Here is a 52,067-nt window from a genome sequence, read left to right on the forward strand (position 1 = left end):
CTGACCGTTCGCGACGGAGACCTGTGAAGGAGTCACGGTGATCGCAGTGATGACCGCGTTGGTGACCTCCACATCCACAGTATTACTGGTGATGCCATCTTTGAAGGCTGTAACAGCTATAATACCCAACGAATTGCCTATTAATTTGCCCGGTTCTACGAAGTATCCAACTTTCTTGTTATTGGAACGCCAAATGTTTAAATTAGTTAACTCCTTTGAAGAGTTATCAGAATAATAACCTATCGCGACAAAAGATTGTTTATTACCTTTCACCAGCGTTAATAGGCTTGTTCCCTGAGTTCTTTCCGAAGAGGCACTAATATCGATTCGTTCTAGTGTTATGCTTGATTTTAATTCTTTCTTTTCTTCTTCCGACTCTAGAGGACAGCCTGTCAACAAGAAGATAGAGAAGTAAAGTAATAATTTAAGTATATTCATAATTAACACAAAATCCAAAATCTTAAAATTTAAAATAGACTTCTAAGTTTCAAACAAAGGACAGGCGTAAGGGGAATCATTTAAGATAAATTATTATTTTTTTTGGTCAAGAGTTGACGTCAGGGTTGATTTTTAACTTGGAGTTCTGAAAATAAGTGTACGTTATGAAGCCAAAGTCAAAATTCCAAGGGTGGCGAGTAAACAAGAGACTATTTTCCTTGTAAGGTTAGTGTGCTCTTTTAAAAAGAAGTAACCAAAAAAAATATCGAGGATAAAGGCACCTTGGAATAAAGCCATGACTAAACTAAAAGCGCTAGTGTTGAGCACTTTTAAGAGAAGATAGTAGCTTGCCGTACCACAAGTAGCTGTTATTACCGCGTTAGCTAGAACTTTTTTGATTAACCCATAATGAACTTTAAATAGTAGAGGCGTCAAAAGAGCAGTTCCAGAAAAACCGATGAAAAGGATAATGCTAGAGGGTAAGTACATCGTAAGTACTTTATCAATACCTATAGCTATAGTGAGAAATATTGGGGCGAGCCACGCGTGCAAATTGTTTGAAAAAAGAAGACCTATTTTGTTATTTTTACTGATGAGTAGTGAGGCGATAAGTATGAGCATAACGCCCACTATTTGAAGGAAAGTAAGTTTCTCATTTAAAAAGCTAACTCCGAAAATAGCACTCCAGATTATCTTTGTTTTAGAGATTATAGAGACAACGCCTAATTCAATTGAAGTACGAGCCCTGAAGGTCGAGTATGCAAAACCCATCCATGAGAAAATACTGAATATACTCAAAACCAACAGCTCCAAAAGTTTACTTTTATTGTCGAGTGTTGTAGGGATTTGTTTGATTTCGAATGCAACAAACAGCGCAGCTAGTACACTGCATGTTATTTGATAGGCTAGTAAGTACTCATTGCATAAATTATTTTTCTTAAGGAAGATTCGTGATATCCATTTGTCTAATGAACTTAAAATAATAGCTATAGCTAGTATGGAGTATGAACTTATCATTGTTTCTCAATGTGAATCGAGGTCTTGCATTTTATGAGTTCAAATAGTTTTCGGTTATTGGGGCTACTCTCTTCTCCTTTAGTAATAGCAACGTGATTATAATCAGTTTCAATTTTAGCTATGACATTTGGAATGACGCTTTGAAGCATGAGTAATTCGAAAACCAATTTACTTAAAGGCGTTCCGGGGAAAAACTCTTTCTTTTGAAACTCGCCCGGCCAATGCGCCCACCCCCAATCTTCTATGATGTATATCCCACCTGATTTTAGATAAGGGAATGATGTCAAAAAGGCGGCTTTTGTTGGTTCATATAAATGGCTGCAATCATCAATAATTAGGTCTACATTTTTTTTGGGGAAGTGTGATTCTAATATTTGAATGAGCTTGTCTGTATGATCTTGCTTTACTCCACAATAAGGCTCTATTACCGAGTGTGCTGAAGACCCCTTTCGGTATTGACTTAAGGCTGGGTGTTCTTGGCGTTCGTCTATGCCTATGATGGAGTCAGGGGTGAAAATCTTATCGAGTAAAACGAGACTAGCACCGTGATATAACCCAAACTCAATAATGTTCTTTGGAGTCAAAGGTGCACAGATTCGTGCCATTGATTTGGCGAATGAAGGATCTTTAACTAGAACGAAATTATTTTCCGTAGTTTTCTTTTTTGGACTCCCCCAAGAAACCAAATTAAATCCAACTTCATCAATAGAGAAGTGTTCTTCATTATGCCAGCGTATTTTATCCCAAGGGTCATTATAGTTATCCATATCTCATATATGCCTGATGATTTTTGACTTGTGATTCTAGGGTATGTATTGATTTTCAATTAATAAATTATCAGTTAATTATTAATTAAATCGATATTAGTGGTTTAGTTTACCGTAAGTGATTTTATGTTTTCGGTGAAATTATGATGGTATCGAGGTACTTATTCTGTAGTTATTTATCTATGGGTAAAATGTGGCCTCAATTGAGGACACCTTTGGCATTAGCAATCCTGCAAGAGGGAGATAAGTTAATAATGCACTATGGTTCTTTTAACTTGAATGAGTTGGAGTTGAGTGACAATCAGGTACAGGTGTTAGTGGAAAGCGCCATCAGAGAACACAAAAAATATAATCTACCAACGAAATATTTGACGCTTGAAAGTATGACGCTCGAATGGGAAAAAAGTCTTAAAGCGGCAGATACTCTCGTTGATAGCTTTGAGCAACAAATTACAAGTAGGTCTGCTCATAGCAGAGTTAATTTTCTGAGACATAAAAGTAGTTCCGAATTTTTTGAAGTAATTGAAAGGAATATTTTCTTGCTTAAACAAGATAAAAATTCTGCCAAAAAGTTTCGTGAGTCATTTTCTTCGGTGAATGGTAAAGAAGTTAGGTGTACTCTGGTCGCAAAGATGAGAGATAAATTACTCGCGGTTCGAGGGGGTCAACAAACGGAATTTCATCAATTGGCTGCCTTAGGGTTGGAGAAGAGAAACTTCAATATGGAAAGTAATATTGGAGAATGAAATGGTTAAAAATAGAAGAGATTTTGAATAATAATGACTTCAAATACGGAATTGTTTACCTACTTAGTTGTTACTTTGTTATATGCGTTCATGCCCGGTCCGGCGATGCTTTATAGTATTGCTCAAGCGGTATCAGGAGGGAAGAAAGTAGGAATAATGGCCATTTTTGGCCTTCATCTAGGAGGGTATGTCCATGTGATTTTAGCTGTATTAGGTTTGTCTTCGGTGCTTTTAGCTAATCCTACTCTCTATTCCGTCATTCAAAAGTTAGGAGCTCTTTACCTCGTTTGGTTGGGGTTCCAGCGTATCTATCTAACTAAAAAGTTAAGAGTTACTTCTCGCGAAAATAATATGGTCTCTCCTAAAAGAACTTTTATTGAGAGTGTTATTGTCGATGTCCTGAACCCTAAAGCCGCAATTTTTTATCTTGCTTTTTTGCCACAGTTTGTGAATGAAGTAGGTAGTCTTGCTGTTTGGCTGCAATTACTTATTTTGGGAGTTTTTACGAATTTAATGTTTAGCAGCGCGGATCTTTTAAGTGTTTTGATGGCTAGTCATCTACATAAAAGGTTTCAAGCAAGAAGTCACTGGGTTGATTTTTTCTCAAGGTGGTCTGGAAGTATTTTTATACTGTTAGGTGTTATGGCCTTGGTAAACTCTTCGTGAGTTTAGGGCCACTGCTCAATTTAAATTTGCAAGTTTCAAAACTGAATACACAATCAAAACGTTCATTACTGGCATGTAATACCAAGTGATAAATTTAACTTTCTGGTGTTTCGCCCGATAGCTCTTACGAGGATGAGTATGAAAATCGTATATGAAATTAATGTGACCGAAAAGCAGCATAAAGAAATAATGATGTTGCGGAATCAATCATTTCCAAAGCATCAAGTTGGGCGTTCCTACTTTAAACAACTCCCTCACCTTCGTGCGCTACAGTATGAAGGAGATGTGCTTGTCGGGTATCTCGGATTAGATTATCGGGTAATAAAAGTTGGGAATGAAGTACACAAGGTTTTGGGGATAGTCGACTTTTGTGTTGCTGAACATTATCGGGGTCAAGGGATTGGTACGTTTATGTTATCCGAGGTTTCCTTGTTTTGTGAAGGTAAGGGGGTAGACTTCATCATTCTTGTCTCAGAGCTACACAGTTTCTATTCAGCACGAGGGTATATTCAAGTCAAGGGAACCCACTCTTGGTTAAGGCTTCATGAACACACGAATTATGGTGTTGCTGTTGAACATGTTGATGAGCTTTATATAAAGCCAATGAATGCAAAGAATTGGGGAGATGGCCATCTTGACTGGCTTGGCTATATGTACTAACCACAAAGGACGAACAAACGTTTGAGAGTCTCAAGATACTTCGTTTAACCTTATGGCTTAATGTAAGGTGCCTAAGCTGTTTGTGTCCCAAAGCTTCTTAGAGTTCTCAAGCCGCATTATTTAGCACCTCATTTTTAGCAAATCAATCTAATCGTAATACCTGGACGGGATTCGGGAAAATTCCGAAAAACTCCGTTTAAAAAGCGTAGAGACTTGCTGTTATTTTTAGGCTAAATAGTTTGGTAACCAGACTCGATGAGTTTGTCGCGTTTTAAAATTGAAGTGGTTATGTGGCTCTCACAAACTCTCATCGCACTTGTTGAGTTAGGCTTTTTCGCACAGTGAGTGTTTTTCGTTTGAAAGCGGTATTGTCTGTCGTTTAGCTGTGATTTCAGCTTTGTCATTAGCCGTTTGCTATAGTGTCAAGGCGAAATCGGTTTGTGAAGTAAGTCTTAACAAACTGCTCAAACGGATAAATAAACGCGTAGCATTGTCGGGATGGTTGGCTGAGGTGTTTAAGGTATGAGCTTTAAGTTAAGTGGTGGGATTATTTGCCGCTTAGCAGAGCGACATGCATCTTGGTGATATTAGAAAGCTTAAGGGTAAATAATGGACTATTTATTGTTTCTACTGATTTGTATTGTTGCTACTTTTTCTCCCGGTCCCGCAGTACTTTTAGTTGTGAAAAACTCAGCCGTACATGGGCTAAGAAAAGCGATGTGGGGTATTGGAGGAAATGTTGCGGCTATGATTACAATGGCTTGCTTATCTGCTGCCGGTTTGGGTGTTGTCATTTCAGCATCTGAGCCGTTATACCATTCAGTGAAGATTCTTGGAGGCTTATACCTCATCTATATTGGTATCAAGACTTGGCGCTCAAGTACTCAGGTAGCATGTATGCAACCTAATACGTTAGATGGTGTAAGTCGATATAAGTTATTGGGTGAAGCGTATATTGTTGGAGTCACAAATCCAAAGGCAGTTATCTTCTATATGGCTCTATTCCCTCAATTTATTGCCTTTGAACATTCTTTTGCAAAGCAGTTTGTTCTTTTGACTTTGACGTTTGCATTTCTCTCATTTGTAGCTCTTTCAATGTATGCAATAGCGGCTAACAAGTTAAGTGTTCTACTGATGAAAGAAAAAGTAAGTAAAGCGTTTAACAGAGCTACAGGCGGGATATTTATAGGGTTTGGGCTATCGTTAATTACGAGTAACAAAGCATGACTACTATTTCTAATGCAATAAATTGTAACTACAATCGTGATGACCAAGCAAATTTGTAGAGAAGAGCCTTTATATGACAGAATCTCATAAATCATGAGAGGTATAATCTCTTATCTTTAGCAATTTACGGATATTAATCTAGAGTGATGACTTTATCGAAGTGGTCTAAGTAAGAACTGTCGTGTGTCACAACAACCAACTTAGTTTGTGGTTCTAAGAGACTAAAAATTATCTCCCACAAACCTTGGCCTGTTTCACTGTCTAAGCCTGTTGTTGGTTCATCCAGTAGTAACAATTCAGGGGAATGAATATAGGCTCTAAGAAAACACAGCCTACGCTTTTCACCGCCACTGAGGTTCTGACCGTTACCTTGTAGTTCAGAATCTAATGTTAACCTAGATGATAGTCCTACTTTGTCTAGCTGACTTGTCAACCAATCATTATCCATCTTTTTTCCAAGGGAAAGGTTTTCATAAACACTTCCCGAGAAAACAAAATTGTTTTGCTCTAGGTAGTTAGAAGAGAGGTGAGATACGGGCGTTGGTGTTAATAAACCTGCAAGAGTATCGAGTAAGATTGTTTTACCTTGTCCACTTCTACCTATAACGGCAACGGTATTTATATTTGGTTTCGCCAACTCTTCTAGGACCTGATTCAATACTTGGCTAACTTCAGTTAGCTTCTCTTCGTGAGCTAAGATCCCTTTTAAGGCTGAAAAATCTTCACGACTTTGGTCAAGTAACCTATATACATCTAATAACCCAGTAAAAGCCCTTGTTAAACTAGCAGATAAAAGCAGCGCAGTGACGAGCTGTCCAGCATCAGAGTGTTGTTCTGGAAACAAGTAGAATATGAACAAGGTGATAATGGAAAGCGATATTAAGCTGTGTGTCGCTATAGCGACACCATCAAATACACTCCTACTGACCGCAAGAGATACAGTTGCTTGTCTATAATTTTCAAAGAATGGGCCTAGACGTTTTTCAAAGAACCCTTCGACACGATTTGATTGAATCGTACGTATACCAGAAAACACACCAACAATTTGATCGAGTATTTCATCCTCTGCCTCATTAACTCGACTGATGTGAGGGCGCCTTAGCCTAATAATTAGAGTTTTAATCATTGTGGCTATCATTAGGACAAAAACTACAAGAGTAAAGGTCAACCATCCACTAAATAAAATAATCGCGCAACCTAAGGCAAACAACTCAATGGCTAAAGGTAAACCTCGAGAGACGCTCAGGTTTATGAACTGTTCATAAGATCCTAGACCTCTTTCAAACTTACTGGCTAATGAACCAATCTCTAAGCGTTTAAAATGACTAAAGGGTTTTCGTATTAACTGACTAAATAATGTGCGTGATTTAGTTTCGACGTTGAGTTGTATCTCCTGTTCAAAAAAATATGTAAAAAAAGGAGATATAATAATAGTCACTAATGTAGATAACAGTAGATAATTTAACAAACTCCCCAAGCCTTCCAACGTGGGGGATTGAGAGGTAATATTAATTATCTGTCCGATTAAATAAGAAGGTAAAGCCAGATTTGCTTTAATTAAAAGCAAAACAGAAAAGAGTGAAAAATACTTTAGATAGGTAATTATCGGCATTACTTACGTCCCAGAGGGACGACTAGTTTCCCTTTATCTATAATGTTGAAACGCTCTAAGCCGGGTATATATGTAGATGTAAGCCAGATTTTTTCCTGACCAAATGCGGTATGGACAAGTAAGTCATACTCTTTCTCTTTAATAGAACTTAATAGACTTCCGTAATGGTCCCTAAAATCCATTGAATCTTGTTTCAGGTTAGAGAAATCCATAAGAGGTAACCTGTCTAACTTTGAAAGATCTGTAATTTGACATAGCTGATCGTATTTATTTAGAAACTCGGTTACCTTAAGATCACAATCAAGCTCGGCGTCGTCATAGTTTTCTATATTTTGAACGAGTTCTGAAAGTGCTCTTTCTATCGCATGAAATTCTGAATATGAAACTCCAGACGAGCGAAATGCCATAGGGCTAGCAGTAGAAGGCATTACACACGCACAAAAATAGGAATCGAATAGCGTAGTAGACATGATAAAAGAAACTTCATCAATATTGGGGAGAGAAAGCTGATATTTTTGCAACAGTTCTTTTGGTGGGATGATTCGATAGAATTCACCCGTATACTCAGAAAAACCTATGTACTGTTTATATAATTCGCTTAAACAATGGCGCTCGACAACTTCGTTAGCACCATGAAGCACTGTTTCCTCAAATGAAGATCCTGACGCCCAACCACTGTTGGATGTATATTTATTAAGAAAGCAATACGCATCATTTGGCTGAAGAGTTTCAATGTAAGAAGGATTAACTAAAGTTTCAGGTACAAGGTATTTTTCTAAGGATAAAATAGAGCGGTAGTTTGAGAATTTCAATAAATCATTGTCGTACTCCGTCAGAGTCTTTCCAAAGAGACATTGAGGGTGGCAGTTCTTTGATCTTAACCAGTCCTTTAACTGAACTACCTCAATATGAGAAGAAGTAAAATGATGCTTCAACATCATGTGCTCAAAAGCTTCAAAATAAGCTCCTGTTACCGCCCAACTCCCTTTCCCAGAACCACTTGACAATGGGCTGCCTGTTGAAGATGAAAGCTCCACAGTTGCTACCAGATTGTCTTCCGTAGTGTAAAGTGAGGAGTGAAGGTTGTGCTCCTTTAACCATAGTTTAATCGCCTCGACAGCTTGCCGACTAGTGAACTCACGTTCTATTGGATATAGGCACATATGACACTCCTCAAGATTTGAACTTAAGCTAAGAAGGCGAGGAAATCGCGCTCTCTGCTATTTTTTTTGGTGCTCTGCTCTGCAAAGCAAAATTCAAGATTTGGACCCGTTGGACCGTTAATTTCTGAACGTTTGTTACCCATAATTTCTTCTCCTGAAAATATTAATTTGTTTGACTGTATTAAGCTATTGACAGTCAAACAAATTTTACATCACTAGTTTAAATGTCTATTGTTTATTTATTGTTTATTTATTGTTTATTTATTGTTTATTTATTGTTTATTGCGAGAGCTAACAGGGAATTGTAGAAAGGATAGAAATATATTTATATCACCATGGAAAATTCTTTGCTTAGGTTGTGTTGTGGGTTGGTCTTATATTGACTTGATAATATCTTTACTTCCGAGGATGTGGGCATTAATGGTTTAATTATTAATAAATAATATTAAAATTTAATCCCATATTAAGAGGGTGTTTTTATTTAAAGTAATATAATAGGGGAGTATATCGGACGTTACTTACCTAATTACCTAAGCGGATTTCCTAGTCTAAAACGGGAGCAAAGTTTACGTTAACGTATTTTTAACTTAAGAGAGTAATTAAGCTCAGCCACAAGGAGGTTAGCAACAATGGTTTATCAATGGGCAGTGTTTCGTCATCAGCGTCCTATTTTGGGGGCGGGGTGTGAATTTTTTGTTGTCATACTCGCTCTTTTATCAATAGCTTTACCTCTGATATATGAAGAAAGCTTATTGATGCTGGGAATATCTTCAGGACTTGCCATCATCTGCTTTATTCTATTTTTACTTTTTGCCCAAAGTGACAAGCTCCGAAGGTCTATGTCTAACTAGAAAAATGGTCTTCTTAAAGGAAGATAAGTCCCTGTTCTTGGGTATTTAAGCCCTGCGATTCCCCATACTTTTGGGTTCTAATTATTTTACTAATTGAGCAAAGCCGCTTGGTAGTTATGATACGACAGAATCGCTTGGTGATCACAGAGAACTAGCTACCGTGTCTAGCTCGGATCTGCCCCAATCCTTCTTAGCCTTATCGAACAGACTGCCTAGCAAGTACTGTAAGAGACCAAACAAATCTAATCCGTATTTTGGGTTCTTATACAGAATTTTTCCGTGGTTCGCCTCGTAACTCTCTGTCGATTAACACAACAGGCTGATAGCAGTTGAGTTTCATAATGAATACAAGCAACATAGACGGAATGCAAAGACGGAAAAATTCCGTCTATAAACGTTAGCACGCAGTGGGAATTATGACGTATAAAATCAGAGAAAACTGCATTTTCGAACATGTTGATGTTTATGAAAGTGAGGATGAACTTCATGCTTACTTGAACAAGATCAGTGCTCCTTTCGGCTTAATGATCATGGAGTTCAATGCTCTCGAAGATGAAATCACGATTTGCCTGACTGAAATCTATGAATTGCTCGATAAATCTATTGATATAAAAGCTCTTAGTAAAATGTACAAAGGCAAACTAGACAGGCTTGTTCAGCTGTATAAGGTTCTTATTGGCTCAAATCATGAGCTAGGGGAAGCACTTACTAGTTTGGTAAACTTACTTGACGATAGTGGTAATTCAAGAAATCAATTTACTCACGCAAGCTGGTTGTACGCATCACCCTCTAAAGGGGTTGCATGCTCAAAAGATAAGGCTACTTATCGTAAATTTGAATTGTCAGACATTCAAAATACCCACAATACAATCACAAAGGCACGGGCGCACTTGATTCACTTCCACCATCGAGTAAAGCGTGCTAACAATAAATTTAAGAGAGATTCTCAATGCTTGGCGCCTTCACTTTAAGCTAGTTAAGTGTTTATGGCACAATGCTTTAGGTAAGATGTTAGCGTTGTTCACACAGATGGTCTCCCCCTGTTTTGCAAGTCAGCAGCTGCCAAATTAACGATAGATAAGAGGTTATCGGTGTTTGAAATTCCAAATTTTAAACCTACAGAGGAAGATGTGATTAGAAACTCTAAGTTAGAGACTCTCTATAATCACACCTTCGAGAAAGGTAGGTTTTTCCAAGTTATTTTCTCTGACGAAGAAGAGTTACATATTCAGTTAGCTCCCCGAACAATGATGAAAGTTGTATATCTAAAAGAAAAAGATGACATCGAAGGCATTAAGCTATGCAAGTTAGTCAGCGGTCAGGAAAAGCAAGTTATTGAACTTTCCAAGTTCAATATGCAGCAATTGAAAACGTTCTTGAATTTCATCCAAGAACTTGATTTGAAGGGGATAGCAGAGCGACGTATTAAGCTATCCGATGATTCAATGGATGTGCTTGATGCCGAGACAAAACAGAAAATAACCACACTACTCTCAGGTTCTGATGGTGGAGAAGTTGTTAGAGACTTACTGTCGCAAGGAATGATCACTACTCAGGATCTAGTGAATACGGGTTATCGGAAGTCGCAGTTAGAAATATTCAAAAAACTACTGTCTTCAAACTATCTACCCCAGTACAAAGTCGATATCGGTAAGCCAAATACAAAAGACGAGACTGCATGGCAGCATTTCTTCGCAGTGAATCAATGGATATTTGGTTATGGTTTAGACTACCGATTCCAAGGTATCTTACAAAAGGAATTTCACGCATCTGATACTAATGCGGGTGGCAGTGAAGGTGTTATTGCAGATTTCTTAATGGGTGACACTAAATTCACAACGTTTGTCGAACTTAAGTTACCTACAACCCCATTGTTTGGAACTGCTCAAAATAGAGCGCAGAGTTGGAAACTATCAAAAGAATTGATGGAAGCTTACTCACAAATTCTAGAGCAAAAAGCTAGCGGAACGCTCAAGGTTGAAACAACTCGAGATCTATATGCAGACGATTACAGCGAAATAAATCAGAATGCTTATGACTCGAAAACAGTTCTAATTGTTGGTAGCTGGGCACAAGTTGATAATTCAGCGGAGCCTCCAGGCATCAAAAAAATGAAGCGAAAAACTCTCGAACTTTTCCGTCGAGACTCTCGAAACGTAGAAATCATTACCTACGACGAGTTATTTGAAAGAGCATCATTCATTGTTCTTAATGAGCATAGTGCAAACAAATAGAACGCTGCTAACAGATGCTTAAGAGGGATTCCAACCAAAGCTTGCCGAGTTCAATGCTAATCGTTAACTCATGTGATTACGGTGTGTTAGTTTAGCTTTAGTGGTTGCGTTACTTGCCCATCAAGCGGGCGTTATATTTACAATGAAATTAAGAGGTTAAAATTGGCTAAGGTAAAAATTGGCGATAGTGTAGATCATTCAATGCCGCTATGGCGCTATATGTCACTCGATAAATTAATTCACCTATTAGAAACAGATAGTTTCTACTTTACACCTCTTGAAAGTTACAGCAATTCAGACCCGTTTGAAGGATATATACCTCAAAAAGCATTCGATTTGTTTGGAAAGATATTCGCAACAGAAGTTAAAGAGCTTCAAGAAGTTTATCAAGTATTTGAAAGCCAATGCATGACGGAGGGTACAAGCCCACCAGAGCTTCAAAAAATGAAAGAAGGCATTGACGGTTTAGGACAAAAGGTAAAAGAAACCTACAAGTTGCTACATAAAGGAATTACTGTTAATTGTTGGCATGCTAATCCTGTTGAATCAGAAGCCATGTGGAAGCTTTACTCAGATAATGGAAAAGGCATTGCAATAAGAACAAGCGTTTCTAACCTTAGTGAAGCTCTCACACATTTTGAACAAGATGTCTTGGTTCAAATGGGCGCCGTTAAGTATATGGACTTCAATGACCCTAGCATAGACGGTAGAGACTGTGTAACTGATGGGCATCTTGCGCCTTTGTTAAAACGTAGTTCGTTTAGCCACGAAAATGAAGTGAGGTTATTTGTTTCCCCTAAAGTTGATATAGAAAACCCATACATGTTCAAGGCAAAGCCCAATGTGGTTAGTGCTTCAGCAGAAAAAGTTATAGAGGCTGTATACATATCACCGTTCGCGGGTGAACCTTATACTTCGAGTGTAAAAGCCATTTGTAACAAATATAATATCCCTCATGAAATAGTTTGCGAATCCAATTTACTGAATGGGCATGAGGCTCTATTGGAAAACATCGTTGCTTGGTAAATATAAAAATTTAAGAGTGACTCAGCACTCTTGCCATTTTTGGTTTGGATTAAGTTCAGTGATTACGGTGTTCAATCGAGTATAGTGATAGCGTGCCTCACCTTAATTGGGCCATAAAACAAGGAGGTTATTGTGGAAGAAGAATACTATAAGAAGTCGGTTGAAGGCTTCGAAGTTGTTACCGAGAAAGGTAAAGATCCCGAACCATTTATGGTCTCATCTGATGGTATAGACTTTGAGCAGCTTAAAGTTACGACCCTCAAAAAATTTACGGATACAGTTAAAGCAACTGAGGAACTTTCTGAAAAGGAGCGTAGTTCTGTATTGGATTACATTTCAGATAATGCAGAATTAGTTAGTGGAGAGCTTGAATCATTCGTTAATGACCAAGAAGCAATTGTAAAAGCTCATGATTACTTAACTTCTATTTTTGTGGACTTTCCTTCAATTTCGGAGCTTGCGGATGTTTTGATACAAGTCCTTCTGAAGTTATTGGGAGGCTGACGAAATGTTTCATAACAAACGACCATGGTTCGGCTTTGCCTTACTCAAAATAATCCATGATTAACTAAATTAGCAAAGCCACTGACACGGAAATGTCCAGAGGCTTCATTAGCCTGAAATTTTACTCGTGGCACTTTTCTTTCAAAGTGCCAGTTAGCTCAGATCTGCCCCAAAATGAGTTTTGACTATTGTTATAACTCATTACAAAATCTCGTAGTAGACAAAGATTTGATGTCAATTTAAATTGTTCGAGAAAGTCTGGTGAAGATCTCACTAGTGAGTTACGCGTTTATATTTAGCCACATCAAATTGTTACAGTAAGATTGACATGTCTCATATGTATTTAGTCTCATTATGAATAATATGTACTCGCCATCTGTAGGAGTGAATTTTATAGGTAGGGTTGGCATGTTTGAAGTGAATAAAAGTAACCCTTTAGTTATTCGTTTCATCTTATGCTGATATTGCACGCGATCTAACCGTTTAAGGTAATGGATAAACTTTGTACATAAAGAATAAAAATAGCGTTACCCAACACAACGAGTTCAAAATTAGAAAGGGGCCTGATGGTGTCCACTTATTTAGCCGCCAAAATGGGCTTAACATACTTCTAGATGATGAAATCCCACCTGAGTCCGATTGGACTCTTAGTCCTAGGCAGGTTTCTATCGCACTTACTAATGACTGTGACTTGAGGTGTGCGCATTGTTATGCGCCAAAGCACCGTTCAACTCTGGATAAAAGTAGAGTAAAAGATTGGTTGCTTGAAATGGATAGTATGGGTGTGTTTGGTATCGGCTTTGGTGGAGGTGAGCCAACATTGCATGGAGACTTGATTGAACTTTGCCAGTTTGGACAAGAAGAAACCAAGCTAGCAATTAGCTTTACGACGCATGGTCATAGTTTAACTCCTGAACTAATATCTCAGCTAAAAAGTCATGTGAACTTTATTAGAGTAAGTATGGATGGAACTTACAGTAATTATGAGTCTATAAGGAAAAGATCATTTAAGCAGCTGTTAAGCAATTTAGAATTGTTGAAAGGGCGTATCCCATTTGGGATAAATTACGTAGTTAACAGTAAAACTATTGACGACTTACCAAATGCCTTGGAACTGTCCAAGGAGCTAGGTGCCGATGAGTTTCTGATTTTACCAGAGGTACCAGTGGGGTTTGGTAAAAAAATCGATGATGTAACACTAAGTAAATTAAAAGAAATTGTCGACAGTCGAAGCCTAACGATAAAAAGTATGAGGGTATCTATAAGCTCTGATTACAAAAATCAATTTGTCACTGCTATCGGTCTTCAGAAAGAGAGCGACCTGCAAGGCTTTGCGCATATAGATGCGTCAGGTGTTTTTAAGTTGAGTTCATTTGACAAGAATGGAGTTCCTATAGGTGGAGGTTCCCTCACTAATGCTTATCGTCAGTTAACAAATACTATAAGGGTTGAATTAGAATGAAAATTTGGCAGGGCTACGGTGCGGAGCACTCTTTAAATCTAGTAATCGTTGGTGCGTTCAAGGATGCAGAGAAGGCTGAAAATTTTGAGCAATTAGTATCAACGATTAGTTCTTTTCTATGTAGTGATGAATCGAATTTTGACGTGGATGCAGATAGATATGGTGATGAAGTGCTTGAGTTCCTTAGCAAGCAAAATCTGTTTTGTCTTTCACCCCAACAATTAGCGCAATTTATGTATGACCAAAGTCTCGAAAGAAAAGGTTCAAAGATAACCATATCGTCAGATGACGATCTGAATGCATTCATCTCTTTACTGATTCATGAAGGAGCGAAGGTCGAATGCTTTTCAGCACACGATTATCCTGATTTAGTTAAACAAGAGGATTAAATAGTGCTTGATTGGGCTAAGTTTGAACATGTAGCTGGAGAGCATCCTAACGCGCATGCATTTAGTTTTGAAAGCTTATGTAGAGGAATTGTCGTTCGACAATTTCGAAATCATGGGCCAATTAAAGAGTTAAAAAATCAACCAGGTGTGGAGTTCCATCTTGAGCTCGATTGTGATGACCCAAGATTGGGAACAAAAGGGTTAAAGGTTGGATGGCAATGCAAATGGTTCCAATATAAAAGTGACGGTGGCTTAACTACTGGGGCAAAGAGCCAGATTGAACACTCGCTGAAAACAACGAAAAAGCACTTACCAGATTTAAATGTATGGATTCTTTGGACACATAAAACCTTAGCGAAGGCTGACCAAACTTGGTTCTATGATTTACAAACAAAATATGGCTTTACATTACATCTTTGGAATGAAAACGATTTAGAGTCTTATCTCTCAGGCCCAGCAACAGAGTTAAGGGCTAATTATTTTGGAGAGCTGGCTCTAACACCAGATATGTTAAATGAACAGCATACGAATTCAGTGGCACCGATTAGAAGTCGTTGGATTCATGAAGTTCATCAATCTACAGACGTAGAGCGAGATATAAGAAGAGTGCTCGGTGAGCCTAGCGCATGGTCTGATATATATGCTGCGAAAGTTAAACTAGACGCTTATTTATCAACTATTTCTGAGTTAGCTAGGCATGAGGATTATGTAGATTTTTCGTCTGATTTAGAAGAGTTCATAGCCTTTTGTAAACAGGTTATATCTAGCTGTAAGGTCTTTGAGTCTACAGTGTCAGGCAGAGAAATAGGTAGAATTGCGAACTTTGCTCAATCTTCAGAGCAGACAAAAAACATAAGTCAGTTACTAAGGTTAACAAGAAGGCAGAACCTACCGCTTTCTCTTTATTTGACCAATGCTAATGCAGTTATCAAAGACATCAAGAAGCTGTTGTCAGAAGCTGTAGAACTGTTCGCTCATCAACTAATAGCTGTTATTGGTAAAGCTGGCAGAGGTAAAACACAATTAGCTGCTGAAGTTACAAGCCAAAATGATGACAGGCTAACTGGAGTACTTCTTCACGGAAAAAAACTTCGTAAGGGGGGAACGCTTGATTCTCTGGTTCAAAATATGTCCTTTGCCTCTAACGAAGTTAGATCGTTTGAATTGTTGCTTTCGGCTATAGATTCGGCGGGAGAAAGAAATCGTTGTCGAGTTCCAATAGTTGTTGATGGATTAAATGAGGCTGAAGACCCAAGAGAATGGAAGAACTTATTGGCAAGCATAGAGACCGTACTACCTCGATATCCAAATGTAGTACTCGTCTGTACATTGCGAGATGGATATCAGTCTCGAAAACATGTAGGTGCTGTCAGAGTTAATAGTTCATCAAGAGAAGGGTTTGCGCAGCAAGCGCTCCCCAATGATTGCTTTGAGTTACTGTTAAAAGGGTTTAATGACGAAGTAACTGTCCAAGCTATAGGTGCATACTTTAGATATTATAAGATTAGTGCTAATCCAATAGCGGCTCCGCAAAGTTTCTTCAGCCACCCTTTAAACTTAAAAATTTTTTGTGAAGTTACGAATCGATCAAGGAAGACTAGAGTGGTGGTTCAAAGTTTTCCGTCATCCATATACTCATTGTTTAGAGAGCAAGTCACACATATCGGAAAGACTATCTCTGAAATGACTAACCTGTCTATCAGGTATACAATTACTGACGTAGAAAACGCAGTCTACTACTTAGGCGAAGCTCTGTGGGAGGCAAACGGTAGAGGTGTTTTAGAAAGAGACTTTTTGCAGAAGTATAATCCACAGTCGACAGATTGGGACAGTAATATTGTCAACTTGCTATCTCAAGAAGGTTTGATATTCAGAGATCTGGTTCGTCGTGGAGAATATCGCTTAAGCCCAGCGTATGACCGCCTAGGTGGATACATTATAGCTTTCTATTTAATGGAGCACTATTGTCTAAATCGAGACGTATCGCTATTCAGTTCACAAGAGTTTTTAGAGAAAATTTTCGAAGATGTGACTCTGCAACATGAGTTGTCAGAGGACATCCTACATGCACTTGTCGCTATTGCACCGCAGTATAAACTGCCACACATTTGGCAAATAGTTCCTTCAACTTACAAGAATGAAGTTTTAAGTTTGTCGCATTTGATGGAACCTAATTACATTTGTGATGAAACAGTATGCGAGTTGAAAAGCTTAATACTAAATGAAGGGTTGAAACGAAAATACATTGAATCTTTAGGAGACGTACGATTCGCAATATCTCACCCTCTAAACGCAAAGTTTCTAAGTGATGTATTGTTAGACATGTCGATGGTGGACAGAGATCTTTCATGGGGAGAGTACTTTCGAAGAAACCATGATGAATTGATAAAAGGCATTCGATTTATAGTAGAGCGTTGGAAAAATAGAGAGTTTTCAGACCCCGAAATAGAAAAACTAAGGCTAATTACAACGATTTGGTTCCTTAACTCAGTCGTAACTGAGCTAAGAGATATTTCAACTGAGGCTTTAGTCTACTATGGAGTGCACAACACTAAGAGTTTCCTAGAAATTGTCAAACCTATTCTAGCGACTGATGATGAATATATATTAGAGCGGATAATCGCAGCATGTTACTCAGTAGTCAGTATGTCTTTGGATAAATCTGAAAACTTAGATGAGATAGAGGCGTTCGGCAAACACATAGTAGCTGTTTTTTTCAGTCATGATTCGAAGCACGCTACAACCAACACATTGGTTAGAGAATATGCCTCATGTTTAGTGAAGCGTGCGAGTTTGGAATCTCAAATTAATATTGGTGAATCAGAAGTTAAAGCAGCTACTGAACCTTTTGAACAAATGCCCCGAAGTCAATGGAATGAAGAAACCACTGATGGTATGAGCGGGCATTTATCTCCTCTTAAAATGGATTTTGAGAACTATACTATTGGTCGTTTGGTTAAAGATCGTAGTAATTACGACTATGAACATGAAGCTTACGCGAAAATTCGTAATCAGATACTATGGAAAGTATATGACTTGGGGTGGAGCGAGGACAAATTTGGTAACTTAGACAATCAAATTTCTTCAAACGGTTATCACAGCAGACACGAAACTTCAAAAGTAGAGCGCTATGGGAAAAAGTACTCTTGGATAGCGTACTACCAAATGGCAGGAAAACTACTTGATTCGGAACAGTTGGAGTTCAGGGGGGGAAGGTTTATAGATGGAATTGACCCTTTCTTTCCTAGTAAAAGCTTAAAAGCCTACCCTCTTAGTGAAAAAATGTACTTGGGTGATGAAGGATTAACTACAGAAGAATGGATTAACTATTCGGAAGATCCGACTCTGGGTCATCTCAGCGATTGTGCAAGTTTTGAAAATGAAAACTGGATTTTGGTTGATGCCTTGATAGTCGAGGAATCTAAGGAATCAAATCGTCATTTCTATGCTTCTGTAAACTCCTTTTTAGTTTTCGAAGAGTCGTTGAAAGACTTTGATTTTGATAGCGAGGAATCTAGCAAATTGGAGTTTCCTGAAATCGCCAAATTATCTGACGTTTATTTGGGGGAGCTTTATAGCTCGTGGAGTAAAAGCCTTGAACACCAAGTTATCAAGGAAGAAGATGGTGAAGAAGAAATAGAAGTTGAATCAAACGTGTTCTTTGATGGAAGTGCTTTTGTAAGAACATCTGGAACACATACAATGACAGTTCCTAAATATAAGGAGCATTCGCTTAAAGATTTTATCATCGAATATAGTTCGGAACATTCAAGTGGTAGTTTTTCTATGCCAATGCTAGCTTCTAGTTTTGTTAAAGAGCATGCGCTTAAGTTTGACTGTGAGCGGCTTTGTTACTTCAAAGACGGACAACAAATCTCAAAGTATATAGTTGAAGATCTAGAAGAATACTCTAATTCTCGGAAAAGATTCTACTTGGAGAAAGAATTCTTAACTGCTGCACTGAAACCTAGTGGCTTAAGAATAATAACTCGGATCAAGGGTGAAAGAAGAGTTTCTGACGTCGGGTATAATGGGGATTTTGCGTACAAAGATTTTGAAAGAATAGACTTTCTGCAAACTAATTATTGATTGGAAAGGGAATGCGTAACGCATTCCCTTTGCTATTTTTAGTGGATGATAAAAAATGGGCACTAAGATCGAGGTTTTGCCGTACCTCAGGTAATCCGTGAAATGCTAATTTAGCAAGGTCACTGACACATTTCTGTCCAACTCTGAGTCAGTATGTCGTCGCGACTCATGGCGAGTGCCAATGATGTATTTTGTAACTGGAAGCAGTTAGCTTTGTCAACAAAAGCTGATAACAAAGAGAGCCAAAGCTGACTAAATTGATTAACCAATAACTTTCAATGTTTTTGGTTATAGTATGTGTAATATAAATCCCAATAATACTTGAGTTATTTTAAATGAAACAAGAAGTACATAGGTTTGAGCTATCAATAAATAGCACTATCTCTGAAGTCTATGGTCACTTTACTAAGGCAAATAGTGACCAAAGCCTCGATAGAATGTTTGAAGGTCTTCAAAAAAAACTCAGGAAAATTACCTGCTCAGTGAGAGAGAGGGAGTGTACTCTCATTAATGTGTACATTGCATACGGCAGAAGACAAGAGGACTTTGATGGTAAAGGGAAGACTTGTAAATCTTTTCCTACAAGGAGAATCGAAAGTATAATGAACACCCACTCTAACCTTTCGCCAGAAGACCTGCTAGGTGAGGCTTTACGATCTTTAGAGCATTGATCTGGAACTTTAACGCTTTCTAAATTAGCGCATGATAGCTAAGAATATGAGCAGAAAAATTAAGAGTAATTAAACACCAGTAGGTCAAAATAATGATAGATGTAGTTTACTCTCAAGAAAATGAATCTACGAAAGAGGTCAATGTGACCTCTTTTTTGTATTGATTATAAATATGATTAACTCGCTTATTGTCCAGAGGCGTTCTAGCGCTAATTTCAGTTAACTGTAATCTCGTCATTTTTAGTCTGTATTTTGGGGGTTAAAGTGCCCCTGTATAAGAGTAACTTGGCGTTAATGTAAAAACAGTGTGGTCAAATCTACACCCCAACCCCTTCCAATAGGGGCGTTTTTCATCGATAATTTAGCCTCTTAGCGAAAACAAAGACTAATTGGAAAGCGTTCCCAAGATGCCCCTGTATTTTCAATTCTTCACCACACACCACGGCGCATTGAAATCAATGCAAATGGTTGTCTGTTAAAAACATAAAGACAATAAAAACAAGAAATTAAAGATATAATAGTCGTTTAAAGTAACGTGGAAAAATTTTCAAAAATTACACTAATTAGCCGCTTAAATTTCAATGGATAAATATATATTTTCAATGAATATTGATTGATCCCTTATATATAAAGCGATGAGAGCGTTTTATATGTCATTTTAATTGGAAATCATTGAATGTTGATTGAGCCCTTTATTGACAAGGCTTAATGGGTGTTTTATAAAATTAATTGATTGGAATTTCATTGGAATAACAATGCTTTTAATTGGGATTGAGGAGGGCAATATGACACGTTCTTATCCATTACAAAGCTCATTACGTGGAAAGTTAGCGCAAGATTTTAAGGCGTTTAGGGATAAGGAAGCGTTAAGTGATGCCGAGGCCACGCGGCAACTTTTGATGTTGGCACTGCGCATTAAACTCAATGACAGTGAGGATGATAGTCCATCGAATCGTGAGTTGATGGAAGAGATTTATCGTGTCGTTCGTGGTTCATCTGCGATCACTGATGTGGTTCATGGACAAACCTTTGATGGTGAAAAATTATTCCGAGAACAAAAAGAATCCAAACCCTTTAGGCAACAGGTGAAATCTGATATCGATAATAAAGTCGATGAGTTTCTGGCAGGCAAAAAAAAAGGGTAGTCCATTGGACACCCCTTTTTCTACCGCTCTAACTCTCTATCTAGTTTATTATATTGGTCATTGTTGTTGTCACGCTCCTGATTAAAATCAAACGTTTTTTGAGGGGAGGGTTCTTTGCTGTCGAAGTGTTCAAGCTCTTTATCTTTGATTGCTTTTGTGTGTTGATTAATATCAGTGTCCGGCTTGTTGGTTAATGAATCATGGTCTTGAGTGGGTGTGTCGAATTCCTCTTTTTGTTGATGCGTTTGTTGATGGTATTGTTCAATACCCTGTTTGATTTCCTCAAGCATATTGTCAGGTGAAACAAACTGAATATTTCTCCCTGAAAAATTGGCCATGATTTTTTCAATGTTGTTGGGATTTAAATCCGTATTGCCTTGACTCAGTACAATCACAATGTTCTGTCTGAGTTCATCGGTGGAGATATTCTGAATGTCATTCTTATGATTGACATTGATAATGTCGTATTGGCCTTGATGCGCTTGATTAATCATAAAAGCATTCTCGATTGAGGTACTGATGATGGTGGTGTGCAAATCACTGCCTTGATGGAATTGCGTTATTTGTTTGGATTTCGTGCCTAATATCCGTGGATTGATATCGAGTGCCAGATCTTTATTTCCTTGCCCGTCTAAATAAGTCACTTCAATGGCTTTTGTTTCTCCTTTTTTATCGTGAATGTTAGTTATCATCGCCGGGTGGAATGTCTTATCCTCTGAGGAATACACCGCTTGATGAAAATGAACATGGTCATTCTTAGGGTGTTCAATCCCTAATTTATTGAGGTAAGTTTCGGCTAATGTGCCTGTGAGTGGCTGACTGGTTTGTATATATTCTTTCGCTCTCTCTTCAAATTGTGCCATGTGTTTTGGCGTCGTAGTCAGTAATTGGTCATGTTTGGGGTTGGCGGTGAGTTGGTATTTATCAGGCTCATTGAGCATGTTATGGGCTTCTTGCATTGCCTCCTTATAGTTTATTTTCTTATGAATCATCATTAAATTGATGAGTGAGCCTTTTTCACCGGTGGTATAGTCTTTAAAATACCCTCGATATTCCCCCGTTAACGATACCTTTATTGCTGATTTTCCAATACCAAAGGTGAGGTAATCACGGTCTGATTTAGATGGGTTCGGTTGCCCCAAGAGGTTGATGGCTAAGCTTTCGGCGTATTTAGGGAGCGCTTGGTTGATGTGGTCTTTAAATTGGTTGTAGTTAAAATCTCCGTTTCTATTGTGATAACGCACGTCTTCATGAGGCAGGGCTTTGTCATTAAAGTAAGGGGTACTGTGTGGTGCAATGTTCTCGATGGTTTCAATGGCACTGTGTTTATTGACCTCTTTCGATAACCAGCTCTTCATCATCTGTTTTGGGCTGTCAGTAAAGAGTTTCACATGACTACTCGCCCGGCTTAAATCGATGTAAGCGCGTCTTAAGTTCGTCAGTGCGCCTTTGCCCTTTAGGGTGGTAATGACGTTCTGATACGTCGCGCCTTGCGCCATATCTGCGGTTCTGGTGTAAGCGTAATCCCAGTGGCCGTCTTTCAGTTGGTTTGGATTAAGGCTTAACGTTTGCCCCTCTTTCGACAGCGCGGTGATTTCTTCCTTGGTGGCACGGCTGATGGCGTATTCCACATTGGCTTTAATGCCTCGCGCTTTGTCGGTAAAGCGGGTCATGATTTTGTCACCGGTTGAAAGTGGCTTTTCTGATTGAACGAAGAGTGACGTGTATTTGTGGTCTTTGTTGCGTGGTAAAAATGGCTTTGTCTTACCTGTATTTACGTCTTGAAGGGTCACCACACCGTGCTCCGAATCAACGTGGGTAATGAGGTCGTACTCTCCTGGCTTGGTGCTTAAAATGAGCCCTTTCTGATAAGGCATCATGGTGGTTAACTCTTCTTTGCTATCACCTGTAGAGCGTAATCGGGTGGTGATGATGTTTTCTTGGCCTATCTCCTGTGTTTTCATCAGTCCGGCACGAATGTGCTCAGAGATGTGGTCACGCTCATTATTCGTATAAGCAATGATCAGCGTGTTTTCTCGTGTCTCGGGCGTACGGGCAAGGTAGTCCTGCGCGACAGCGTAAGGCAGCTTTTCGGTGGCGATGAGTTGCGCTTTGCTTTGGTCTTTCGCATTCTCATCGAGGGTGGAGACGATATGTTGCGTGCTACCGAGTGTATCAGGGCCTTGCTGAGAGAGTTTATCGAGGGCGCTGTCTGGCTGCTTATCTACAATGTTGTGTACGGCGCCAAGCAGTATTTCATCGTTCTGACGAAGGATGTCGGTCATGTAAGTCGTATCGATACGGCCCTGACTTATGCTCAATTCAAACGGTTTACCAGCATTAAGAGAAAGCAGCTGCTCTTTATCCCCAAGCAAGGTGGCTTTGGAGCCGCTTTGCAATACAAGGTCGGTGAGCTCTTTGGCTTGTTGGTTGCTGACCATAGAGCTTTCATCGAGGAAGAAGAGGGTGTTTTTGTACTCCTCTGGTAAGGTGATGCCACGTCTTAGGTCGGTCAGTAAGCTTTCTAGCGTTTGCGCTTGTAGTCCTTTGCTTTCCAGTTCGCTGACGGCGGCGTGCGTTGGCGCCAGACCAATCACTTGCGAAGGTGGCTGGTTACTGGCTTGGATGGCGTGTTGAATCAATTCAAGGTTGGATTCGAGCAGGGTGGATTTACCGGTGCCCGCCAAACCTTGCACGGCTACAAAACTGTCTTTGGTCGTTGAGATAAGGGTGATGCCGTCCTTTTGTCCTTGGGTAAGGCGAGGCTGTGCATCGAGATAATGTCTGACTTGTTGGTGGGTGGCAAACGGCTTGTGTTGATTTTTCCCTTGATCAATGTTTTGTAAAATGTGTTTTTCGGTATCGAGTGCCGCTTGGGTGGTCCAGCGTGTACCATCGCTGTATTCGGCAGAGAGGACGTCACTGCGTTTGGCGAGCTCTGTTTCAATTTGCTCTTTGATTATCGGTTGATTGGCCTCTTCAAAAGCGTAACGGATGGCTTCGACGACTAACTCTTTTTGTGTAAACGCCGCTTCTGTTTCAGAAAGATGACCCAGGGCAAAGTTCAACGCTTTCTCTTGCAGTGGTGAATTGTGCTCTTTGTTTAAGAGAGTGAGGGCTTGCTCGATGTCGCTTTTGACTGTGGCGGCGGTGGTTTCAGAGAGGTAGTGGTCGTTGACGTTTTGAGTCTGCATGACTCGCTCGATGGCAGAAAGCTTCACTTCGCTTTTCTCAAGCGCGGCCTGGGCTTTATCGGGGTTGTCGGTAAACACATCGATGCGCGCGCTTTTCTCGGTCAGCTCGTGAAAGAGTGCTTTCGAGAGCGTAAAGGCTTTGCCTGAAAGGAGGGTGTGCGCCCTTGGTTCGATATGACTGGCGGTATGGACATAGTCGTATTGTAGTGGTGCGTCTTTCAGGGCTTCAACGGGGATGGTGTTCGATTCGCCCTGCGTGTCCGTTAACGTTAGGGTTTCTTTAGAAATATCCGTGACTACGTAACGCTCATTGGCGTTCAACTCAGATGGAAAGTGCTTACCGGTGGTCATGAGGCGTTCACCTTGGTTAACTTGCAGCGAGTCAGGTTTAAAGATCTGCATGTTGAGGGCTTTGAATCCGGCGGAAGCGGGATCGAGGGTGTATTCTTGTCCATCGGTTTTGCTCAGGACATGGAGTCGATTGTTTGCCTTATCCGAGGTTGAAACCACTAACTCTTGAGGTTGTCCGTCTTCCCAATGGCGAAGGGTCATACCTGGCTTGTAATGTTGCGCTAACTCCTGTTGGGGCTTAGACAAATAATGAGGCTGCTGAGTGAACAAGGTGATACCGCTGCGGGCAAGTTGACCCTCGTTCTGCAGAGAGGTACGGATCGCGTCCGTCAATCGTCGTTGTTCAAGGTGAGAAGTCGCCAGCACTTGTGTGTCTTCTTTGTTTGGTAAGTGGGTATACGCTCTAGCGAGGGTGCGTGTATCGCTGTTGTGCAAGGTAACCTTACTGTCTATCTGTTTGCTGTCTACCCAAGAGTGCGAGACGACGTTGCCTCTGCGATAAAGCTCGATGGCGTTATAAGATTTAAAACCTTGGCGACTGGACGTGTTGTTCAGCAAGATGACTTTGCTACCCGATCCCTTAGCTTTTGCGTTTAAAGCCATCAACTCATTGGCGCTCATTTTGTGGGCGCTGTCGACAAGAAGGATGTCTTTGTTGGTCATAGGGACGTCTGAGTGCAACAAACTATGGACAGAGTGGCGCTGCTCTTCTTGAAAACGGTGTTTTACCCAGGTGGCGACCGTATGACTTTCACGTTGGATGGTTTGGCTATGACGGTGTTTGTCTTTGGCGTTTTGTGACACTAAGTGGACACGTTTGCTGACATGGTTGCCGACGTTCAAGAGGTTTTGCGCGATTTGTTCACTGTTGCCAAACACATTAACCACATGAAACTGCTTGGTGGACTGGTAAATGTCCGCCACCTTTTGGCGGTTGCCTTGAGTGAGGTTTAATTTATCTAACGTAGCGTCATTGACTGGCGTGCGCATATGGCGCGTCCGCCCTTGAGTGGCCTCCAGGAGGGCTTGTTCGGTTTTCAGCATGGCTTGAGTGGTGTATTGACCTTTCTCTGAAAGAGGGATAAGTGCCCCATCTTTAACCCATTGGTCAGCGACCACTTTAAGGTCAATCGCATTGGCTTGTACGCCGCCTTTGGTAAACTCGGCCGCGGCTAACTCTATGACCTTTTCCAGTTTTAATGCCGTGTTGTATCCCCCTAAGTGTTCAATGGCGCGACCCAACGCGTCTTTAGCGATTTCTTCAGGGTTATGTTCTTGTGGAGTGATCCCCAGGGCGTTTTTAACCAGTTCTTCGGGCTTATGTCCTGCGTTGCGCACCGTTTGTTGCCAATGAGCATTGAGCGTTGCCTCACTTTCGTAGGTTTTGGACTTGCGCGTATCGAGGTTGGCCACGTCTTTTGCCGCGCGGGATTCAAAGCCTAAATCTAAGGTTTGTTGTTCTATTTGTTGTGAGCGAGTGGAGAAGGTGTCGATTAATACTTGAGGAACGCCTTCAACATCAAATTGACCATTGCCGAGGGCTCGCGTTGTATAGCCTAACTCTATAACTTCTTTAGCCAATTGGCTCTGGTATAAAATACCGTAGTATTTTTGGAAGTTGTAAATGCGCTCGCCTGTCCCATTGATGACGCCGCCTTTTTGTTTGAGAGAAGAGGCGAGTGTACGCAGTTGCCCTTCTTTGTCGCGGGTCATGTTTGCCGTCAAGGCATGGGAATGGAGTTGTGGATCGTTTTCACGACTGGTTTTATGGCGCACGACCGCAAAGGCCATGTTTTCGGTATTGTTAAACTCACGCCCCCCTTCTTTGTTAATCGATACGGCTTGTGCTGCGTCTGTCTCTAATTGAGATAGAGCAAATTTGACCGCGTCATTATGTGCATCAATAAGGCGAGTATCCCCGCCAACGAGTGCGAGCGTGCTTAATCTTTTTGGTGCTGAAAAAGTCAGGTCAAAACCACATTTATGGTCGCCCCGTTTACCCTTGATGGTTTCATTGCCTAGGTGTCCAGATAAAACGGACTCTAACGTTTTTTGGTCAACCGGTTTACCGATTAGGCCTGCTTCTTCGGCTAACTGACCGTGCCAAAAAGTGTTGTCATCGGTACTGCTTTCTTTGAGGTAGTAGTTGTCGTTACTGTCTTTTTCGAGTGACGTATTAAGGGTATTTGGTGTGTTTTCTTCGTTTAAGTAATACTTGGCGGCGCCAGAGGCGGATTTAAGAGGGCTGATGGACATCATAAGGTATTCTCCTTTTGTTGGGGCGCAGCAAAGCCGCCACGTCAGCGAAATGCCGGTGATTTGGATTTGGTACGAATGGGTTAGTGGACGGCGTTGATGTGAATGAAAGGGTGGTAAGGGTTCTGACAGGAGAGGGCAAGATTGTATGTTTCTCTAAGTGGTCATGGACGTTTCATATTGTTTGGTTAATCGTACATCTCGCCCGTTTCTACTTGTGTCATGGACGCCTCTTCGATTTCTCGCTGAAGTTCACTTCGTGTGTCTTCTGCGAGCTGTTGGTTTTGGGTTGCGTTGGTGGTCGGTTTTTTCTTTTTCGAGGCTTTGGCAAGGGTTTGTTTTTGGCGGGCTCTGGTTTGCTGCTGCTCTTCTTCGTTTTCGTACGTACTTTGCTGAATGGCAAGTAATCGGTTTCTTTGGGTTTCATCGAGTTCATGCAAAGCAATTAATTCATGAAAAATTAAGGCTTGATCGATACTCTCCATTGCTTTCCCTCCGAGTATGCTGCGTTTGATGAAGGAGGGTTGGAGATTGCTGATGCGATCGTATTTCAGTTGCAGTTTCGTGATGAGCATGGAGTTAGGCGTGCGCAAGTAACACTCTAAATCCTCCAAACCTTGGATTTCCGCTGGAGATACCACCGGACGCGTTTTGTTTTGATGGCCGAGTGAGACACCGTCGCGCAGTGCGTTCGCACCGTAAGAGATATTTTCTCGTGAGATATCGATTTCTTGATCACCAAGGTCCTCCGAGGAAATGGCGGCCATCGCTTTTGAAGGGGCGCGGAAGAAAAAGCGCGTGTTGAGCAAATCAAAAATGACTCTGGCCGCATTGCGCCCATAAGTGGTTTCTAATTGAGCGTAAGATTGCAACCCCAGTAAATAACACCCCCCAAATTTACGCACTTCAGAAATAATGTGTGTGAGTTCAGGCAGTTTATGTAACGTAGGCATTTCATCGATGATCACCCAAATTCGGCGGTCGTCATCGGGCTCCATTCCTAGAATGGCGTTGGAGGCAATCGCCAGCCACATCGAGATCAGTGGTCTGAGGGCGGTGTGTTGTCTTGCATTACTGGATAGGAACAGAAACCCTTGTTGTGATTCGTCTTGTACCCAATCTGTGATCGAAAATGGCGCCCGTTTACGGTGGCCTTGTGCGTCTTTTTCATCCAAACCATGTAAGTAACGTAAGGACTTAATGTAAGTCGCTAGGACTGATTTGATGGAAATAGCCGTCTTCTCGATACTTTTCGAGACCAGTGAGCTGGCTTCGGTGTCTTTTAAGTGTTCACCGAGAGTCGAAAGCTCGGACGTTAAGATAATGTGCAGCAAATTTTCAATCGTACATTCGTGTTTGTCATCGATCATCATTTGATAGGTGGTTGCCGCGAAAATGGTTCGTGCGGAGTCTACCCAAAATGGGTCGCCTTCACCGTGTTGCGGAATAAGTGCGGCCGCGAGGGATTCAAAGTCTGGCGCCTCTTTGGCATCACTCCAAATATCCCACGCTGCGCAACGTTCATCGAAGGGATTTAAAATCACGTCTTTGTGCGGCTCATAGAACTTACTGACAAAATCGCAGCCTTTATCGTAAATAATGGCCTTGTCTCCGCGTGCTCGTATCCAACGTAAGAGCTTGCGAATCGCAACGGACTTACCTGCCCCCGTAGTGCCGCCAATCATCAGGTGTTTGACTTCAAATCCATCAACAAAAAGCTTGTGACCATCGAGCGCAAAAGGGGAGAGTTTTTTCTTCTTTTTTAGCTCTATGGTGACGGCTTTAGGCTCAGCCAATTGAAAGCCTCGAATGTGATTATCTTCGCTCTGCTTCTGCCCTTTTCTCTTAAACCAGTGGTTAATCATCATAAATAGCACGGTGGAAGCGGCCACATAGACCAATAGGCCAACAAACAGGGCTTGCAGCAATTCTTGGTAGCACTGTGCCAAGATGGGGTTTTGCAGTTGTTGTCCAAGGGTGCTGCTGTAGCGTTGCTCTTCCCATTCGACCACCACGTTGTGCTCTAAGCTAAAACCTAACTTGTTGAAAAGCTGAAATAGACTGTAGTAGTAGGCACCCGTGAATGTGTTAGTCGAGGTGATGAAGTAGGTGGTGAGGATTCCCAGTAAGGCCGCGAAGATATTGAGGTACTTGATTGTGGTCACGTTCACTTGCCACCACATACGAATGTTGTGAAAAGTGATTTGACCACCACGAGTCGTAGACATAGAAAAACTCCTTGTGAAGGAAAATAAAAAAGCGCCCACACTGAGTGAGGCGCTTTTGTTCGGTAGAATGAAATCAGGAATAAGGTGACAGGTTACAAAGGAGGTGTATTACGAGTGCCAAGGCTAAGGGACGACAGAATCGTTTGGTGCTCGCATTAAGATTGACCAGTTTCAAAACGTTTTTGGACAAAAATCATTTTCAGAAAATCGAGCATTAGCAATTCATGAATAACTTTTTATAAGGCAAATTAGCCAATTAGTGCGTCTTCGTACAGTGCGCACTTTGTCTGCTCATTTTCAATGATGCATATCTTATCGGTGCAGTGCAACCTCTTGTATTTAGAGGTTTTATCTGTGAAGTATCGCGAAATGAGTAAGAATTACATTTTTCGAGAATTAGAATGCCAAATGACTAAGGAAGAGGTCGCTGAACTCTGTTTTAAATCTGTGAGAACTGTCACAGGTTGGGATGAGGGAAATCCAATACCGCCTGAGTGCAAAAGGCTGATGCGAATGGTCAAAGGGCGGGAACTAAGTATCAGTGAAGACTGGGAGCAGTTCAAAATGTTATACGACAGTATGGAACTGCCGACAGGCCAAGTAGTGAGGCCACAACAAATATTGGCAGGGATTGCACTCCTTGGAATTCAATCAGAGCTAGAGATTAAGACCTCAACACACTTACTTGGCCTTGCGAGAGCAATAGCGAATATCAAGAAATAGTGTTAGGAAAGTATGGTTTCTATAGCTCGAGTTCAGACTTTAATAGATGAAATTAACTGGATGTGATTTTTGTTGGTAGAGTAGCTGAGACTGGAACGTTGAAATTCCTTGTTTAAGTAGCCAGTCCTCCTTTTTGGTCATATCAAGGAGAAATAAGCCGAATCTTTATCGAGAGGGTTCGGCTTAACCTATTGGGTGATATGGAATTAAAGTTTAAAGTCTTGGAAGTCTTCCAACTCATTCAAATCTATTCTTGCGCGATTCGAATCCATTTTACGCTGTGAACGTAATTGTTGTCTTAGCCCTGCGAATTGGTTAGAAGTTGGCCCTGGTTCTGATAGTTTGACCTTAGAACTTTTCAGAGTTTCATTTTGACTTTCAATGTATTGGACTTTTTGCTTAACCAATTCCATACCGTCAATGACTGTATCCAGCTTCAAGGACAATAGCTTTGATTCCTTTTCCTCAGCTGTAATATCGGCTTTCGGAAGTTCAGCAGGTCTCGCTAAGTCTAACAAACGAACCAATGAATTTATTTCAGACTTATTGTTTCTATTCTTATATGTTTGGACGAGAGTTTGAGACAGGTTCTCAATCGCTAGCTTAACATTTCTATGCCTCATGTCAGTGTGGTATTGACAGTATCTCAAACCATTAATGTCGAACGGAGCTATTGTTTTTTCGTCTTTCAATAGGACTGTTGGCATATCGAATGCCTGCCTCATACCTAACTCATAAAATACATTTGGGTTTTTCGCGCTCATATCACATATAGCAATAGGTGAATCAATAACCTTCTGTAGGATATCTAATTGTATAAGGTTAGTACCCTTAGTTTCATCAGCCCTTACAGGCACCATATCTGCGGCTTCGATCGCTGGACAAATAATATCTTCATATACCAATTGGAAATGTTCTTCGTCATAATCTTGCTGCGAAGATATGGGCATAATAACAAAACAATTAATCTTCTCTTTTGCCATTTTTAAACCTTAAAACTATAGAATAGAAAAGGGCTCTATTGAGCCCAAACATTAAGAAGAACAAATCGCTAGCCTCTTGCTGTCCTAGATTCTTCATCTTCCCTAACTCGAAATCGCCAATACTTTCCAGAAGATACCCATACAACTGTTTTTTCGTTAAGTTTTTTAAACTCATTTAAAACAGACCTAGATAGAACTTGGTTGCCATCGGAGTTTTCTCTTAGATGCTCTTCAAAGTTGCTTTTTACCAGCATGTCTACAACATCATCTTGATATATGCAGGTATCTTCATCGAGTTTTGATTGCATCCAAAGAGCAACTTGAATAGCCTGCATTTTTTAACTGTCCTTTTTAACCAACTCGAGAGAATCAGCAGGAAAAAAGCCTTGTTCAAGCTTCTTACCTGCAAACCACTGACACTTGTAACCGTTTACTTGACTGAAAATATTTACAGCCATGTCTGGCCCACCTGATTTTAGTCTAACAATGTCACCAACTTTAAAGCTCATAGCAAACCTCTCTACAATATGTAAGTTTAAATTATATACCTATCATACATGTGGTCATCTGCGCGGATATCAAGTAAGTGACTAAAATTAAATGATTTTTGATATAAGCAACAATAGTGAGAGGGCTAGTTGATTCGGTGGGACAACAATTATTTCTATCATGATGAGTTAAAAGCATGAAGAGCATGTAATAGTCTGACTTTCATCTAACGCGAAGAAATGTGTTTAGTTGGGTAAGTAATGTTTTGTTGTGGGTTTGCAACCTTTCGCTTAGGCCCTGAAAAGAAAGAAGCCGGACTCATGAGTTCGGCTTCTTTTTATGACTGAAAGTAGTGTGTGCGGGTGTGATGCGACGTTTTTAAGAGAAATTTGTCATTTGAGATTTAAGGGAGAAAATAAAAAAACAAAGCAAAATAAACTATGGTTATGAATATCCAAAATACCACATTACTGGCCATAGCTGACAACTTTGGAACTCTAATCTTCAGTCGATCTAATGCAGGGCTATGTACTGGCGTATGAAGATGCATAAAGGCATAACTGTTATCTAAAATTAACTGGTTACAAAGAGCATTTGAGTCAGTAACTTTTTGTTCCAAAAATAAATTCAAAGCTTTAGCGGAATTCTTGTCGTCCTTTGAGGGGAGCATTGTCAGGAGGTTTTTTACTCTCCTTAGCTCATTTTCAGGAAGAACCTCTAGGCCGTAGTGCTTGAGAAGTTTGCGGTATCTTTTCAGTTGAGAATGTATTGTTAATGAACGTTTAATGAAAGCTCGTCGTTGTTCCTCTGTCTTATCATTATACTCAGACCAAAACTCAACTGAGGATTCGAATGTTTTGTCAATTAGTTGATTTAGCTCATTTAAGCTCGATTTCGATTCATTCCTTGAAGTTATGTATTTTGTACTGTTTAAGATTACGAACCAACCAACGAATAAAAACAAAAATGAGAACGTTGCGGAAACTAACACACCGTAGTCTTTTAACATCTCAACCATGCATTAAAATTCTCTTGTGTATATCGTTTTTTGCTTCGGTTAAATAGTATTCGATTTCATCCAACCAATCTTGATGATCAGATATAAACGTTATTCTCTGCTTAACTTCATCATAAGTCATATTTTCTTTACGAATCAGGTTTGCGAAAGCCTCTACGACAAATGAAGAACCATACTCGTCTTCAACACCATCAAGCTTTATGATCAGGTTATGACCTTTTTTCAAAATAGGCATGATGTAATCTGTGCGGTATTCCTCACCGTTACCATCACCATCATCAATGTAACGACCATAAGGCTCTGTCGTATATTCAGATACGGTTAAAACTTTAACATCAGTCATAAAACCTCCTAATAATAAAGTGTCCATTCTATCATTGTACCATGTAATTGGTTTGCCAGTTGTCCGCTGGTAACCATATGCTTATCTTCTCCTGTAACTTCAAAGGTATAACTTCCACTATTACTGATGACATATAAGATATCATTACCTTTCAACTTGTTAAAGATTAATGGTTTCATCATATCAAAAGAACCTTTACCGCGTCCTTCCTCTCTAGTTCCTGAGACCTTTCTTGTCATAGCATGTGCAATACACGAGCTATCGGATACGTATTTAAAATCAGGAAATCCTTTCTTTATGCTAGAAACGATACCTTGCCCCATATCCTGAATTATAGTTGATAGATAGCGACCATTCTCATCTTCATTTATGTAGAAGTAACAGAACCATGTGACGACCTGGTTTTGTACCTGTGAAGGATAAGCGTGATGATGCACATTTAAGAGAGTTTCTCTCATAGCCAAGTTTAGCTTTTGAGGAAATGGTGAGACTCCGCATCTCTTTTTTATCTCTTGCATTAACTTGGGAACGTCTTTGTTGGTTCCGCAAAGGAAGTCGGAGTTTTGCCACATCTTCTTTACTTTTTTTACGCCACCTGACTTCAATGCTGTGTGCATACCTGTTTTATCGAACATATCCCGTAGCTTTTTATCTTGAGGTAGCTTTAGTTTGAAAAAATTGTTGTCGATGTTCAGTTGGTAATACATAAATATCGCAAAAAGGTGATTTGCAGCTGCTGCTGACATATATGTTAAAGAAGAGAAGTCAACAGTAATTTGCTTAGTTTCAGGAACACAATAGCTTTTCAAGACTGAAAAGAAGTTGAGTGTAATATTTTGATGTTCTTGATCATATAGACACAAGGATGTTGGAGCCTGAAGTTCATATGAGTTCAATGTGGGGTACCGGTTTTTAATAGTAGCTTGATATTAATAGATAAAAATGGAAATAACATCGAATTTTTTTGGAATTGGGAACTGTTGATAGAACGTCGAATTTACCCCCGTGATACAACACGGGGATTAACGACGAACAGCATTAGAAGAATGGATAACTTTTGGTAGGGTAAACCAACAGCCTAAAACTGCTTTTGTACAGGGCAAGGGTATTGCTCTTTGAGAGCGGCAACAAGGTAGCTTCCGATAGAGCCCGCAAGCCTATTATATTTTTTTACACGAGGATCATGCTCAATTTGGTTATTGATAAGATCCATTAGCTCTTTTGTTTTCCAGTTATATAAAGTGTCGCGATTGGCTGCATCTTTCATGGGCAAGCAATAATCAATGCGCTGATCGCGAGCATCTAATCGAGTGGTATAAAAATCTACCGTATCTGCAGCAGCACGAACGGTGGCTAATAAGTATTGATACTCTTGATTATTCGTCTTTTTATAATACTCCAAGTAATACGTCATAGAGGCTGGATTGTTTTTACTGCCTGAAAGTTCATCAAAACCTTGTGCCGTAGCTCCTGAAAAAGAGCACCATGTGAATAAGCCTAATACGATCCATTTCATCATCATTCTCTCCATTTAATACTGTGTATAATACTAGGTTGTTTTGATACCTTACTTGGGTTGCTCAATAATTAACCATTATTTATAGTTAAGTTCGGGTTTTGTCCTCCTCATTCTCTGTTGGCTGCAAGGTGGAAGGTGGCTCCACACGGTTACTGGTGCCCTCAAATTGTTCACGTGTCTCCTCCACGATTTGTGAGTGGTTGTCTGGGTTGTAATAACGCTCAGTGCCGCCGCGCTGTTCATGCTGCTCAATCACCGTTTGGCTGGTGTTGCCTAGAGCTTTACCTTTGTATTGTTCGCCCACCATCGTTTGCCACTCGGCTTGGGTCGGCTCAGGATTAAAGGTTTGTTCGTGCTCTTCTTGAGCGGGTACGCTGGCGAGCACAAAATCTTTAAACGTGTCGGTTGTTTTAAATGCTTCCCATTCATTTGCTCGATCTTGGCGTGATTTATCATTACTACCGGTAAGAATCTGCTTTGCTCGTCCTTCTTCAGATTTATATTGCTCCTCCACAAACGCTTGGAATGGTATTTCCAGTTTCTCAATCAGGCTCGCCACTTGACGATGCTCTTGGCTGTTGACTTGACTGAGTGTATCGACCTCTTGTTGAGCTTGTGTCGTGGACGTTATCAAACCTTGTGTCTCACCAAAGTTAGCCGTAAAGCCAGTGGCGTAAGTGCCCATCTCCGTATTACGTTCATCGGCCGTGAGGCGGTTGCTTGCCTCAATGGTTTGGTTGGCACCAGAGCGGTAGGATTCGATGGCGGCTTGTATTTGGCTTTGTTGTTCGTTGCTCATGCTGCTGAGCGTTTCGCGGTCTTCCTGGGTCCATTTTTGTCCCGTGGACGCGTTCACACTCCCATTCAACCCTACGGCGTCACCGAGTGCGCCGCTTGACAGTCCAGCGTTCACGTCATAGCCACCGTACGCAGAGTGTAAGAAGGCATTGGCTTTCTCATGGCTCCATCCGGTTGCTGCGATGACTTGTTCTGTCGCTTGACTCACTTGCTCTAAGCCTTTTGAAGCTGCGGCAGTTGCACCGTGCCCATGAGTTAAACCGTAACCTTGGATTGACGAATAACTCTCTTTCCAATCGGCCATCAGTTGAGTGCCACTTTGTGTGCTTTGCGACAAGGCCGCTTGTTGTGTCGAGAGGTTGGATTGAGCATTGGTGTGCAAGTCTTGCACCGCTTCACTGTATTGACTGGTTGATGCGACGTTCCATTGGAAATTCGATGCGGTAGGGCTGGTGTCATACACGGTGGTATCCCCGTATTGCGTTGAAAGCATACCTTTAGTGTCTTGGGTGGTGGTACCGTGCTGTTTCAACAGGGTCGACGTATCAAACTTATTGCCATTGACGTTGTTAAACGTGTGGGTCTGCATTTGCGTATTACCGTGGCTGATGTCACCGCTTGAGGCCGCGGCTGACGTGCGGGCATTGGTTTGGTTTATCATCCCCGCCAGTTGGTAGTTTAAACTGCTCATCATGGCCGCCGCCCCCTTGGTTAACGCCAACGCAATCGCGGGGGTGGACATCATCAAGTAACCAGTGATGGCGGCGTAACGCGTGTTGACGTAATCAATGCCGCTCATGTTCGAGAGGGTAATGCCGCGTAACCCTTGTGTCGCGCCCTGGGTCGCCCCTTCTAAGAACCACATCATGATCGTGTTGAGGATGGTGAATATCATTGGCCAAGTCGCCAGATAGAAAAAACTGCCCACATAGTTTTTAAGGACAGGCAACGTCATATGTGGCAGTAAGGCAATGATGGCAATGATCGCCCCAAAGCAGACAAACAAAATCACCCCTATCGAGTGCATCATCGGAATGAACTCTTTGGCTTGCAGTCCAATGTTGGCCCACATGGTTGTCGTTTGCATTTGGTTGGCGGTGTAGGCGTAGTTGGCCGCGATACCTCGGTGCGTGTTTTCGATGTTCCAGCGCGTCATGTTGATGACCATGTTCTGTTTTAAAATATCGACCGCGCTGTTGCTGACCCCAATTAAATCTTGGTGGCTATTCTCGATGGCGTTTCTTAAAAACGTTGATTGGATGTTGCTCTCTCTTCCCAAAATATAGGCGCCCAGTTTATTGAAGGTTCGATTGGCTTCTTCGTCAAATTGTTGAGTGATTTCAGGAAACGCGTCGCGGCAGGTTCTGTATTCACCCTGGTGGTTATAGAGTCCACGAATGGGGGACATCGATTTTGTGGCGAGAAAACCCAGTAAATCCGGTGCTTGCAGGATGTTTTGCATGGAGTACTTTTTGTTAATTCGAATGTCTCCGACGATGCAGTTGTGATAAAAGTCTTTCCAATAGCGTTGCAGATCAACGGTTTCGGCGTTGGCGCTGCGAAGCAACGTGTATAAATTCGAACCAAACACCATGCCCGAGGAGCTGTAGCTTTCATCCTCTGTACTGCTAAAGACGATTTCAATGCCTTCGGTTAAGCCTTGCATGAACGTGGTGGCCGCCCAACCGGGTATCGCGACGATGTAAGGCACGTTATTCACGTAATAAATGCGCATGGGATCTTGCGCGTCATTGATATGGACGGTGGCTTTCATGCTGATAAGAAAAGTAGGGATAGCCAAGTAAATGAACATAAAACGCATCACATGTTTCGCGTCTCGATAGATAAAAAACAGAGTGGCACTGATGATAAAAGCCAGTTGTAAGGCGATTTCGATTAACGAGCCAAAGGTGTTGGTGGTAAAAAAAGTGGCGACAGCGTTCAAGGCTCGTTGTAATTGAGGGCCTGCGCCATAGAGATAAAAGTCTAAGGTCATGGGGGATCTCCTTTAATGGCCAAAGGTGAGGTTCGATAGGGTAGCGTCACTGGCCGCTTGGCCAAGGAGCTTTCGTTTGCGTTTTAGGCGCTCAGTGAGGGCTAAGTACGCGTTCAATTTTGTTTTGTGACGGTCTCGAAGGGTTTGTAAGTAGTCCCTTGCCCTGTTGATGCCTTCGAGAGTGCGATTGACGTCGGTTGGGTTCACCGACGCGAGGTTGGTCATGGATTGATTGACGATCATCAGCATGTTATTGAGATAGGCATGCAAGAGATCGGCGGCAATATTTTGAGCGTATAGATGGCTTTCCGGTTGCAGGTTGAGATGCGCATCATCAATGAGCATCGCCAAGATAGGAATGTCACTGAGTTCAACAAAACTCTTCTCGGATTCGGTGATAGGTTGGTCAGATTGTAAGTGGGCGTAGAGCGTATCAACGGTGTGGCGCACCTTGGCGTTAAAGGCTTGGCTTTCACTTAGGCTTATGGCGCTGAGGCTCATCGAGAGGCAGGTCTCGGTGTTTTCGCATCGATACACCTCCAAATTCCCTCCGGTCAAAAGGGCGTTAATGGCGGTGTCGTTACCCACTAGCATGGCCGGAATGTAGCTTGGCGTCCCCTGCGCGTCGTAAATGACGGTACCAGTGAGGCTTACGATAAACTCGGCGACCTCTTGGTTGTCTTGAAGGTAAGCGCTTTTCATGAGCGCATCCCACACCACATTTAGGCTCACTTTCACGGCGTGCGCGGTGGCATCGTCGGTGTTGCCAGCCAGTGTGCTCTGGTTGGTACGGGCGTTGCGACATTCGTGTTGTGCTTCTAACCAATCAGCGAAAGCGTTGCTTTGCGTGCCTAGGGTGGCGCAGGCATGACGCTTGGCTTCCCCATCGGTAAAGGCCGCTAAACCCGAGACCGCCGATTGCGCTACTTGGCAAGAGTTCATCGAGGTGGTGAGGAATTGGTCAGCAATAGCCTGCAGTTTGTCCCGATTTTCTTTGATGCTCGGCGCCCAAGTTTGCAGCGCTAAGTCCACCGCGAAGGGCACGGCGTTGGCAATGACGGCTTTACCAAAAGACACCAGTTGATCCGAATTAATGTGAGAAAAACCGCCCATAAAAGCATCAATGCCTCCGCATCCTGCGCTGACAGAAGGCAAGGTGATGGCGGCCAATTGAATGTTTTTGATGTTGGTGCGAGCAAACAAGCTGCCCGCATTATAGTAAGTGGCGGATTGGCCTTGATAGGCACTTGGGTTCGTGATGTTGCGGCTAAAACTGCTGTCATCCCAAAAGCTGTCCATGGCGTCGCCCAGGCCGCCCGCATGAAGTGAACCGGCAATACTCATTAAGAGAGCCAGGAGGGTAGGTCGCGTCATTGTAAACTCTCCATTATGGTGACATCGGCGCGCACGGCTTGGTAGCTCTTAAGCAGCTCAGTGTATGGAACATTGCCTTCACTCAAACGCACGTACTTACCATTGCTGACGTTAATTAAGAACGTGGCGGGCGTAATGGCGTGTTTGAGCTCCCCAAAAAACGCGGCGGTGATGTCAGAGGTCGTCGGGATAGGCGTGATGTAACCGGGTATGGGCTGTCCGTCAAAGGAGAAATCGTACACAGGTAATTGGGTGGTTTGCTCCAGTCGCTTCATGGTCGGGGCAAAATGGTGGCACTCAGGGCATTGACTAAAATGGAAGAAGACCAAAGCGTACTGACCTGTCATCACAGGGCGAGTTTGCGCTTGAGCGAATGAGGGTGAGGCGAGCATCATCAGCACACCCAGCAATAACGTGCGAAGGAAAACGTTCATAGGGGGCTCCTTAATTTAAAAGTCGCTGTCTTGATAATCGGTCGCGACGTTGTGAAAGCGAGAGAGCAAGTCTTTTTGTGAAATGAAGCCGTAGGCGAGGGGCTTGAGTGCTTTGGTGTGAACATTAGCCAGCATTAAAGCCGGTGTGTAGCGCACCTGTACACGCCCTGTCTTATCAATACGGTTTTCATTAATCGCCTCAAAGGTCTGACCGTCTTTGCTGATCCCCACCAGTTCGATGTGGTACCGGTGGGCAAAGTCTTGGATGGAGGGCGCCAGAGTCTGAGATAAGGCGTCTTGCCCTTCGTAGATGAAGTAGAGGCCCCAACCTTCTTGCACCAATTGACGCACAGTGGCTTCGTTTTTGAGCTGGAGACCTTGATAGTACGTCGCTCTTGCGGCTTGCTCTGTGGGGCGGTCTTTGGTGTACGAGTATTCGGGGTGTTCGTTGATGAGCTTTTTGAAGGTCATGCCCGTTTGAGTGGTTTTGCCATCGATGAATTTTTTCAGCTTCATCAATTTTAGATTTTTCTCTTCATCGGTTGGGTTAATCGTGGCATCGTTTAACGCTTCCTCAAATGTCCGGTGGAACCATTGCATCTGCTCGGTGGCGCTCATCACAGTAGACACGCTATTGGGTGGCAGGCTCTCCTTTTCTTTGGGGGGCGCTTTCGGCGCTTTGACCTCGTTATACCAGCGCCAGCCTTTGGGGGGCTCATTGGCGAAACTGTGAAAGGCAAACACAGACAACAACATCAACGGTAGGAGGTTGATTATTAATCGATTAACGGAGTTGTTCACCGTTTTTGTGGATATGTCCTTCATGGTGTGACCTCATTACTGCCAGAAACTCAGCATCTTGTGGGTGCGCGTGTGAAATAACATCCAAAGTGTTTCATCATTACCGTGTTTTTGTTGGTGCCTCATCATTTCTTGCTTGAGCTGATGGAGTTGTCGTTTGAACAGAAGATGGCGGATCAGGGTGGTAGCAAACCCGGTTGTCGACAGGGTAGCCACACATAGAGGGAGTAGGGGGTCCATATCATGTCCTCATCATTGATTAAGTTAAGGTCTATAAGCGCTTTGTAATCGCTCTTGGATTTCTTTTGCCGAAGGCAGGTTGGTGTTGCGGTGCATGTCGTCATAAAAGTCCGAAAAGTCGAGGCGTTCAAAATCTATGTTTTGAAGCTGCTCGGGGGTAAGGGCGCCGCAAATGGGGTGTTTGGCGGTTCCCAGACTGATGCCAAGTTGGCCTTTCGAGCCTTGCTCTTGAATGATGCGTGCCAACTTGCTATCAAAGACGCAGTAGGTCTTCTTTTTCCGGATACACGCGCCTAAGACTTTTTCTGCGCAATAACTGCCAAGGGCAATTGTAAGCCCTTGCTCTTTGGCTTGGCCGAGCGCCTTCTCTTCATCGTTGCATTGCGCCACGCCAATACTCGTGCCCCAACCGCCGTCTTTGCAACAGTCGGCAAAACCCAAAGCCGCGTCTGTGCACTTCATGCCTTTGCCTGTAAATATCATTGGTGGGTCGCCAAGACCGTCAGCGGCTTCTGCGAGGGCGGCCAAGGCTGAGGTGCTTTCATTAAAGCGGTTTGAAGTGGTCTCCATCGCTTCAAAGCAATCGCCATCCAGACAAAAGCTCTCTTCTCCACAGGTTAATTGAGTGGCACTGCAGCGCCGCTGTGGGCAAGACTTTTTGATTTTCTCCTCAATGCACACACCGTTTTGCTGGAGGCTGCAATGGGTCGAAGTCGTGGTGCAATCGGCGGGCAGGGCGTTGCACGTATTGGGTCGAGTGCATTGGTGGTCAACCCGATACTTCCAGCAATCAAGCGTGGTCGGTATGCCATTAATAGTCCGAGTGGCTCGACCTTCAATGCATTGCTGATGAGTGACATGGCACGAGTTCATCAGGCGGCATTGTGTTCGCCAGGTTATGGTGTTCTTGATGCAGTTCCCGCCGGATAAGGTGAACCCGTTTGAGCAGCTCAAGGTGGCTTTCATTGTTTGTATGGTCGGTCGACAAATTTGGTAGCGTTTATCCCAGCCCGTCCCTCTGTGACACCCCACATTATCGGTCTTTTTTAAAGCGCCAAATGTGAAGCCTTGGTTCGGAGAGACACGTTTTCCATCCCACAAATACGTGGCTATGTCTGGTAAAGAACACCCCCCGTGCCCGCCCAATTGACTCACGTAATTGTGATTATCGTATCGGCACTGTTGGAGGGGGCGTTGGCAATCAATCCCTTGCTTTGTCCAGCCGGATGGACAGCGGTAGATCACCTTGCTGGTGACCACGGAGGCGACGGGGACTTTGTCACACGGGACCGGATTGTGAGTCGGTCGGTGACATTGCTTTGCGATGTTATCAATGACGCATTGCGTGGCGTTGTCACAATCCACGTACTGATTAGACTGACCATGACTGATTTCATAGGCGTTCTCAATGCCAAGGGTGGCGAATCGATATGTGTCATCATTGGGGTCAATGGTGGCACTGTTATTGTTAAACCCATCTTGTATCGCTTGGGCGTGTTCGTTGCTGCCAAACTCCAATGTGGATTGGTTTGTGATTTGTGCGTCAGTCATCCCAGCTTCATCAGGCTGTCGGATTTGGCTTTCACACCCTGGATTATTGTCGCTGCAGAAGTCGGACAGGTTAAGCGTCATCTCTGAGGGGGTGTAAGCCTCATTTTGGGCGTTTTTCGCCCATTCCACGTTGTCGTAAAACGTGTTTTCTTGTGGGTCGGCAAGGGTAGGAAGGGAGAAGAGAGCGGCGCTGAAAGAGAGCAAAAAGGGCGTATTCAAGGGGAACTCCTATTGAGCACTTGTTTGGCGATGTGTCCTACATCGCCTTGGCTTAAAATCGTTAATGCGTTGGGAAGGGCAAGGTTGCCGTGAACCATGTCGTAAGCACTTTTCGGGCAAGACGTTTCATTGCACGCGTCTCCAATCGCCACAAACACGGGGACATGAGTGATGTTAAATTGACGAAACCACTGTGGGCTGATGGCAAAACCGCCCTTAATTGCATCTCCCTCGTCGGACGCTTCTAACAAATCCATGATTCGAGAGGTGGTTGGGACCATGCCTTCGGGAAGCACGCCTCGTATGATGAGAGGGACTTGATATTGCTGACTTTGTTTGAGGAGCTGTTTGAGCGCGTTATCAGGCATGGAAAGCGACACAAACACCATCACACCTTGCGCCTTTTTGTTTGGATTTTCCTGAGGCCCCCCAAGCACACTCGCGAGCGGCGAGTCTTGCAACGCGTTATCGAGGTGTTGATTCATCGACAACGCTTCTTGCTTATGTTTTTGACTCCGCTCTAGGAGGGGAGCCAGTTCAGTGTGATTGGCTGGCGCTGCAATGGTCTGCTCTTGCTTGGCAAGGGCTTTGAGCTCTTCTTGTGAGTAACCTACTTCGGCCAATGCAGGAGGGCTAACCAGCAGAATAAGTAGTAGACAAGAGGCTCTTGGGCTAAATGACATCGTCTCGTTTCCTTATAAAAATACGCAGTTACGTTTACGCCAGTTCACAAAGCCAAAGTTTCCTCCAGTTATCGGGTTGTCTTTGCCTTGCTCCCAAAGTGACGACGTTGTGCCGTAGGGATAACAGTGAGCGGCATCACTAATCGGTGCCGACAATTGATAGCGATAACGACTTTTCGGCAAGATAGGCTCTGGCCACTGATAACAGACCGCGCCATCCTCGCCTCGTGTTTCCCATACAATGCCTTGCCTGTGCATTTTAAAATTAAAACGCTCTAACATCAGTGTTCCAACTTGAGGGCCGGTATGAGAGTAAGCGCTGTTACCGGTTAATGGGTAGACGCTGCCTTGTGAGCCTAAACACCAGAAAAGCGCATCAAAAGGCAAAACGCGCCCCGTGGTGGTCGCCATGGCTTCGGTGATACAAGAGAGCTGCGTGGTGGGGTGGCCAAATAAAATGGCTTCGGGGTTAAGAATGAACGACATCTCATCATCACCCCAAAAGGGATCAAGCTCGGTGAGGTAGGCCACATCGAAATTATCCGTGGCCATGCAGGCCGCCGACTGCATCAGTTGTAGCCAATAAATCACCGGATATTTGTACCAATGCACATGATAAAAAGCATTGCCACTGGTTTTGGCGCTTGAGTCGTGCTGCGAGCCTCCTATTTGTTGGCTCTTGTCATGACTCAACTGCATCCCCATGTTGACCATACAGTAGGGGACTCGCGTCACGTCCACCAAGGAATACGGCTCCCAATACCCGATGTTTAAGCCAATTTGCATAAAAATGGGCGGGGGTTTTGGACAGTAGGAGATAGGCATGCTTGGGTTGGCGGTGTCAGGGTATGAAGAGCTAATGAGAGGCACACTGCCCAGTGTCATAGGAAATAGGCAGTCCCAGCAAATATCAGACAATGGATTTAAAAAATGCCCCGTGCAAGCGGCGGATTGAGATTGGGTTTGCCAAGGAAATAGGAACAAACCAAGCAGTAATAACCCATGGGATCTCACGTTTTTCTCCTTATTTTGTTGTCGTCTCACTCTTGTTCATGGCTGAGGTGAATGGCGTCACATCGACCTCTGTGATCTTCCACCGCGCTCCGTCTTGTTCAATCAGTGAAGGAATGTGTGAGAGTTGAAATTGACGGCTGTAGTGACCTTGTTGGTCAAAATAAATTCGGGCGTCAAACTCCTTGGCGACGTTTTCTGGACTGCCGTTGGTGAGGGTCCATTTTATCGGCTTATCTGCGCGGTATTGTTTAGCCCAAGCGCGCTGTCTTGGGTCGTCACCATCAAGAAAGACAATCACATACGAGTAATCGAATGAGTGTTTGGGAATATCGATTGGCCAAGTGTCGGTATCAAAGGGGTTGATGACGAGGCCTTTGGCATAAAGGAGGTTGCCTTGTGCATCTTTGATATCAGTGGCCAGCTTTAATGATGGGTCGATGTAAAAGGTGTTGGGCGCGGTGGTGGTGGTCAACCCTTCAACGGGAGGGGGTCTTCGCACGCTATTTTCTACGCTCTCCATAAATTGCTGCTGCATCTTTGCCGTTTCTCCCGTGGCTTCTAAGTGTGTCAATCGGCTGTTGATCCATTGCAACATGTCGACTTCTGCGATGGGAAACAGTTCGCCTTGACGGCCGAACTGTTGACCAAGCGCGGTGGGGGCGAGGGTAAGTAAGGTGACACTGATCACTTTTAAGAGTGCGGTGGGTGTGATGGATGAATGACCGTGAACAATCATAAGCTCATGACTCCTTTTTAAGCGCCTCAATAACGTAATGTTGGATCTCGGTGGTTCTATCTGGCGCGCCGCTGATGAGCGCACCTGGCACGAGGATCACGAGGTGGTGCGCTTGTGCGTATTCTTTCAAGAGTCGCCTGAGTTCCGTATCAAAGGTCGTCAGTTGTGCACTGTGCTCCTGATCGCCGAGATTGGCTTCAATGAGTTGGTCTTGATATTGCGATAAGGTTTGTTCGATATCGAAGACCACGATTTGAGGCGCCGTATTGAGCTTGATGGCTATCAGGGTGAACATCGTTAACGCTATAGCCAACAAGGCATAGACAAGATAAGTGTGACGAATGAATTTCATTTGGGCTCCTTGCCATAGATGAGGGTATTAAAGGTCTGAATTTCCTTTCCGTAAAAATGCTCGGCGGTTCGATTGACGGCTTCCATCAGTGATAGGCCTTGGTTCATCAAGTTTTCACAGTATTCAAATTCATGCGGCTCTGTCGAAAGGCACGCACGAGTAAAAGGATCGGCAAACAAGCGATGAAAGGTCGTGACATTGCCGGTTTTTAGCATGACAGAGCTGTAACCGGCGATGGATGACTTTTCAAAACTCTTGATGACAAATTGCTCATAGGGTGAAAAGTGTGAAGGATTGTCTTTGATGAATTTCGCCAATCCACTGCCTTGACGCAGAGTGATGTGAATGTCGGAGTTATTGAAGGCGGCAAGCGCTTCGGGTGTGCTGTAAAAATCCTCAATCCCTTGCGTCACGGTGCAAAACGATCCCCCAAATTTTCGGGCGGTGCGATAACCGGTATTGATGAACTCTTGGGCCTGCGCATTAGAGCCGGCCATCAGAGACCACGCTTCTTCAATGATGCACATCTTCGGCGTGGAACGAGAGCCGGACAGGTACATCTGCTGAGTGATGCTCGACATCAGCGCAAAAATCACCGGTCGCATGATGTCCGAGGGAAATCCGTCCAGTTCAATGGTGGTAAAGTGGACATTGGGATCGAGCATGGACGGTTTATTGAAAGTGTCTCCGTAGATCCCCTCTGAGCGGTATTTATTCAGTTGCATGGCGATATCGGAAAGGCGGCGATCACCGCCTTGTTTTTCGGCTGCCGCAAACAGCGCTTCTTGCACATGGTCAACCAACGTCTCGCTTTTGTGTGCCTGCCAAGCCGTAATGATGCAATCCCCGAGGACCGATTTTTCAAAATCTCCCATTTCGTGCGTGGGGCAGGCCATGGTCGCAAAGAGTCCGGTGATGGTGTGCAGCGTTTCCTTGAGAGGGTTGACCTGTTCGCCTTTCTCATCGGTATAGTCATCGCCCATAGCAATGCGCTCTAGATGAGTAAATGGATTGAGGTAAATCTTGTCAGCCGTCATATAGCGGCCGCCAAGCATCAAGGTGAGCTTTTTAAAGCTCTTTCCTTTGTCTAACGCCCAGATTTTACCGTTCATGGCAAAGAGGGTTTCGGCGAGCTTTTGCACAAAAAAGGATTTTCCTGCCCCGGAGCCTCCGGTCAGGGCGATGTTGTAGTTATCTGACCCACAATTAAACGGATTAAACCAAAAGGCTTGTTGGCGCATGGTGGGCAGCATCATGCCGCCACTGAAATTCTTTACGTCCATCACAAGAGGTAAGAGGTTGGCCACATTGCCGGTTTTTACGGTTTGAATACGCCCAGCACGGTCGCAATCGGTCCAAAAACCATCGGTCATCATGAACGGTAAGGTTGTCATGAGCGCTTGGCTTTGCAGCATCGAGACGGTTTGTAAATCAATCCCGCCAGAGCGAAAGGCGTTAATGGCCGTGGTGCGGTGCAGTCGCTCGGATTTTTTGTTGGTGAATAACGTCAGCGTCAGGTGCATGTAGGCCATGCTGTTGATGCCATCCGACATTTCATCTCGAATTTGCTCGCGTTCGGCCTGCTCTTTCTTTGCTTGAGGAAAGAAAAATGCCATCGGAGACTTGAGCGTTTTTTCCAACTCTCCAATGCGTCCGCCATTTTTAGTCGCAAAACTGCCCGATTCTTGATGGCGAAAATTGAGGGTCATGAGGTGTGGACATTGCACATTTTTGGCCACGCTCTTTAAGGACGCAAAACAATCGGGCAACGCGTATAAGCGGAAAGTGCGAGGCGTGCTGCGTAAGCCTAAGGAAATGATCCGTGAGGTCACCGTTTGATGTTGGTGGTTACTAAAGCGAACGTCGGTGTAATGTCGGCGCGTTAAAAACTCGGTATCAGGCGAGAGGGCTTGTTTGTAGAGCAACGCTTCGGTGGCGTATTCAGATTCGCGAGGGGCCGTTTGTGTGGGGTCAAAATTAAGAATGCCTTCGACGTAGTTGATTAAGCCTTCGGGCATGAGCGGCGTGAGCTCCAGTCCAATTTGGGATAAAGAGGTGGTGAGTGCCTCTTTGCAATCCAACACCTGGTCAACATCGTCCGTACTGGAGACAAACAACCACGCGGTGTAATCTTTGATGTCAAAGTAATGCTTCTGACGATGAAAAAAGCCGTGGTGAGCCGCAAAGTTGGCGTAATCGGCTTCTTGTTTTGCTAATTCACTGCAAATGCCCGTACGAGCGGATTTCAACGCGGCATTTTGCTCAATCAAATGACTCACACGGTTGTGGCCCATCATGGAAACATGGTAATCCCATTTATGGCCAGCCGGTAAATCCATGATGAGACGGTTAAACGCCTCCACCATATCGTCATTCGCCCCCGCTAAGACGCTCAATTTGAAGCCAAATCCGACGCCTTTTCTGTTATGAAAGAGGCCGTGCTCCGCATCAAAAGTCCGGTAAGGCAGTTCAGAATGTAGGTGGTTGTATTCACGTTTGGCTTCTTGATAAAACCCTTTTAAATCTTTTGATACGCCCATGGCGTTAATCCTTCTTGATAGCCTGAACAGGGCGACCTGTCCAAGTAGACTCGTCTAACACAATGTAAATATCCATCGTGTCGAGGTAAGTGGTGGTGTCATCCGAAGTAAAAGGAAAAATCACCACCTTCCGAACCGTGTCTTGGGTTCGCACAGGATGGCCTTCACGTGTGCGTCTTGGCAGTAAAACAAAAGGAGGCGAAGCCAGAACGTTTGCCTCGATGATGCGTTGTGAGGTTGGGTGAGTTGAGATATTTCGAATTTCATCCATACTGGTGCAACCGGGTGTTCCGCCGATTTTTTTGCAGCTGAATTCGTCTTGAAAGCCCGCCGAGCAGCCGGCGAGGGCGCTGATAAGCAGCGCGGTGAAAAGCTTGATAGTCATAAAGCCGACCTTAATTTAATTGTTGGTTAACTTCTGCCGCAAGAGGGTTGAGGGTGATGGTTTCTAAAAGGGTGTCCGGTTTTGCTTGCTCTTTTTCCTGACGATCAACATAGCGTTTGATCGCCTCCTCATCATCGAGAGGGAACCCTTTCGTAAAGACGATATTCACGATGCCCCCTGGATTGATTTCGATGAAGGGATGGTATAACTCGGCTAAGGCAATGTAGTAGTCCGAAAGCTTGCTCCCTACTTCTGAGGTGGCATTGCCCAATAAACTTAATCCCACATCTTCGCTGTTGATGCTGGACGTTGAGCCCAGCGCTGAGGTCGAGGTGGTGCTGGCCAATCCCGCTCCCGTCTCTCCCAAGCCGGTTAAGATGCCTGAGATCCCCGCCATTTGGACGATTTTGCCGTTACGTAAAATCGAAGTACCACGGATGCCATTGCGACCAAAGTTAAAGACGGTGCCTTGTACAGGAAGGTCTAAAATGCGACCGTCCCGAATACAGCTGAGGGTGTGAGTGCGGGCCACGCCACGACTCGAAGAGAGGTCGCCGTATACGCTTCCAATGATGGTGCAGTCTTTGAGGTGGCTCTTTTCTCCATTGGGCAACACGCCTTCATGCACGGTTTGAAACACGATGGGGGCGGTGTCACTTTGGCCGAACGCCCCGGCATTGGCATCCGCGCCACCGGTGATTTTGGCGGTCACAAAGGTGCCCGATGGGACGTAATTGTCAACGGTGCGTTGGTAGGCTGACTCTGAAGAGGCTGTCCAAAAAAAATCAAACGAGTCAAACGCTTGTCCTTGGTCATCAAACGAGGCCTTATCGGCGTTGCTGTATTGAAAGCTCTCTTTTTGCAGATCATGGGTGGCGTAAGAGGGCAAAGGTTTGGGAGGAAGAGGGCGCGAACCAAATGGCGCCGGATCTCCCATGACGGTCAGGTGACTGGCTTCCTTCGAGGCTGACGCTGGGGGTGATGGCAAGGCGACGGTGCGCTGCGCTTCTTGATTATTGCGTATTTCAGCGCGTAAGGTTTCGTTCTCTTTTTTCATTTGTGCGAGCGTATTTTCATTGCTCATTATCAAACGCTCGACGTCTCGATTGAGGTTTTCCATCTTCTCTTTGACGTCTTCAATGTCTTGACCTTGTAAGGTCAAGGCTGAGCGGTTGTCTTTGTCGGTAAAATCATCAGTAATGATTTCCCCAAAATTGGGGGCTGACTCAACGACTTCTTGCGCAATATCAAGCGAGGAACGAGGTTGTTTAAAGGCTTTAAATGCAAAAAAAATCGCGACCAAGAGCGCAAGGGCCAACAAGCTGAGGATTTGGTTGCGTTGCTTACTTTGCTTATTGGCATTGACGCCATCCTCTAAGTCCGACTCTCTTAAAAGCCACTGTTTAAATCGTCTCATTAGAGTCCTCCTGTGATGATGTACAGATGGGTGGATTCACCTGGGCTCAAGGTATAGCGATCAAGCGAGGCACTCCGGCTGGCGTAACTGTAAAATTGCGCCTCAGTAAGGGTGACGGTGTCACTGGATTGATTTTTAACTTGATAAATAAGCCCGGAGAAAGGGCGACCAACAAACAGGGTTTGCGGAATAATGGCCAGTGGTGACGTGTCTTTAGGGAGTGTCTCTGGGTCTATAGGATGAACGCGAAAACCTGGGATAGGCGTTTTTGAGCGTTGCCAATGTATCATTTGTTTGGTGAGTTGCCCCAAGGCCAAAGGGTATTCGAGATCTTTTTCAAAGACACTTTTCTTTGCGGTAGAGCGAAGTGAAATAAACTCATTGACCACCGCAGGGACCGCTTTAGGGTTGATAAAAAGCGAGAAATTTTGGCCTTTTTCTGTGGTGACGTGCGCGGTAAAAGGCAAGGCGATGTTGAGTTTTACGCTAATCGAGCCCGATTGGTCTCGTTGATTGGCTTTAGCGAGACAAAACCCTCTAGGGCAATGAAGGTTGACTATCTTGTCGTCTTTCACCACTAAACGGTTGGTGTTGACCGAGGATAAGGGCAACACAATGGTGTCATTTTGCTCAAAATAGTAGGTTTTTGCGGCAATCGTATTGGCGTAGCTGAGGATGGGGGAGAACAACAAAGTAGCAACAATAGAAATGATGCGTGTTTTCATAAGGGTACCTCTTGAACGATGCTGTGAAGTTCAATCAAGCCACTTGAGTAATCGGCCTGGAGTAAATAGGTGACGGGCTCAGGGTTGAGTGCGCGTCCCGCGATGGTTTTGTTGAGCGTGCCTTTGACCCGTATTTTCATTTCATTGAGACTGATAGACAGCGTGTCAACTTCAAAAAAACTGGTGACGTCGTTCTCGATGATAAATTCGGCTTCTCGTATTAACTTGTCTTGTAGGCCGCTCCAGTATTTAGGCGGCACGTACGTAATGAGTAAGTTGAATTGACGTTTAACGTTAGAGGGCGTGACATTAAATTTTAGGTGTATCCACCAATCGGCCATCATAGAAAGGTACGCTTCATCAACCGCATCGCTTGAGATCGTAAACGCTCGGTCGATATGAGGTGGCACGACGGTGCGCTTTTCCGCTTGGCTTTGATTTAATAAAGCAAAACTCAACCCAGCGACTCCTAAGGCGGTGATCAACACCACCGCGGTGAGGACGTAATTGATAAAGCGAGCCGCTTTAAGCGCCTCGCCGTTATGTTCATTGAGCATCAGTAAATCCAATATTTTTTTGTGGCGGAGGGCGTGCGTTTAAAAATGGTTTTATTCGCCGTGTCATCCCCATACCAGTGGATGAAGTGAATGATGAATTTGGGGCCGTGTCGGACTTTTAAGCTGCGAATGGTGAGGAAAAAGCCGATACACACGGCGACTGCGACCAACCGATTGATGTTGAACAACATCAAAAACAACAAGATAGAAGGGAGCATTTCATCGATTGGAAATCCGACTATTTTGACGTCGGTTTGTAAGTAGTTTGGAAAAGTGAAGAGGGTTTGTTTGTCTTGATGATCCATGGTGAAATAAGGCGAATAGTTTCGCGCTCTCCTTATGTGGTTTATAAGCCTACAAACCCTTTACCGACTTCCCAGAACACCACGCCAACGAAAAAACCGATGATGCCACCCACCCAGTTCTTTTGCATGATGCCCACGATGATGCCGCCAATTAGGCCTGCCACCAGAATGTAGAACTCGCCAGAAGACCCCGTTCCGACCGTGTTGGTTACGGTATCTTTACCACTGGCAAAGAGGTCATTGGCGTAAGCGGGTGATGCACAGGCAAAGTAGACGGCCAGGAGCGTACAAAAGTGACGCCAATACGTGAGAGGGCAGTGAAAGCGTGATGTTTTATTTTTCATTTGGTTACCTTTAAACGTAGATAAAAGGTGCACGACGTCGCACCGCCTATATTAAAAGGGGTCTCGTGCATCTGGTGGATTGAAAAATGGACGTTGTTCGTTCGTCAGACTTTTGGGCAGGTTTTAAGTCGCATGAGTTAAGATGTTGCCGTTGAGCCCCATGGCGCTTCTTGATTACATTAAAGGCAACAAGGAAGCGTTTACATACTTCAGACCGCGATTGCGACTGACGTGTTGTTTCCAATTTTTAGGGGTCATGATCGTGTTCTTGAGTTTACGATAATGTTTTTTGCGAGCATTTTTTGATGGTGGTGGCGTGAGTTGACGGACTGATTGGGTGTGTTTTTGAACCGAAACGAAATGAACGCCCTTCCAATAGAAAGGAAAGGGGAGGCGGTCAGTAAAAGGCAATAAAGCAGCAAATGCCATGTATTCACGCCCGACCGAGCCCAGTACTTTGAAGCTGACAAAATCACCTTGTTCAACAAAGCGGTCCAATAAACTCCCCGCCTCATCTTCACGACAATATCCGTATACAATTTGCATTATTTTAACTCCTTTTAAGGACATTGTTTTGCTCTTTTAAAAGAACAAAACAATGGGCTCTCTCTCAAGAGCCGTGCTACAAACTGGCTTGTGTATTCTTGTAGTAGAATACGCACACCCAAAGGGTGTGGTGTCTGGTATTCCCAAGTAACTCTGTTGAACCACTCAACCAGCATGCTTAATTGAGTAGAAAAACAGCCTTGGACGTCGCCCCAGATAAGGCTCCTGAACTTTTTAGGCATATTACGCAGGCCTGCGCCCATCGGCGGCGCTTTTTGCAATAGTGAAGGCAGCCACTCTTACGGTGATGCGGGTGTTGGTATGCAGATGGAATAAAAAGCCGACGAATGTGTTTTTCGACTTTGAGTTCAAAGACTGCGATATCAACGTAGTCAGTATGAATCAACATGAATGGGGAAGACAATGTTTGAATACATCGGAAACGCACAAGGGACTTGGTGTTCGATAGCTCGTGAAAGAACGGAGCAAAAGGGTTTTCTGAAGAACATGCTCTGATGTTTAAGACGGGAACGGTCCGCTATTCTGCTTGAGCTGCAATAGGCTAAACCAGAAGTACTAGCCACAGCATCTTTTCGTTGTGGACTAAGGTAAGCTTAATGACGTTTTTGTGAGCGTCTCACTAACCCGCTCGTGAGTATAACCATGAGCTAAAGCCCAGCGATGGAGATCTTCAATCGGCATAGGTTTGGCGTAATAGTAACCTTGATGTTGAAAGACGCCTCTTAATAAAAGCCCTTTAGCTTCGAGTTTATTTTCAACCCCTTCCGCTACTAGATTGAGCTTTAATTGTTTAGCCATCTCAATATACCCATCGAGAACAGCGGACTTTCCTTCATCAATGGACCGTGTAAACATTTTGTCTATTTTGATAGTGTCAATATCGAAATAATGCAAGTAGGAGTTTCCGCCATAACCAGTACCTGCATCATCAAGGCTTATTTTAAGTCCTAATGTTTTGAGTAAGGCGATACGCTGACTGGCAAACGACAAATTTTCAATCGGTTGACGTTCTGTTAATTCAAGCGTCAGTTTGGAGTAGTCGTGCTGAAACCGCTTTAAATAGTGGTAAAAATCGTCATTTTGGAGATGCAGAGGCGTGATGTTGACACTGCAATAAAACTCGGAATTTTGACTCATCAAAGACGATAAGTCTTGGTAAATGGTTGTAATGAGATTCTCTGTTGTTGGAATGATCTCCCCACTTTGCTCTAGATAATGGATGAACTTGCTTGGTTCTATGACACGGCCATCAGAGGGA

The 52,067-nt window shown here is 43.3% G+C and carries 44 protein-coding genes and 1 pseudogene; 13 read left to right on the forward strand and 32 right to left on the reverse strand.

Going from position 1 to position 52,067, the window contains the following annotated elements; genetic code table 11:
* The 3 genes and pseudogenes from F0232_RS22800 to F0232_RS22810 all read right to left on the reverse strand — a co-directional run.
* Nucleotides 1-438 (reverse strand): annotated as a pseudogene (locus tag F0232_RS22800) (hypothetical protein); the annotation flags it as partial.
* Nucleotides 439-600: 162 nt separating this feature from the next.
* Nucleotides 601-1,455: an EamA family transporter gene (locus F0232_RS22805; protein ID WP_171750978.1), complete on the reverse strand. Its 855-nt coding sequence runs from the start codon at nucleotides 1,453-1,455 to the stop codon at nucleotides 601-603.
* Nucleotides 1,452-2,222 carry a class I SAM-dependent methyltransferase gene (locus tag F0232_RS22810; RefSeq protein WP_048660744.1) on the reverse strand — a complete coding sequence of 257 codons (771 nt, stop codon included), beginning with the start codon at nucleotides 2,220-2,222 and terminating at the stop codon, nucleotides 1,452-1,454. Before F0232_RS22810 ends, F0232_RS22805 begins: the two co-directional genes overlap by 4 nt.
* A gap of 215 nt (nucleotides 2,223-2,437) precedes the next feature.
* On the opposite strand from F0232_RS22810, the gene F0232_RS22815 reads away from it, so the two are divergent.
* The 4 genes from F0232_RS22815 to F0232_RS22830 all read left to right on the forward strand — a co-directional run bounded on the left by F0232_RS22815 (nucleotide 2,438) and on the right by F0232_RS22830 (nucleotide 5,521).
* Complete coding sequence (locus tag F0232_RS22815) at nucleotides 2,438-2,968, forward strand: hypothetical protein (RefSeq protein ID WP_171750979.1); 531 nt, start codon at nucleotides 2,438-2,440, stop codon at nucleotides 2,966-2,968.
* Nucleotides 2,969-3,001: 33 nt separating this feature from the next.
* Nucleotides 3,002-3,634 (forward strand): LysE family translocator, encoded by a 633-nt coding sequence (locus tag F0232_RS22820; RefSeq protein WP_171750980.1) that lies wholly within the window; start codon nucleotides 3,002-3,004, stop codon nucleotides 3,632-3,634.
* Between the two features lie 138 nt (nucleotides 3,635-3,772).
* Nucleotides 3,773-4,294, forward strand: coding sequence for a GNAT family N-acetyltransferase (locus F0232_RS22825; RefSeq protein WP_057620359.1), 522 nt, complete (start codon nucleotides 3,773-3,775; stop codon nucleotides 4,292-4,294).
* A 609-nt stretch (nucleotides 4,295-4,903) separates the two neighbouring features.
* Complete coding sequence (locus F0232_RS22830) at nucleotides 4,904-5,521, forward strand: LysE family translocator (protein WP_057620357.1); 618 nt, start codon at nucleotides 4,904-4,906, stop codon at nucleotides 5,519-5,521.
* A 133-nt stretch (nucleotides 5,522-5,654) separates the two neighbouring features.
* Here F0232_RS22830 and F0232_RS22835 read toward each other — a convergent pair whose 3' ends face one another.
* On the reverse strand, nucleotides 5,655-7,133 hold the full coding sequence (locus tag F0232_RS22835; RefSeq protein WP_216608335.1) for an ABC transporter ATP-binding protein: 1,479 nt from the start codon (nucleotides 7,131-7,133) through the stop codon (nucleotides 5,655-5,657).
* Nucleotides 7,133-8,296 (reverse strand): YcaO-like family protein, encoded by a 1,164-nt coding sequence (locus tag F0232_RS22840; protein ID WP_171750981.1) that lies wholly within the window; start codon nucleotides 8,294-8,296, stop codon nucleotides 7,133-7,135. Before F0232_RS22840 ends, F0232_RS22835 begins: the two co-directional genes overlap by 1 nt.
* 1,267 nt (nucleotides 8,297-9,563) lie before the next feature.
* Between F0232_RS22840 and F0232_RS22845 the strand changes: the two genes are divergently transcribed.
* From F0232_RS22845 to F0232_RS22880, 8 genes are all read left to right on the forward strand, one after another.
* Nucleotides 9,564-10,118 carry a hypothetical protein gene (locus F0232_RS22845; protein ID WP_171750982.1) on the forward strand — a complete coding sequence of 185 codons (555 nt, stop codon included), beginning with the start codon at nucleotides 9,564-9,566 and terminating at the stop codon, nucleotides 10,116-10,118.
* A gap of 120 nt (nucleotides 10,119-10,238) precedes the next feature.
* Complete coding sequence (locus F0232_RS22850; RefSeq protein WP_171750983.1) at nucleotides 10,239-11,381, forward strand: Shedu anti-phage system protein SduA domain-containing protein; 1,143 nt, start codon at nucleotides 10,239-10,241, stop codon at nucleotides 11,379-11,381.
* Between the two features lie 162 nt (nucleotides 11,382-11,543).
* Nucleotides 11,544-12,407, forward strand: coding sequence for a DUF2971 domain-containing protein (locus tag F0232_RS22855; protein ID WP_171750984.1), 864 nt, complete (start codon nucleotides 11,544-11,546; stop codon nucleotides 12,405-12,407).
* A gap of 132 nt (nucleotides 12,408-12,539) precedes the next feature.
* Nucleotides 12,540-12,911, forward strand: a complete 372-nt coding sequence (locus F0232_RS22860) for a hypothetical protein (RefSeq protein ID WP_171750985.1) — start codon at nucleotides 12,540-12,542, stop codon at nucleotides 12,909-12,911.
* 502 nt (nucleotides 12,912-13,413) lie between these two features.
* Nucleotides 13,414-14,373 (forward strand): radical SAM protein, encoded by a 960-nt coding sequence (locus tag F0232_RS22865; protein WP_171750986.1) that lies wholly within the window; start codon nucleotides 13,414-13,416, stop codon nucleotides 14,371-14,373.
* Nucleotides 14,370-14,762 (forward strand): DUF6375 family protein, encoded by a 393-nt coding sequence (locus F0232_RS22870; RefSeq protein WP_171750987.1) that lies wholly within the window; start codon nucleotides 14,370-14,372, stop codon nucleotides 14,760-14,762. Before F0232_RS22865 ends, F0232_RS22870 begins: the two co-directional genes overlap by 4 nt.
* Nucleotides 14,763-14,765: 3 nt before the next feature.
* Nucleotides 14,766-18,851 carry a hypothetical protein gene (locus F0232_RS22875; protein WP_171750988.1) on the forward strand — a complete coding sequence of 1,362 codons (4,086 nt, stop codon included), beginning with the start codon at nucleotides 14,766-14,768 and terminating at the stop codon, nucleotides 18,849-18,851.
* A gap of 1,456 nt (nucleotides 18,852-20,307) precedes the next feature.
* Nucleotides 20,308-20,667, forward strand: coding sequence for a hypothetical protein (locus F0232_RS22880; RefSeq protein ID WP_171750989.1), 360 nt, complete (start codon nucleotides 20,308-20,310; stop codon nucleotides 20,665-20,667).
* A 20-nt stretch (nucleotides 20,668-20,687) separates the two neighbouring features.
* Here F0232_RS22880 and traI read toward each other — a convergent pair whose 3' ends face one another.
* Together traI and traD are read right to left on the reverse strand one after the other, a co-directional pair.
* Complete coding sequence (traI, locus tag F0232_RS22885) at nucleotides 20,688-26,471, reverse strand: conjugative transfer relaxase/helicase TraI (protein WP_171750990.1); 5,784 nt, start codon at nucleotides 26,469-26,471, stop codon at nucleotides 20,688-20,690.
* 185 nt (nucleotides 26,472-26,656) lie between these two features.
* A complete protein-coding gene (traD, locus tag F0232_RS22890) occupies nucleotides 26,657-28,696 on the reverse strand; it encodes a type IV conjugative transfer system coupling protein TraD (protein WP_171750991.1) in 2,040 nt (679 codons plus the stop codon).
* A gap of 354 nt (nucleotides 28,697-29,050) precedes the next feature.
* On the opposite strand from traD, the gene F0232_RS22895 reads away from it, so the two are divergent.
* Nucleotides 29,051-29,419, forward strand: a complete 369-nt coding sequence (locus F0232_RS22895; protein WP_171750992.1) for a phage protein — start codon at nucleotides 29,051-29,053, stop codon at nucleotides 29,417-29,419.
* Between the two features lie 206 nt (nucleotides 29,420-29,625).
* Here the strand turns inward: F0232_RS22895 and F0232_RS22900 are convergent, their stop codons facing one another.
* From F0232_RS22900 to F0232_RS23020, 25 genes are all read right to left on the reverse strand, one after another.
* Nucleotides 29,626-30,402: a hypothetical protein gene (locus F0232_RS22900; RefSeq protein ID WP_171750993.1), complete on the reverse strand. Its 777-nt coding sequence runs from the start codon at nucleotides 30,400-30,402 to the stop codon at nucleotides 29,626-29,628.
* A 68-nt stretch (nucleotides 30,403-30,470) separates the two neighbouring features.
* Nucleotides 30,471-30,737, reverse strand: a complete 267-nt coding sequence (locus F0232_RS22905) for a hypothetical protein (RefSeq protein WP_171750994.1) — start codon at nucleotides 30,735-30,737, stop codon at nucleotides 30,471-30,473.
* A 3-nt stretch (nucleotides 30,738-30,740) separates the two neighbouring features.
* Nucleotides 30,741-30,911, reverse strand: a complete 171-nt coding sequence (locus F0232_RS22910; RefSeq protein ID WP_171750995.1) for a YodC family protein — start codon at nucleotides 30,909-30,911, stop codon at nucleotides 30,741-30,743.
* A 383-nt stretch (nucleotides 30,912-31,294) separates the two neighbouring features.
* A complete protein-coding gene (locus F0232_RS22915; protein ID WP_171750996.1) occupies nucleotides 31,295-31,909 on the reverse strand; it encodes a hypothetical protein in 615 nt (204 codons plus the stop codon).
* Complete coding sequence (locus tag F0232_RS22920) at nucleotides 31,902-32,252, reverse strand: STAS-like domain-containing protein (RefSeq protein ID WP_171750997.1); 351 nt, start codon at nucleotides 32,250-32,252, stop codon at nucleotides 31,902-31,904. The genes F0232_RS22915 and F0232_RS22920 overlap by 8 nt, the downstream gene beginning before the upstream one ends.
* 8 nt (nucleotides 32,253-32,260) lie before the next feature.
* Complete coding sequence (locus F0232_RS22925; RefSeq protein WP_171750998.1) at nucleotides 32,261-33,148, reverse strand: hypothetical protein; 888 nt, start codon at nucleotides 33,146-33,148, stop codon at nucleotides 32,261-32,263.
* Nucleotides 33,149-33,330: 182 nt separating this feature from the next.
* Nucleotides 33,331-33,771 carry a hypothetical protein gene (locus tag F0232_RS22930; RefSeq protein ID WP_171750999.1) on the reverse strand — a complete coding sequence of 147 codons (441 nt, stop codon included), beginning with the start codon at nucleotides 33,769-33,771 and terminating at the stop codon, nucleotides 33,331-33,333.
* An 85-nt stretch (nucleotides 33,772-33,856) separates the two neighbouring features.
* Nucleotides 33,857-36,565 (reverse strand): conjugal transfer protein TraG N-terminal domain-containing protein, encoded by a 2,709-nt coding sequence (locus F0232_RS22935; protein WP_171751000.1) that lies wholly within the window; start codon nucleotides 36,563-36,565, stop codon nucleotides 33,857-33,859.
* Nucleotides 36,566-36,577: 12 nt separating this feature from the next.
* Entirely contained in the window at nucleotides 36,578-37,909 is a 1,332-nt protein-coding gene (locus F0232_RS22940) for a conjugal transfer protein TraH (RefSeq protein WP_253821981.1), read from the reverse strand.
* A gap of 26 nt (nucleotides 37,910-37,935) precedes the next feature.
* Nucleotides 37,936-38,373, reverse strand: coding sequence for a conjugal transfer protein TraF (gene traF, locus F0232_RS22945; protein ID WP_171751002.1), 438 nt, complete (start codon nucleotides 38,371-38,373; stop codon nucleotides 37,936-37,938).
* Nucleotides 38,374-38,388: 15 nt separating this feature from the next.
* Nucleotides 38,389-39,198, reverse strand: a complete 810-nt coding sequence (gene traF, locus F0232_RS22950) for a type-F conjugative transfer system pilin assembly protein TraF (protein WP_171751003.1) — start codon at nucleotides 39,196-39,198, stop codon at nucleotides 38,389-38,391.
* A 240-nt stretch (nucleotides 39,199-39,438) separates the two neighbouring features.
* The gene (traN, locus tag F0232_RS22955) at nucleotides 39,439-41,094 is read right to left on the reverse strand and encodes a type-F conjugative transfer system mating-pair stabilization protein TraN (protein WP_367613624.1); all 1,656 of its coding nucleotides are present in this window, start codon (nucleotides 41,092-41,094) and stop codon (nucleotides 39,439-39,441) included.
* Nucleotides 41,095-41,180: 86 nt separating this feature from the next.
* Complete coding sequence (gene trbC, locus F0232_RS22960) at nucleotides 41,181-41,867, reverse strand: type-F conjugative transfer system pilin assembly protein TrbC (RefSeq protein ID WP_171751005.1); 687 nt, start codon at nucleotides 41,865-41,867, stop codon at nucleotides 41,181-41,183.
* Nucleotides 41,868-41,879: 12 nt separating this feature from the next.
* Nucleotides 41,880-42,860: a conjugal transfer pilus assembly protein TraU gene (gene traU / locus F0232_RS22965; RefSeq protein ID WP_216608338.1), complete on the reverse strand. Its 981-nt coding sequence runs from the start codon at nucleotides 42,858-42,860 to the stop codon at nucleotides 41,880-41,882.
* Between the two features lie 31 nt (nucleotides 42,861-42,891).
* The gene (gene traW, locus F0232_RS22970) at nucleotides 42,892-43,617 is read right to left on the reverse strand and encodes a type-F conjugative transfer system protein TraW (protein ID WP_171751007.1); all 726 of its coding nucleotides are present in this window, start codon (nucleotides 43,615-43,617) and stop codon (nucleotides 42,892-42,894) included.
* A gap of 4 nt (nucleotides 43,618-43,621) precedes the next feature.
* A complete protein-coding gene (locus F0232_RS22975; protein WP_171751008.1) occupies nucleotides 43,622-43,969 on the reverse strand; it encodes a TrbI F-type domain-containing protein in 348 nt (115 codons plus the stop codon).
* Nucleotides 43,966-46,509 carry a type IV secretion system protein TraC gene (traC, locus tag F0232_RS22980; RefSeq protein ID WP_171751009.1) on the reverse strand — a complete coding sequence of 848 codons (2,544 nt, stop codon included), beginning with the start codon at nucleotides 46,507-46,509 and terminating at the stop codon, nucleotides 43,966-43,968. Before traC ends, F0232_RS22975 begins: the two co-directional genes overlap by 4 nt.
* Before the next feature lie 4 nt (nucleotides 46,510-46,513).
* Nucleotides 46,514-46,894 carry a type IV conjugative transfer system lipoprotein TraV gene (gene traV, locus F0232_RS22985; RefSeq protein WP_171751010.1) on the reverse strand — a complete coding sequence of 127 codons (381 nt, stop codon included), beginning with the start codon at nucleotides 46,892-46,894 and terminating at the stop codon, nucleotides 46,514-46,516.
* 10 nt (nucleotides 46,895-46,904) lie between these two features.
* A complete protein-coding gene (locus F0232_RS22990) occupies nucleotides 46,905-48,311 on the reverse strand; it encodes a TraB/VirB10 family protein (protein ID WP_171751011.1) in 1,407 nt (468 codons plus the stop codon).
* Nucleotides 48,311-49,036: a type-F conjugative transfer system secretin TraK gene (gene traK, locus F0232_RS22995; RefSeq protein ID WP_171751012.1), complete on the reverse strand. Its 726-nt coding sequence runs from the start codon at nucleotides 49,034-49,036 to the stop codon at nucleotides 48,311-48,313. Before traK ends, F0232_RS22990 begins: the two co-directional genes overlap by 1 nt.
* Nucleotides 49,033-49,593, reverse strand: coding sequence for a type IV conjugative transfer system protein TraE (gene traE, locus F0232_RS23000; protein WP_171751013.1), 561 nt, complete (start codon nucleotides 49,591-49,593; stop codon nucleotides 49,033-49,035). Before traE ends, traK begins: the two co-directional genes overlap by 4 nt.
* On the reverse strand, nucleotides 49,593-49,898 hold the full coding sequence (gene traL / locus F0232_RS23005; RefSeq protein WP_133991914.1) for a type IV conjugative transfer system protein TraL: 306 nt from the start codon (nucleotides 49,896-49,898) through the stop codon (nucleotides 49,593-49,595). Before traL ends, traE begins: the two co-directional genes overlap by 1 nt.
* Nucleotides 49,899-49,939: 41 nt before the next feature.
* Nucleotides 49,940-50,242: a type IV conjugative transfer system pilin TraA gene (locus tag F0232_RS23010; protein ID WP_133991916.1), complete on the reverse strand. Its 303-nt coding sequence runs from the start codon at nucleotides 50,240-50,242 to the stop codon at nucleotides 49,940-49,942.
* 174 nt (nucleotides 50,243-50,416) lie between these two features.
* Nucleotides 50,417-50,788, reverse strand: coding sequence for a hypothetical protein (locus F0232_RS23015; RefSeq protein ID WP_171350208.1), 372 nt, complete (start codon nucleotides 50,786-50,788; stop codon nucleotides 50,417-50,419).
* 603 nt (nucleotides 50,789-51,391) lie between these two features.
* On the reverse strand, nucleotides 51,392-52,067 hold a 676-nt coding region (locus F0232_RS23020), incomplete at its 5' end, for an EAL domain-containing protein (protein ID WP_171751014.1).

It is taken from the genome of Vibrio sp. T3Y01 (genome assembly GCF_013114525.1).
GTDB lineage: Bacteria > Pseudomonadota > Gammaproteobacteria > Enterobacterales > Vibrionaceae > Vibrio > Vibrio chagasii_B.

Bases quoted from the DNA above. Each gene is read 5' to 3' on its own strand.
- traI (WP_171750990.1), bottom strand. From the start codon at position 26,471: ATGATGTCCATCAGCCCTCTTAAATCCGCCTCTGGCGCCGCCAAGTAT.
- traF (WP_171751002.1), bottom strand. From the start codon at position 38,373: ATGAACGTTTTCCTTCGCACGTTATTGCTGGGTGTGCTGATGATGCTC.
- F0232_RS22840 (WP_171750981.1), bottom strand. From the start codon at position 8,296: ATGTGCCTATATCCAATAGAACGTGAGTTCACTAGTCGGCAAGCTGTC.
- F0232_RS22905 (WP_171750994.1), bottom strand. From the start codon at position 30,737: ATGCAGGCTATTCAAGTTGCTCTTTGGATGCAATCAAAACTCGATGAA.
- F0232_RS22870 (WP_171750987.1), top strand. From the start codon at position 14,370: ATGAAAATTTGGCAGGGCTACGGTGCGGAGCACTCTTTAAATCTAGTA.
- traF (WP_171751003.1), bottom strand. From the start codon at position 39,198: ATGAAGGACATATCCACAAAAACGGTGAACAACTCCGTTAATCGATTA.
- F0232_RS22845 (WP_171750982.1), top strand. From the start codon at position 9,564: ATGACGTATAAAATCAGAGAAAACTGCATTTTCGAACATGTTGATGTT.
- F0232_RS22820 (WP_171750980.1), top strand. From the start codon at position 3,002: ATGACTTCAAATACGGAATTGTTTACCTACTTAGTTGTTACTTTGTTA.
- F0232_RS23015 (WP_171350208.1), bottom strand. From the start codon at position 50,788: ATGCAAATTGTATACGGATATTGTCGTGAAGATGAGGCGGGGAGTTTA.
- F0232_RS22835 (WP_216608335.1), bottom strand. From the start codon at position 7,133: ATGCCGATAATTACCTATCTAAAGTATTTTTCACTCTTTTCTGTTTTG.
- F0232_RS22880 (WP_171750989.1), top strand. From the start codon at position 20,308: ATGACACGTTCTTATCCATTACAAAGCTCATTACGTGGAAAGTTAGCG.
- traC (WP_171751009.1), bottom strand. From the start codon at position 46,509: ATGGGCGTATCAAAAGATTTAAAAGGGTTTTATCAAGAAGCCAAACGT.
- F0232_RS22930 (WP_171750999.1), bottom strand. From the start codon at position 33,771: ATGATGAAATGGATCGTATTAGGCTTATTCACATGGTGCTCTTTTTCA.
- F0232_RS22910 (WP_171750995.1), bottom strand. From the start codon at position 30,911: ATGAGCTTTAAAGTTGGTGACATTGTTAGACTAAAATCAGGTGGGCCA.
- F0232_RS22990 (WP_171751011.1), bottom strand. From the start codon at position 48,311: ATGAGACGATTTAAACAGTGGCTTTTAAGAGAGTCGGACTTAGAGGAT.
- F0232_RS22810 (WP_048660744.1), bottom strand. From the start codon at position 2,222: ATGGATAACTATAATGACCCTTGGGATAAAATACGCTGGCATAATGAA.
- traE (WP_171751013.1), bottom strand. From the start codon at position 49,593: ATGCTCAATGAACATAACGGCGAGGCGCTTAAAGCGGCTCGCTTTATC.
- traD (WP_171750991.1), bottom strand. From the start codon at position 28,696: ATGTCTACGACTCGTGGTGGTCAAATCACTTTTCACAACATTCGTATG.
- F0232_RS22825 (WP_057620359.1), top strand. From the start codon at position 3,773: ATGAAAATCGTATATGAAATTAATGTGACCGAAAAGCAGCATAAAGAA.
- F0232_RS22920 (WP_171750997.1), bottom strand. From the start codon at position 32,252: ATGACTGATGTTAAAGTTTTAACCGTATCTGAATATACGACAGAGCCT.
- F0232_RS22805 (WP_171750978.1), bottom strand. From the start codon at position 1,455: ATGATAAGTTCATACTCCATACTAGCTATAGCTATTATTTTAAGTTCA.
- F0232_RS22975 (WP_171751008.1), bottom strand. From the start codon at position 43,969: ATGAAATTCATTCGTCACACTTATCTTGTCTATGCCTTGTTGGCTATA.
- traL (WP_133991914.1), bottom strand. From the start codon at position 49,898: ATGGATCATCAAGACAAACAAACCCTCTTCACTTTTCCAAACTACTTA.
- F0232_RS22915 (WP_171750996.1), bottom strand. From the start codon at position 31,909: ATGGTTGAGATGTTAAAAGACTACGGTGTGTTAGTTTCCGCAACGTTC.
- trbC (WP_171751005.1), bottom strand. From the start codon at position 41,867: ATGTCATTTAGCCCAAGAGCCTCTTGTCTACTACTTATTCTGCTGGTT.
- traW (WP_171751007.1), bottom strand. From the start codon at position 43,617: ATGATTGTTCACGGTCATTCATCCATCACACCCACCGCACTCTTAAAA.
- traK (WP_171751012.1), bottom strand. From the start codon at position 49,036: ATGAAAACACGCATCATTTCTATTGTTGCTACTTTGTTGTTCTCCCCC.
- F0232_RS22940 (WP_253821981.1), bottom strand. From the start codon at position 37,909: ATGAGTATTGCCGGTTCACTTCATGCGGGCGGCCTGGGCGACGCCATG.
- F0232_RS22900 (WP_171750993.1), bottom strand. From the start codon at position 30,402: ATGGCAAAAGAGAAGATTAATTGTTTTGTTATTATGCCCATATCTTCG.
- F0232_RS23010 (WP_133991916.1), bottom strand. From the start codon at position 50,242: ATGAAAAATAAAACATCACGCTTTCACTGCCCTCTCACGTATTGGCGT.
- traV (WP_171751010.1), bottom strand. From the start codon at position 46,894: ATGACTATCAAGCTTTTCACCGCGCTGCTTATCAGCGCCCTCGCCGGC.
- F0232_RS22935 (WP_171751000.1), bottom strand. From the start codon at position 36,565: ATGACCTTAGACTTTTATCTCTATGGCGCAGGCCCTCAATTACAACGA.
- F0232_RS22830 (WP_057620357.1), top strand. From the start codon at position 4,904: ATGGACTATTTATTGTTTCTACTGATTTGTATTGTTGCTACTTTTTCT.